The 55,139-nt window shown below is 59.7% G+C and carries 56 protein-coding genes; 24 read left to right on the forward strand and 32 right to left on the reverse strand.

Translation table 11 applies throughout. The features are described from left to right. Window positions 1-195: 195 nt before the first annotated feature. Window positions 196-408: a cold-shock protein gene (locus FBZ97_RS05605; protein ID WP_069613123.1), complete on the reverse strand. Its 213-nt coding sequence runs from the start codon at window positions 406-408 to the stop codon at window positions 196-198. 592 nt (window positions 409-1,000) lie between these two features. On the opposite strand from FBZ97_RS05605, the gene FBZ97_RS05610 reads away from it, so the two are divergent. Next, window positions 1,001-1,393, forward strand: coding sequence for a deaminase (locus tag FBZ97_RS05610; RefSeq protein WP_246661697.1), 393 nt, complete (start codon window positions 1,001-1,003; stop codon window positions 1,391-1,393). A gap of 36 nt (window positions 1,394-1,429) precedes the next feature. Here FBZ97_RS05610 and FBZ97_RS05615 read toward each other — a convergent pair whose 3' ends face one another. The 3 genes from FBZ97_RS05615 to uvrB all read right to left on the reverse strand — a co-directional run bounded on the left by FBZ97_RS05615 (window position 1,430) and on the right by uvrB (window position 6,079). Next, entirely contained in the window at window positions 1,430-2,482 is a 1,053-nt protein-coding gene (locus FBZ97_RS05615) for an adenylate/guanylate cyclase domain-containing protein (RefSeq protein WP_145317633.1), read from the reverse strand. A gap of 158 nt (window positions 2,483-2,640) precedes the next feature. Further along, complete coding sequence (locus FBZ97_RS05620) at window positions 2,641-3,096, reverse strand: SRPBCC family protein (RefSeq protein ID WP_113354575.1); 456 nt, start codon at window positions 3,094-3,096, stop codon at window positions 2,641-2,643. A gap of 196 nt (window positions 3,097-3,292) precedes the next feature. Next, window positions 3,293-6,079, reverse strand: coding sequence for an excinuclease ABC subunit UvrB (gene uvrB, locus FBZ97_RS05625; protein WP_145317088.1), 2,787 nt, complete (start codon window positions 6,077-6,079; stop codon window positions 3,293-3,295). 283 nt (window positions 6,080-6,362) lie between these two features. Here uvrB and FBZ97_RS05630 point away from each other — a divergent pair, with 283 nt between their 5' ends. Further along, a complete protein-coding gene (locus FBZ97_RS05630; RefSeq protein WP_113333057.1) occupies window positions 6,363-7,613 on the forward strand; it encodes an MFS transporter in 1,251 nt (416 codons plus the stop codon). A 53-nt stretch (window positions 7,614-7,666) separates the two neighbouring features. Here FBZ97_RS05630 and FBZ97_RS05635 read toward each other — a convergent pair whose 3' ends face one another. From FBZ97_RS05635 to FBZ97_RS05660, 6 genes are all read right to left on the reverse strand, one after another. Further along, on the reverse strand, window positions 7,667-8,182 hold the full coding sequence (locus tag FBZ97_RS05635; RefSeq protein WP_113333058.1) for a hypothetical protein: 516 nt from the start codon (window positions 8,180-8,182) through the stop codon (window positions 7,667-7,669). Window positions 8,183-8,283: 101 nt separating this feature from the next. Further along, window positions 8,284-9,120, reverse strand: coding sequence for an RDD family protein (locus FBZ97_RS05640; RefSeq protein WP_145317090.1), 837 nt, complete (start codon window positions 9,118-9,120; stop codon window positions 8,284-8,286). Between the two features lie 151 nt (window positions 9,121-9,271). Further along, on the reverse strand, window positions 9,272-10,342 hold the full coding sequence (locus FBZ97_RS05645) for an SEL1-like repeat protein (RefSeq protein WP_145317091.1): 1,071 nt from the start codon (window positions 10,340-10,342) through the stop codon (window positions 9,272-9,274). A gap of 43 nt (window positions 10,343-10,385) precedes the next feature. After that, on the reverse strand, window positions 10,386-11,978 hold the full coding sequence (locus FBZ97_RS05650; protein WP_145317093.1) for an SEL1-like repeat protein: 1,593 nt from the start codon (window positions 11,976-11,978) through the stop codon (window positions 10,386-10,388). 122 nt (window positions 11,979-12,100) lie between these two features. Further along, on the reverse strand, window positions 12,101-12,691 hold the full coding sequence (locus FBZ97_RS05655; RefSeq protein ID WP_113249267.1) for a hypothetical protein: 591 nt from the start codon (window positions 12,689-12,691) through the stop codon (window positions 12,101-12,103). A 4-nt stretch (window positions 12,692-12,695) separates the two neighbouring features. Then, window positions 12,696-13,085, reverse strand: a complete 390-nt coding sequence (locus FBZ97_RS05660) for an acyl-CoA thioesterase (protein ID WP_145317095.1) — start codon at window positions 13,083-13,085, stop codon at window positions 12,696-12,698. Between the two features lie 241 nt (window positions 13,086-13,326). Here FBZ97_RS05660 and FBZ97_RS05665 point away from each other — a divergent pair, with 241 nt between their 5' ends. From FBZ97_RS05665 to FBZ97_RS05690, 6 genes are all read left to right on the forward strand, one after another. Then, complete coding sequence (locus FBZ97_RS05665) at window positions 13,327-14,520, forward strand: extensin family protein (protein WP_145317097.1); 1,194 nt, start codon at window positions 13,327-13,329, stop codon at window positions 14,518-14,520. 106 nt (window positions 14,521-14,626) lie between these two features. After that, complete coding sequence (locus FBZ97_RS05670) at window positions 14,627-14,881, forward strand: hypothetical protein (protein WP_069613112.1); 255 nt, start codon at window positions 14,627-14,629, stop codon at window positions 14,879-14,881. Between the two features lie 386 nt (window positions 14,882-15,267). Continuing rightward, complete coding sequence (locus FBZ97_RS05675; protein ID WP_113354582.1) at window positions 15,268-16,194, forward strand: ABC transporter ATP-binding protein; 927 nt, start codon at window positions 15,268-15,270, stop codon at window positions 16,192-16,194. Continuing rightward, a complete protein-coding gene (locus FBZ97_RS05680; protein WP_113390981.1) occupies window positions 16,191-16,952 on the forward strand; it encodes an ABC transporter permease in 762 nt (253 codons plus the stop codon). Before FBZ97_RS05675 ends, FBZ97_RS05680 begins: the two co-directional genes overlap by 4 nt. A 77-nt stretch (window positions 16,953-17,029) precedes the next feature. Then, entirely contained in the window at window positions 17,030-18,361 is a 1,332-nt protein-coding gene (locus FBZ97_RS05685; protein ID WP_145317099.1) for a Mur ligase family protein, read from the forward strand. A gap of 2 nt (window positions 18,362-18,363) precedes the next feature. Next, complete coding sequence (locus FBZ97_RS05690) at window positions 18,364-18,888, forward strand: GNAT family N-acetyltransferase (protein ID WP_145317636.1); 525 nt, start codon at window positions 18,364-18,366, stop codon at window positions 18,886-18,888. Between the two features lie 30 nt (window positions 18,889-18,918). Here FBZ97_RS05690 and FBZ97_RS05695 read toward each other — a convergent pair whose 3' ends face one another. The 4 genes from FBZ97_RS05695 to FBZ97_RS05710 form a co-directional block, all read right to left on the reverse strand. Next, a complete protein-coding gene (locus FBZ97_RS05695; protein ID WP_145317101.1) occupies window positions 18,919-19,824 on the reverse strand; it encodes an EamA family transporter in 906 nt (301 codons plus the stop codon). 94 nt (window positions 19,825-19,918) lie between these two features. Further along, window positions 19,919-20,620: a TIGR02281 family clan AA aspartic protease gene (locus FBZ97_RS05700; RefSeq protein WP_113354586.1), complete on the reverse strand. Its 702-nt coding sequence runs from the start codon at window positions 20,618-20,620 to the stop codon at window positions 19,919-19,921. Then, window positions 20,617-20,838, reverse strand: coding sequence for a DUF1289 domain-containing protein (locus FBZ97_RS05705; protein WP_113354587.1), 222 nt, complete (start codon window positions 20,836-20,838; stop codon window positions 20,617-20,619). Before FBZ97_RS05705 ends, FBZ97_RS05700 begins: the two co-directional genes overlap by 4 nt. 19 nt (window positions 20,839-20,857) lie before the next feature. After that, entirely contained in the window at window positions 20,858-21,634 is a 777-nt protein-coding gene (locus FBZ97_RS05710; RefSeq protein WP_145317103.1) for an adenosylcobinamide-GDP ribazoletransferase, read from the reverse strand. A gap of 127 nt (window positions 21,635-21,761) precedes the next feature. Between FBZ97_RS05710 and cobT the strand changes: the two genes are divergently transcribed. Next, complete coding sequence (cobT, locus tag FBZ97_RS05715; RefSeq protein WP_145317105.1) at window positions 21,762-22,778, forward strand: nicotinate-nucleotide--dimethylbenzimidazole phosphoribosyltransferase; 1,017 nt, start codon at window positions 21,762-21,764, stop codon at window positions 22,776-22,778. 188 nt (window positions 22,779-22,966) lie between these two features. Then, complete coding sequence (locus tag FBZ97_RS05720; RefSeq protein WP_092716218.1) at window positions 22,967-23,359, forward strand: diacylglycerol kinase; 393 nt, start codon at window positions 22,967-22,969, stop codon at window positions 23,357-23,359. A 117-nt stretch (window positions 23,360-23,476) separates the two neighbouring features. Here FBZ97_RS05720 and FBZ97_RS05725 read toward each other — a convergent pair whose 3' ends face one another. After that, window positions 23,477-25,006 carry a HAMP domain-containing sensor histidine kinase gene (locus FBZ97_RS05725; RefSeq protein WP_113354589.1) on the reverse strand — a complete coding sequence of 510 codons (1,530 nt, stop codon included), beginning with the start codon at window positions 25,004-25,006 and terminating at the stop codon, window positions 23,477-23,479. A gap of 123 nt (window positions 25,007-25,129) precedes the next feature. Between FBZ97_RS05725 and FBZ97_RS05730 the strand changes: the two genes are divergently transcribed. The 3 genes from FBZ97_RS05730 (at window position 25,130) to FBZ97_RS05740 (ending at window position 26,884) form a co-directional block, all read left to right on the forward strand. Next, the gene (locus FBZ97_RS05730) at window positions 25,130-25,699 is read left to right on the forward strand and encodes a thermonuclease family protein (RefSeq protein WP_145317107.1); all 570 of its coding nucleotides are present in this window, start codon (window positions 25,130-25,132) and stop codon (window positions 25,697-25,699) included. Continuing rightward, complete coding sequence (locus tag FBZ97_RS05735; RefSeq protein ID WP_113390974.1) at window positions 25,696-26,328, forward strand: uracil-DNA glycosylase family protein; 633 nt, start codon at window positions 25,696-25,698, stop codon at window positions 26,326-26,328. Before FBZ97_RS05730 ends, FBZ97_RS05735 begins: the two co-directional genes overlap by 4 nt. 67 nt (window positions 26,329-26,395) lie before the next feature. Continuing rightward, window positions 26,396-26,884 carry an Lrp/AsnC family transcriptional regulator gene (locus FBZ97_RS05740; protein ID WP_069613098.1) on the forward strand — a complete coding sequence of 163 codons (489 nt, stop codon included), beginning with the start codon at window positions 26,396-26,398 and terminating at the stop codon, window positions 26,882-26,884. 62 nt (window positions 26,885-26,946) lie between these two features. Here the strand turns inward: FBZ97_RS05740 and FBZ97_RS05745 are convergent, their stop codons facing one another. Further along, window positions 26,947-27,945, reverse strand: coding sequence for an NAD(P)-dependent oxidoreductase (locus FBZ97_RS05745; RefSeq protein ID WP_348642352.1), 999 nt, complete (start codon window positions 27,943-27,945; stop codon window positions 26,947-26,949). Window positions 27,946-28,085: 140 nt separating this feature from the next. On the opposite strand from FBZ97_RS05745, the gene FBZ97_RS05750 reads away from it, so the two are divergent. The 4 genes from FBZ97_RS05750 to FBZ97_RS05765 all read left to right on the forward strand — a co-directional run bounded on the left by FBZ97_RS05750 (window position 28,086) and on the right by FBZ97_RS05765 (window position 32,096). After that, complete coding sequence (locus tag FBZ97_RS05750) at window positions 28,086-29,054, forward strand: aliphatic sulfonate ABC transporter substrate-binding protein (RefSeq protein ID WP_145317111.1); 969 nt, start codon at window positions 28,086-28,088, stop codon at window positions 29,052-29,054. Between the two features lie 194 nt (window positions 29,055-29,248). Next, window positions 29,249-30,424: an FMNH2-dependent alkanesulfonate monooxygenase gene (ssuD, locus tag FBZ97_RS05755; RefSeq protein ID WP_113333078.1), complete on the forward strand. Its 1,176-nt coding sequence runs from the start codon at window positions 29,249-29,251 to the stop codon at window positions 30,422-30,424. Window positions 30,425-30,448: 24 nt separating this feature from the next. Further along, window positions 30,449-31,285, forward strand: coding sequence for an aliphatic sulfonate ABC transporter permease SsuC (gene ssuC, locus FBZ97_RS05760; RefSeq protein WP_145317114.1), 837 nt, complete (start codon window positions 30,449-30,451; stop codon window positions 31,283-31,285). Window positions 31,286-31,295: 10 nt separating this feature from the next. Continuing rightward, entirely contained in the window at window positions 31,296-32,096 is an 801-nt protein-coding gene (locus FBZ97_RS05765; RefSeq protein WP_145317116.1) for an ATP-binding cassette domain-containing protein, read from the forward strand. On the opposite strand, the gene FBZ97_RS05770 is transcribed toward FBZ97_RS05765, so the two are convergent. The 4 genes from FBZ97_RS05770 to FBZ97_RS05785 form a co-directional block, all read right to left on the reverse strand. Further along, window positions 32,093-32,569 (reverse strand): SRPBCC family protein, encoded by a 477-nt coding sequence (locus FBZ97_RS05770; RefSeq protein ID WP_145317118.1) that lies wholly within the window; start codon window positions 32,567-32,569, stop codon window positions 32,093-32,095. The genes FBZ97_RS05765 and FBZ97_RS05770 overlap by 4 nt on opposite strands. Further along, window positions 32,566-32,910, reverse strand: coding sequence for a metalloregulator ArsR/SmtB family transcription factor (locus tag FBZ97_RS05775; protein WP_069613092.1), 345 nt, complete (start codon window positions 32,908-32,910; stop codon window positions 32,566-32,568). The genes FBZ97_RS05770 and FBZ97_RS05775 overlap by 4 nt, the downstream gene beginning before the upstream one ends. Further along, window positions 32,903-33,595: a glutathione S-transferase family protein gene (locus FBZ97_RS05780; protein ID WP_145317120.1), complete on the reverse strand. Its 693-nt coding sequence runs from the start codon at window positions 33,593-33,595 to the stop codon at window positions 32,903-32,905. The genes FBZ97_RS05775 and FBZ97_RS05780 overlap by 8 nt, the downstream gene beginning before the upstream one ends. A 115-nt stretch (window positions 33,596-33,710) precedes the next feature. After that, window positions 33,711-34,535, reverse strand: coding sequence for a methyltransferase domain-containing protein (locus tag FBZ97_RS05785; RefSeq protein ID WP_145317122.1), 825 nt, complete (start codon window positions 34,533-34,535; stop codon window positions 33,711-33,713). A 146-nt stretch (window positions 34,536-34,681) separates the two neighbouring features. Here FBZ97_RS05785 and FBZ97_RS05790 point away from each other — a divergent pair, with 146 nt between their 5' ends. Further along, a complete protein-coding gene (locus FBZ97_RS05790) occupies window positions 34,682-35,407 on the forward strand; it encodes a DUF2270 domain-containing protein (protein WP_145317124.1) in 726 nt (241 codons plus the stop codon). A 44-nt stretch (window positions 35,408-35,451) separates the two neighbouring features. On the opposite strand, the gene FBZ97_RS05795 is transcribed toward FBZ97_RS05790, so the two are convergent. The 4 genes from FBZ97_RS05795 to FBZ97_RS05810 all read right to left on the reverse strand — a co-directional run bounded on the left by FBZ97_RS05795 (window position 35,452) and on the right by FBZ97_RS05810 (window position 38,442). Then, window positions 35,452-35,718: a Usg family protein gene (locus FBZ97_RS05795; RefSeq protein ID WP_015340141.1), complete on the reverse strand. Its 267-nt coding sequence runs from the start codon at window positions 35,716-35,718 to the stop codon at window positions 35,452-35,454. Window positions 35,719-35,901: 183 nt separating this feature from the next. Beyond that, window positions 35,902-36,732, reverse strand: a complete 831-nt coding sequence (locus tag FBZ97_RS05800) for an ABC transporter permease (RefSeq protein WP_113354598.1) — start codon at window positions 36,730-36,732, stop codon at window positions 35,902-35,904. Continuing rightward, the gene (locus tag FBZ97_RS05805) at window positions 36,729-37,541 is read right to left on the reverse strand and encodes an ABC transporter permease (RefSeq protein ID WP_145317126.1); all 813 of its coding nucleotides are present in this window, start codon (window positions 37,539-37,541) and stop codon (window positions 36,729-36,731) included. The genes FBZ97_RS05800 and FBZ97_RS05805 overlap by 4 nt, the downstream gene beginning before the upstream one ends. A gap of 118 nt (window positions 37,542-37,659) precedes the next feature. Continuing rightward, window positions 37,660-38,442 (reverse strand): ABC transporter substrate-binding protein, encoded by a 783-nt coding sequence (locus FBZ97_RS05810; RefSeq protein WP_113354600.1) that lies wholly within the window; start codon window positions 38,440-38,442, stop codon window positions 37,660-37,662. A gap of 368 nt (window positions 38,443-38,810) precedes the next feature. On the opposite strand from FBZ97_RS05810, the gene FBZ97_RS05815 reads away from it, so the two are divergent. After that, complete coding sequence (locus FBZ97_RS05815) at window positions 38,811-41,342, forward strand: OmpA family protein (RefSeq protein WP_145317128.1); 2,532 nt, start codon at window positions 38,811-38,813, stop codon at window positions 41,340-41,342. A gap of 56 nt (window positions 41,343-41,398) precedes the next feature. Here the strand turns inward: FBZ97_RS05815 and mobB are convergent, their stop codons facing one another. Genes mobB through FBZ97_RS05830 form a run of 3 tightly spaced genes read right to left on the reverse strand, consistent with a single transcriptional unit; the run spans window position 41,399 to window position 43,498 of the window. After that, a complete protein-coding gene (gene mobB / locus FBZ97_RS05820; RefSeq protein WP_145317130.1) occupies window positions 41,399-41,929 on the reverse strand; it encodes a molybdopterin-guanine dinucleotide biosynthesis protein B in 531 nt (176 codons plus the stop codon). Further along, window positions 41,926-42,576: a molybdenum cofactor guanylyltransferase MobA gene (gene mobA, locus FBZ97_RS05825; protein WP_113333090.1), complete on the reverse strand. Its 651-nt coding sequence runs from the start codon at window positions 42,574-42,576 to the stop codon at window positions 41,926-41,928. The genes mobB and mobA overlap by 4 nt, the downstream gene beginning before the upstream one ends. 10 nt (window positions 42,577-42,586) lie before the next feature. After that, on the reverse strand, window positions 42,587-43,498 hold the full coding sequence (locus FBZ97_RS05830; protein WP_145317132.1) for a DMT family transporter: 912 nt from the start codon (window positions 43,496-43,498) through the stop codon (window positions 42,587-42,589). A 334-nt stretch (window positions 43,499-43,832) separates the two neighbouring features. On the opposite strand from FBZ97_RS05830, the gene FBZ97_RS05835 reads away from it, so the two are divergent. Further along, window positions 43,833-46,382, forward strand: coding sequence for a methyl-accepting chemotaxis protein (locus FBZ97_RS05835; RefSeq protein ID WP_145317133.1), 2,550 nt, complete (start codon window positions 43,833-43,835; stop codon window positions 46,380-46,382). 103 nt (window positions 46,383-46,485) lie between these two features. On the opposite strand, the gene FBZ97_RS05840 is transcribed toward FBZ97_RS05835, so the two are convergent. Both FBZ97_RS05840 and moaA read right to left on the reverse strand, forming a co-directional pair. Then, window positions 46,486-47,238: an MBL fold metallo-hydrolase gene (locus FBZ97_RS05840; RefSeq protein ID WP_145317135.1), complete on the reverse strand. Its 753-nt coding sequence runs from the start codon at window positions 47,236-47,238 to the stop codon at window positions 46,486-46,488. 20 nt (window positions 47,239-47,258) lie between these two features. Further along, window positions 47,259-48,308, reverse strand: coding sequence for a GTP 3',8-cyclase MoaA (gene moaA / locus FBZ97_RS05845; protein ID WP_145317137.1), 1,050 nt, complete (start codon window positions 48,306-48,308; stop codon window positions 47,259-47,261). A gap of 133 nt (window positions 48,309-48,441) precedes the next feature. On the opposite strand from moaA, the gene FBZ97_RS05850 reads away from it, so the two are divergent. Both FBZ97_RS05850 and FBZ97_RS05855 read left to right on the forward strand, forming a co-directional pair. Further along, the gene (locus FBZ97_RS05850; RefSeq protein ID WP_145317140.1) at window positions 48,442-48,816 is read left to right on the forward strand and encodes a DUF971 domain-containing protein; all 375 of its coding nucleotides are present in this window, start codon (window positions 48,442-48,444) and stop codon (window positions 48,814-48,816) included. 32 nt (window positions 48,817-48,848) lie between these two features. After that, window positions 48,849-50,048 (forward strand): low temperature requirement protein A, encoded by a 1,200-nt coding sequence (locus FBZ97_RS05855; protein ID WP_145317142.1) that lies wholly within the window; start codon window positions 48,849-48,851, stop codon window positions 50,046-50,048. Here the strand turns inward: FBZ97_RS05855 and FBZ97_RS05860 are convergent. Next, complete coding sequence (locus tag FBZ97_RS05860) at window positions 50,042-50,527, reverse strand: MarR family transcriptional regulator (protein WP_113354609.1); 486 nt, start codon at window positions 50,525-50,527, stop codon at window positions 50,042-50,044. The two genes, FBZ97_RS05855 and FBZ97_RS05860, sit on opposite strands and share 7 nt — an antisense overlap. Before the next feature lie 45 nt (window positions 50,528-50,572). Between FBZ97_RS05860 and FBZ97_RS05865 the strand changes: the two genes are divergently transcribed. Both FBZ97_RS05865 and FBZ97_RS05870 read left to right on the forward strand, forming a co-directional pair. Further along, window positions 50,573-51,538: an alpha/beta hydrolase gene (locus FBZ97_RS05865; protein WP_145317144.1), complete on the forward strand. Its 966-nt coding sequence runs from the start codon at window positions 50,573-50,575 to the stop codon at window positions 51,536-51,538. A gap of 56 nt (window positions 51,539-51,594) precedes the next feature. Beyond that, window positions 51,595-52,203 carry a pyridoxamine 5'-phosphate oxidase family protein gene (locus FBZ97_RS05870; protein ID WP_112721185.1) on the forward strand — a complete coding sequence of 203 codons (609 nt, stop codon included), beginning with the start codon at window positions 51,595-51,597 and terminating at the stop codon, window positions 52,201-52,203. Between the two features lie 54 nt (window positions 52,204-52,257). Here the strand turns inward: FBZ97_RS05870 and FBZ97_RS05875 are convergent, their stop codons facing one another. Both FBZ97_RS05875 and FBZ97_RS05880 read right to left on the reverse strand, forming a co-directional pair. Beyond that, window positions 52,258-53,325, reverse strand: a complete 1,068-nt coding sequence (locus tag FBZ97_RS05875; protein WP_145317146.1) for a GGDEF domain-containing protein — start codon at window positions 53,323-53,325, stop codon at window positions 52,258-52,260. A 197-nt stretch (window positions 53,326-53,522) separates the two neighbouring features. Beyond that, complete coding sequence (locus FBZ97_RS05880) at window positions 53,523-55,130, reverse strand: fumarate hydratase (protein ID WP_145317148.1); 1,608 nt, start codon at window positions 55,128-55,130, stop codon at window positions 53,523-53,525. Between the last annotated feature and the right edge of the window lie 9 nt (window positions 55,131-55,139).

Here is a 55,139-nt window from a genome sequence, read left to right on the forward strand (position 1 = left end):
AATGGCTTAGAAATTGCACTGGATTTTCGAGCATGTGGGGCCTGCGATATCGCAATTCCTAAAACAGTGAAATTGCTTTCTCGCCCGCCAAGGGCGAGATGGGGCCTGAGTTCGCCGCAAACCTCATCGAGCAAATGAAAACGGCGCGGTTTTCACCGCGCCGTTCGAAACCTTGTTCAGGCAGTCACCAGAGGCTTAGGCAGCCTGGATGTTGACAGCCTTCGGGCCCTTGCCCATGCGATCCGGCTCCGTGTCGAAGGTGACCTGCTGGCCTTCGCGCAGCGACTGGATGCCGGAAGCCTGAAGAGCGGAGATATGGACGAAAACGTCCTTTGCGCCGCCGTCAGGAGTGATGAAACCAAAACCCTTGTCCTGGTTGAAGAATTTTACAGTGCCCTTGGTGGCCATGGGGGATAGTCCTTTACCCATCAGTCTTAATTAATCCGGGGAAACCCGGACGGCTTTGCCTCCGCGCCATGCGAAAGCCAGTCGAGAAGTCACGTACGGGGAAAGAACGTCTGCGCGGGTCAGAAGACCCAACCGCTGCCTGCCGCAAGCGGATCACCAAATCAGTCCAGTCACCGGCATGCAAATGCCCGAGCATGCATATGGGTGACAGGGTTTGTGGAAAAAGGCAAGAGGTGTTTTAGTTGGCAGCCGTAATGAAAGACAAATCAATAGGTTGAAAGGCGATCACCTCGATTGCCCAACGAATCCACTATTTTCAGCCCATATAATAAGGATGCTGCCTATTCCTGAAACTCAGGTCAAAATTGATTTTGTAAAAGAGGCAGTCGTTGCAGGTCTTGTAAAAGTCGGTACTTTCCGAGGTTACAACCCTTGATAACGGACGCTTAGGTGGGCGCGTGGCAGAATTGAGCGATGTTGATGTGATGGGGCTGGCTTTGGAAGAGGCAGAAGCCGCTCTAGAGAAAGGCGTCTTTCCCGTTGGCGCAGTCCTAGTGGCGGGAAGCCGGATTTTGGGGCGGGCGCATAAAACATGATATCGAATCACCTGAATCATGCGGAAATGAACCTGTTTCATCAGGTATTTACTGGTGATTACACCTTGTCGCGAAGCGATAAGCTGACACTTTATACAACGCTGGAACCTTGCATCATGTGCTTCGGCACCATGCTCCATTTACCTATAAGCCGCCTCGTCTTTGCCATGTCCGATGCATATGGTGGCTGCGCGCATACGAAACTGGAGAATTCTCCCCCGAGGCATATTTCAAGAGCGGTAGAAGTCGTCGGAGGCGTTCGCCGCCAGGAAGCGTGCGAACTGTTTGCGAAGTTTCTTGAGACGACGACCGAGGAATTCTGGCTGACGGGCGGTGCTTCGTATTTTCAGGCAGCCGTGAGAGCCGATCCTCCCGCATTACAAGGCTGAGCGCATGCTCCTGGACCGGCGTGCGGGATACCAACTCTAGCTCGGCGTAAACACAGCACAAGCCTCCGCAATCCCCCGCAGCTCATGACTCCCTAAGGGCAGAAGCGGCATCGTTGTCTCGGCTGCGACCGACCCCGAAACGAGGATATTGTGTCCGAGCGGCTTGCAGAGGCCCTCCAGTCGGCTGACGAGGTTTACGGCGGGACCGATGGCGGTGAAGTCCAGCCGGTCGGCGGCGCCGATGTTGCCCCAGAGCATGTCGCCGAAATGCAGCGCTACCCCAAACGGAAGTGGCGGCAGGCCCTGGCTCGCCCGCGTCGCGTCGAGATGTGCCATGCCGGCGCGTATGGCGGTGGCGGCGCGCAAGGCCGCTTCGCAGGCTTCCTTCGGGGTCCCGCTTACCGGAAAAATTGCCAGTACGCCGTCGCCCATGAATTTCAGCACTTCGCCGCCGAAGGCATGCACGGCGCCGGCGACGCGGTCGAACCAGGCATCGAGTGCCGCGATCATGACGCTCGGTTCCGTCGCTTCGGAAAGGGCGGTGAAATCCCGCAGATCGGCGCAGAGCAGGGCGGCGCGGATGGTCTCGCCGCTATTGCGGCTGAGTGCACCGGCCTGCACCCGCGCCGCACTTCGGCGGCCAAGATAGGCTTCGAGCAGGGTCGATAAAGTGGCGCGGGCGGCCAACCCCGCCAAGGGGGCAGTGGCAAAGCGGGCGATCTCGCGCAGGTTTTCCGCCTCGAAGGCGGTGAAGGGCCGGGTGCCGGCCCAGGCAAGCACAGAGTTGCCGGGCGCAATCCCGATCGTTTCTTCGCATATCGGGCCGAGATCGCCCAGCCAATCGCGGCCGGCCTGTCCGAGTGTCGTGCCAGCGAAGCCGAGAGCTTCAGTCACCGCGCCGGTTTCGGCGCGCCAGAGCCATGTATGCTGCGTGATGATCGGATGTGGTGCGGCAAGCGTCAGGGCACTGCCGGCAAGCGGGAGACCGGCAGTCAGCAAGTGTCCGCCCAGATCGGCCAGAAAGCGTTCGGGGCTGGGCGAGGTGCCGGCTTCGTCGACCAGCCAGGCAAGGGAGGCGGGCAAATCCATGCGGCGATCATGCCATGGCGCTTGCCGGCTGTCATCCGTGCCGGTGAGGCCATGCCGGCCGCGTTGAAAAGCAAAACGACACAGGCAATCGCTGTCGCCGGTCGGCGATATCGCTGCCATCGAGCATCTAGCCCGATGACGCCGCGTCCAAAGTCGCGTCAGCTCCTGCCATCATGACCGCGCATGACATCGGGGCCGGGATCGCGCCCTGCGGCTACCGTGGCCATGCGGTCAAGATAATGCGCCCAACCCTTTGCGTGCGCTTCGCATTGTTCAACGGTTGGCAGGCCGGTATGGGTGAGACGCACCAGCGTTCCATCCGGCTGCTCTATCAGGTCGATCTCCACGAGGGTCGATTCGGGAGGCACTTCCTCGCTGCCTTCCCAGCCGAAGCTATAGGCGAGGCGGTGCACCGGCACGACCTCGCGGAAGGAGCCGCGCGCGACGCGGGCGCCGGTGACATTGACGAGATAGATGCCGCCGGGCTGCGGCTCCGTCCGCGCTTCCGTGCCCATCCAGCGCAGGATCTTTTCGGGATCGGTCAGCAATGCGAATATGGCTGCAGGCGGCGCCGAGACATGGGTCTCGCGACGGACGATCAAAGGCTCGGACATCAGTCTTTCTCCCCAGGTTTGCTATCGCTTCCCACCGGCCCGATATGCGCTCAAGCGCCTTCCGTCTCCCCCGTGGGCCTATTCAGATGATGGCATGTAGCGGCTGCGGCCTCGTCAGCAATTGCCATGTTCGCAGGCCTCTCAGCCTTCGTAAATCGGCAGCGTCGGGCGCAGATATCCGATAATCTAGGTCGCTTTATCGCCCCGGTCGCCCCGTCTTGCCTTTTGTCCGTCCTTTGCGCTGCTTCTCGTCCACCGGGTCCTCATAGGAGCCGACCCCCGGCTTTGCCCGGGTGATCGGCTTGTCCGGTACCTTGCCCGTGACAGGCTTTTCGGTGCGGCCGACGGTCATTTCGTCCAGCGTATTCTTGCGGAAGAGCGGCGTGCCGGCATCGCTGCCCGGACCCATTTCGTCGAGGTTAGGCTTGGCGAAGTAGGATCGGGAATCCGGCGCTGGCGGCGCACGCTTGCCCGTTGCGGAACCGCGGCTTTCGAGGCTCTTCGCCTCCTCGCGGGCCAGCGGATCGTCCATGGCGGCGAGCTCGACGGCCTTGAGGCGCTTGATCTCGTCGCGCAGCCGTGCCGCCTTTTCGAAGTCCAGGTCGGCGGCGGCATCGCGCATGGATTTTTCCAATGCGTTGAGATGGGCCTGCAGATTGTTGCCGACGAGATGGCCGCCATCGGCAAAGCCCTTGCCGGAGGCACCGCCGATATCGGCGCGGACATGGTCCTTCTCGTAGACGCTGTCGAGAATGTCGGAAATCTTCGCCTTGACCGATTCCGGCGTGATGCCGTGTTCCTTGTTGTAGGCCATCTGCTTTTCGCGCCGGCGATTGGTTTCGTCCATGGCGCGCTGCATCGAGCCGGTAATGGTATCGGCATAGAGGATGACCTTGCCGTCGACGTTACGCGCGGCGCGGCCGATCGTCTGGATCAGCGAGGTTTCCGAGCGCAGGAAGCCTTCCTTGTCGGCATCGAGGATGGCGACGAAGCCGCATTCCGGAATATCGAGACCTTCGCGCAGCAGGTTGATGCCGACGAGCACGTCGAAGGCGCCGAGGCGAAGATCGCGGATGATCTCGATACGCTCCAGCGTGTCGATGTCGGAGTGCATGTAGCGCACGCGCACGCCTTGTTCGTGCAGATATTCCGTCAGGTCCTCCGCCATGCGCTTGGTTAGCACGGTGCAGAGCGTGCGATAGCCCTTGGCAGCCGTTTCGCGGATTTCGCCGAGTACGTCGTCGACCTGCGTGCGGGCCGAGCGAACCTCGACTGGCGGATCGATCAGGCCGGTCGGGCGAATGACCTGCTCGGCGAAGACCCCGCCGGATTGTTCCATTTCCCAGCCGCCCGGCGTTGCGGACACCGCGATCGTGTCGGGGCGCATGGCGTCCCACTCCTCGAAGCGCAGCGGACGGTTGTCCATGCAGGAGGGGAGACGGAAGCCGTATTCGGCCAGCGTCGCCTTGCGGCGGAAGTCGCCTCGGTACATGCCGCCGATCTGCGGCACAGTGACGTGGCTTTCATCGATGAAGATGATGGCGTTGTCGGGAATGTATTCGAACAGCGTCGGCGGCGGCTCGCCGGGATTGCGACCGGTCAGATAGCGCGAATAGTTTTCGATGCCCTGGCAGGAGCCGGTGGCCTCCAGCATCTCGACGTCATAGCGGGTACGCTGCTCCAGGCGCTGCGCTTCCAGCAGGCGGCCTGCCTTTTCCAGCTCGGCAAGGCGCAGTTTCAGCTCTTCCTTGATCGCCTTGATGGCGCCGTTCAGCGTCGGGCGCGGTGTTACATAGTGCGAATTGGCGTAGATCTTCACCGATTTCAGGTCACCGGTCTTCTGGCCGGTGAGGGGGTCAAATTCGGTGATGGCGTCGATCTCGTCGCCGAACATGGAAATGCGCCAGGCGGCATCCTCCAGGTGGGCCGGAAAGATTTCGATCGTGTCGCCGCGTACACGGAAGGAGCCGCGCGTGAAGTCGATGTCGCGGCGCTTGTATTGCTGCGCCACGAGGTCGGCCAGCAGCTGCCGCTGATCAAGCCGGTCGCCGACATTCATCTGGAAGGTCATGGCCGTATAGGTCTCGACCGAGCCGATACCATAGATGCACGAGACCGAGGCGACGATGATACAGTCGTCACGTTCCAGCAGCGAACGCGTCGCCGAGTGGCGCATGCGGTCGATCTGCTCGTTGATCGAGCTCTCCTTCTCGATATAGGTGTCCGAGCGCGGCACATAGGCTTCCGGCTGGTAGTAATCGTAGTAGGAGACGAAATACTCGACCGCGTTATCCGGGAAGAAGTTCTTGAATTCGGAATAGAGCTGGGCCGCCAGCGTCTTGTTCGGCGCGAGGATGACGGCCGGGCGCTGCGTCGCCTCGATCACTTTGGCCATGGTGAAGGTCTTGCCGGAACCGGTGACGCCGAGCAGCACCTGGTTGCGGTCACCGTTTTGCAGCCCTTCGACGAGATCGCGGATCGCCGTCGGCTGGTCGCCAGCCGGCTGGTATTCCGAGGCCATGCGGATCTCGATGCCGCCTTCGGATTTTTCCGGGCGGGCAGGGCGGTGCGGAGTCCAGATCTTGCCGTTCTTATGCAGCGGGTTGCCGCTCTCGATCAGCTTCGACAGGGCTTCTACCGTCGCCGTTACGCCGCTCGTCGAAATCTTGTCGGCATCTTCAAGCGCGATATCGAGGCCGGAGACGGGATTGAGGCCTGCGGCGGCGCGCGTTTTGGGGTCGGTCGACCCACCCATGGAGACGCCACGCGCGGTCTTGCCGGCGGTGATCTCCACCTTCTTGCGGTGCTTGCCGGCCTTCGAGGCAATCTCGCGCTGGGTTTCGACGCTCGATGCTTCCGCATCGGCTTCGAGCTGCTTCACCCAGTCGGCAACGCTGCCGCTGAGCGGCGCGCCTTCAAACGGTGCCTGCGGCGCCTCTTCGAAACCGTTCGGGGCGGAGGATTTTTTCGATGATTTGGCCATGGGGCGAATATGGCGACAGATCGCGCAGATGTGAAGGGGTAAAGAGTACAAAAGGGAAACAAAATGGCGGATTTTTCCATTCGCCGGCGATGTCAAATATGTTACAACCCAAGGGCGGCCGATGCGTTATCGCTGATCCAAAGTCCGCATAGCGCGATCCTCGCAGGCGCCAAGGGAGGAGCCAGCCGCAACGTCGACATGCCCGGCCAGTGCCGGGTTCCCCCAGCTTCGACGGCATCCGGTATTGCCCGCCTCGCCGCCGCCATCCGGTCGGAGGATCATGATGACCGCATTGGATAGCTTACGTTCCCTGTCCCCCCAGCAACGAAACACCGTGATCGCAGCCTATCTGGGCTGGACATTGGACGCTTTCGATTTCTTCATTTTGGTTTTCGTTCTTAAGCATATAGCCGAGGAATTTCACACGGATGTCCCCGCGGTTGCCGTGGCGATCTTCCTCACCCTTGCCATGCGGCCGGTGGGCGCCCTGATCTTCGGGCTCGCAGCGGACCGCTTCGGGCGGCGCACGACCCTGATGGTCGACGTGCTGCTTTATTCCGTCTTCGAATTTCTGACCGGCTTTTCGACCGGCTTGACGATGTTCCTCGTGCTGCGCGCGCTCTTCGGCGTCGCCATGGGCGGGGAGTGGGGTGTGGGTGCGTCGCTCGTGATGGAAACCATACCCGAGGACTCGCGCGGCCTTGTGTCCGGTATCCTGCAGGCTGGTTATCCCTCGGGCTATCTGCTCGCCTCGATCGTCTTCTTTCTGCTGTTCCCGATCATCGGCTGGCGCGGCATGTTCTTCGTCGGCGCGGTGCCGGCGCTGCTGGTGCTCTATATCAGGCGCAATGTGGAGGAATCTCCGGCTTTCCTTCAGCGGCAGGCCAAGCCGCAACGGCCGTTCCTCACTGTGTTGCGTGAGAATATTCCGCTCTTTCTCTGGGCCGTGCTTCTCATGACCGCGTTCAATTTCTTCAGTCACGGCACCCAGGACCTCTATCCGACCTTCCTGGAAACCCAGCGGCAATATGATTCCTATACGGTCGGCGCCATTGCCATCGTCTACAATATCGGCGCGATTGTCGGCGGCCTGACCTTCGGTTCCCTGTCGCAGCGTTGGGGCAGGCGGCGGACAATTGTTATCGCGGCATTGCTGGCCATACCCGTCGCTCCGCTCTGGGTCTGGGGTCAGGGGCCGGTCATGCTCGCAATCGGCGCCTTCCTGATGCAGCTGTTCGTCCAGGGCGCCTGGGGCATCATTCCCGTGCATCTCAACGAATTGTCGCCGGATGAGGTGCGCGGCACCTTCCCCGGATTTGCCTATCAGCTCGGCAATCTGCTGGCTTCGGGCAATGCCTCGATCCAGGCGGGGCTTGCCAAGCAATGGAACGGCGACTATGCGCTGGCGCTGTTGATCGTGGCCTGCATCGTGGCTGTGGTCGTTGCTGTTTTCGCCGGCTTTGGCTTCGAGAAGAAGGGTATTCGGTTCGGCGGGAAGGATGAAGGCCAAGCGGATAGCGCCATAAGGGCCTGAACAGACTCGCCATCAAGGTCGCGAGGGCCGGCTGATATTGTCGGCCCTTTCGTCTATTTTCCGCAAATTTCCGAGATCTTGGCCTGGGCGAAGCCGCGGGCGAGCTCCTGCAGCCCGCCGACCGAGGATATCAGTTCGCCGATCGGGCCATTGATGCCGAGGTGCAGGTCGGTGATGTGGCATGCGCCGACGTCGACGGTCATGGAGGCGTCGAGCTCACCCTTGATCGTCGTCTTCAATACGCCATGCGATTTGCAGGCCATCTCGGCATGGGCATTGATCTGGACGCCACCGTTCGGGCCGTCGCAGACATCGAGCGACTTCACCTCGAACTTGTCCTTGTGATCGACGCCGGGCAGTTTCTTGCAGGGATCGGCCTCGTTCACCGACTTCTCGATCTGCGGCCCAAATTTGCTCTGCAGCAGCGACCAGCACGAGCCTGGCGCGGCCTCTGCCGGTGTCGCCGCTATCGGAAGCGGAGAGAGCGGCAACACGACCGCCGAGGCCAGTAAAACCATGCGAAGCGGCGGCAGAAGCGAGAAGGGGGGCATGAGATATTTCAGGTTCACGGCAATCTATCCTCTGAAAAGAAGAAGCAGCAAATCAGGCCTGGCGCGGCGACAGTCTTCCATCTCTTCGTCCGTCAAGGCAATCCCCCAGATTTTGATGGTTACGCCTTGACGACCATGGTGTCGCAGAAGCGGTCGTAGAAAGTTTGGCCGCGCCACACGATGAATGGGAAGGCCCACCAGATGAGCGCGAATACGAACAGAAGCGGCGCCAACGCTCCCGTCAAGGCGAAGAAGCCGATGGCACTGAGAAGGTTGGTATCGCGCGCCTGCTGAATCAGCTGATCGATCGGAGGCTGATATGAGGGCAGCAGAAACAGGCCGACCAGATTGACTGTGGCGACCAGGATCAATGGCAGAAACTTGAATATTTCCCGTTTGGCGGCAAGCCCGAAGGGCAGGGTGTCGCCTTCCACCGTTGTCACGCGCAGCGAGGTCAATCGCTTGCCTGGCGTCCGCTTGCCGCCGATGGAGCAAAGGGCGAAGGCGAAGGGAAGGAACAGCAGAACGACGCTCGAGGTCGGCCTTGCGGCGATATTCGGATCGACCGGATTGCCGTTGCCGTCGACGGGTATGGAAAAGGCGCGCTTCAATGTGGCCGATCCCTGCTGCGATGCGACGATTGAAAGGAAGACCGTGTATCCATTGCTGCCCAGCCAGGATATGCGACAAAGCTGGTTGCTCCTCACTTCGCCTGGCTGCAGCGGCCATTCGGCCTCCACTTTTGCAACGAGAGGCGCCGAAGTTGCTTCTTCGCATTGTTGCTTCTGAAGAAGCGGCAAGGTCAAGTCCCACGGCGTGGCCGCCGACAGCACGAGAAACAGCAGGGTAAAAGCGACCTGGAAAATGACGATATCGACCGTGTAGGCGCCGAGCCGCCGCCAAAAATGGCGACGCGGCAGAGAGCTCATTTGATGATCGGAAGCAGCAAAACTCATGGTTCCCCCCGGCTTAGCGCGTGTCACGACGCCCACCACGTCGCATCACTCACTTCAAGTTGAGCGCATTAGCATGTTTTGCTGCGATTCGCTGGGAGCGAAGGCAGGCGACGGATAGGCCCCCGCGATACCGATCGTCCCTTGCATTCATTCATATCGGAATGGTCTGTCCGCCGGATGGCTCATCTTGTTCGCCGTCCGCGTTGCCGTCATAGCCCAGGCGCTTTGCCTTGCGGAACCATTCGGCCGCCTTGCCCGCATCCGCAGCGACGCCATCGCCGTCACGGTACATCATGGCTAGATTGTAGGCGGCATCGGCATAGCGATGTTCGGCTGCCCGCTCGAACCAGTAGATCGCCTTCGGACCGTTCTTGGTGACGCCTTCACCATCGCGGAACATGACGCCGAGATTGTATTCGGCTTTGACATCATTCTGCGCCGCCGCTTTCAGGAACCACACGATTGCCTGGGCATCATCCTGCCTGATCCCGTCGCCATCCGCATACATGGCACCGATATTGAACTGCGCGCTCGCATCGCCCTGTTCGGCGGCCTTCTTGAACCAGGAGAAGGCCGCAGCGCCATCCTTGGCGACGCCTTCGCCGTCGCGATACATGATGCCCAGATTGTATTGCGCCTCGACTTTTCCCTGCTCGGCCGCCTTGCGATACCAGGTGACGGCCTTGCTCTTGTCCTTGTCCGTACCTTCGCCCTGGTCGTACATGGTGCCGACATTGAACTGCGCATCGGCATCGCCCTGTTCGGCGGCCTTGCTGTACCAGGCAAAGGCCTGCGGCTTATCCTGCGCTACGCCTTGGCCCGTGTCGTAGACGACACCGAGATTATATTGTGCATTAAGGTATCCCTGTGCCGCAGCCTTCTTGTACCAGACAACGGCTTGGCTCTTGTCGGCGGTGACGCCTTCGCCCTGGTCGTACATGGTGCCGATATTGAACTGCGCTTCGGCATTGCCCTGATCGGCCGCCTTCTTGTACCAGCTGAGGGCGAGCGTAAGATTCTTTTCGACGCCGTTGCCGTCCTCGTACATTTGTCCGAGCTTCAGCTGTGCGGCAACGTTGCCCTTGTTTGCCAGGGGGCGCCAGTAATCCAAGCCCGATTTGATATCGCCGCGATCGTAGCTGTTTCGTCCGACATCGGCTTGTGCCGTTCCCATGGACGCCAGCGCGAAGAGCAAACCTGCTGCCCCCTTCTTCCAATTCACGATTTACCCCTCAATCGAAATTCGTTGAATAAGATGCCGAGCTCTAAGGCACGAGCACCATCAGCAAATGAAACAAGAGCCAGCCCGTGCTGACGTCCGAGTCCTTTTTGCCGGCGCCCCCTTGTCCAAGCGGTCCAAGATCCTTGATCGGACCGTCGCCATTGGCTTCCATGTAGCTGAGTCCATGCTGCGCTTCCGGCAATCCCTTAGCCGCCGCCTTGTTGAACCAGTCCGCACCAATCTTGGAGTCCTTAGGCACGCCATAGCCGTTATAATACAGATATCCAAGACCGTATTCCGCCCGGGCGTCGCCGTGATCGGCTGCTTTGCGAAAGAGAGCGACCGTTTGGCCATAGTCCTTGGGAACGCCGGCGCCCTGATAATAGAGGTAGGCGAGGGCATATTCGCCCTGTGAATTGTTCTGGTCGGCCGCCTTGCGGTACCAGCTTGCGGCGGCCGATTTGTCAGCTGTCGTCCCCTGACCGTTTTCGTACATGTAGCCGAGTGCGTATTGGGCGTCAGCGTGACCCTGGCTCGCAGCCTTCTGGTACCAGTCAAAGGCTTTGCCATAGTCCCTGCCAACGCCGCGGCCGCCAGCATACATGTAGGCGAGGGCATATTGACCCTGTGCGTCGCCTTGTTCGGCGGCCTTGCGATACCATCTCGCCGCGCTGTCATCGTCGGTCTTCACGCCCTGGCCGTTGGCATAGAGGTAGCCGATGGCATATTGGGCGTCGGGGCGGCCCTGATCGGCAGCTTTGCGATACCATTGCAGTGCCTGCCTGTAGTCCCTGGCGACGCCTATCCCGTTTGCAAGACTGTAGCCGACGGCGTATTGCGCGTCAGCGCGTCCTTTTATCGCTGCCTTCATATACCAGGAATAGGCTTCGGCATCATTCCGTTCGACACCCTTGCCATTGGCATAGGCATAGCCGACCGCATACAGGCCTTGCGCGCTTCCTTGGTCGCCGGCCTTTTTATACCAGGCGACGGCCTGCTCCTGGTTTTCTTCCGTGCCTTGGCCGTTATCGTACATATAGCCGATGGCGTACTGGGCATCGGGCCGGCCTTGGTCGGCCGCTTTGCGATACCAGCCGAGTGCGATCGCCTCGTCCTGACGCACGCCAAGGCCATTGGCATACATGTAGCCGAGCGCATATTGCGCCTGCGCCTGTCCCTGAATGGCGGATTTCTGGTACCAGGTGACGGCGTTTTCATTACTGACGGCCATACCGCGGCCATTGGCATAGGAATAGCCGATGGCATATTGAGCATCGGCATTGCCGTTTTGCGCCGCCTTCAAATACCAGTCATTTGCCTGTTTCAGATCGGTGTCGACGCCCCGGCCGCTGGCATACATGTAGGCCAATGCATATTGGGCCTGCGCATTGCCTTGGTCCGCCGATTTTCGATACCAATCGACGGCCTCAGCATCATCCTGATCTACGCCCTCACCATTGGCGTAGCGATAGCCGAGACCATATTGGGCCGCCGCGTTGCCCTGTTTTGCGAATTCCACCCAGTATTTCAGGTCGATCTTCGTATTGGCGGGGCCAGGGGCGGGATCCTCGGCGTGAGCAAGCCAGGGCAGCGAAAGAGCGAGCGCCAACCCCAATGCGTAGCTCTTTGTCTTCAAGGCTTCAGTCTCCCACCTGCGTCCCAGACCGTAATCGATCTGAACAATATGGCGATGTCTTGGCCAAGGGATCGCAGGAACCCAAATAGCAGTGGATTTAATGCCCCCGGACGATGGGATCGCTATACCGGAAGCACGTCGTAGAGGCGGAAGATCCATGTGATCTGATAGATCAGCCCGACGATCACGAATGCCGCCTGGAAGCGCCGGTTGGCGGTGATCGAGGCAATGATGCACAGGATGACATAAACGACATTGCGTATTGGATATTCCCAGCCGAGAGAACGAAAATAGGCCTCTCCCTTCAGCAATGTGTCGATGAGATCGACGGCGTAGGTGACGGCGAGCAGGCCGAAGAACCAATGGCGGCGGGAGATGAAATATTCCTCGAAGCCGCCATAGTCCTCGACCGAGGGCGGATTGAGCAATACGCAGAGGAAATAGAAGAGGCAGCAGAAGCAGATGAGAAAGAGGTAGACGCCGAAATTGATCTGCGCGACGGATTGCAGCCGATACTCCCACCACCAGAAATGGATGATGAAGAGGAACATGGACAATACCCAGCCGATATGGACGAGATAGATCTTGTTCTTGCCCGGCGCCTGCACGAATCCGGCAAGCCGGGTCAGAAGCTGGGCGAGCGAAAGGCCGATCACCATGCTCATGACCGTCCTGATATAGACATAGACTTCCGGTGTGTGCGCGGAATCCATCGCGTCAGCTCTCCTCTGGTACAGCCTTCGGCAAGCCGCTTTCATCGAGCGCGACCATGATAAAGATCGCAGCCGTGACTTTCTCCAGGCTGTTATAACGGGCGCGGTGTGCCCATGCTTCGACGCTCAGCGTGATCGAGGTACGGCCGACGCGTTCGATATCGGTGAAGACGCTCAACGTATCGCCGATCTTGACCGGCAGTTCGAAGGCCATCTCCTTGACCGCTGCCGTGACCACGCGTCCACGCGCCCGCTCGGCTGCGCGGATGCCGCTTGCCAAGTCCATCTGCGCCATGACCCAGCCGCCGAAAATATCGCCGGCAGGATTGGCGTCGGCGGGCATGGCGAGCGTGCGCAATGTCAGCTCGCCTCTCGGTTTGACGCTGTCATTCATTCTTCTGCTCCTGTCCACGGTCGATTCCGACAATCAGCCTATGCAATCCTGCCGCGATGGAAAAGCCATGCTGACATTTCCATGGAGGACTCATGTGGGTCACGCGCTTTGCTTCAGGCGATTCCATGCTCACGCGGTACCGTTGTAAAACAGCGGGACCCCTGCGGTAAGCTTTCGTTCACCCTTCCCATTTAGGATTTGTAATCGTTACCGACCGTGGCTGGGGCAGCGGATCAGGACTATGGCCATTTTACCCATTCTACGGCGGGTCGCGCTGCCATTGCTGTTGTCGTCGGCGCTGGTCGCCTGTACGGCAGATAGCCTCGTGCCGCCTTCTGGCATCGACAGCTCCTCGCGCGTCGGCTCGATCAAGCCGCATCGCAGCGTGCCGCAAAGGCAATTCGCCTACCAAGGGGTACAGGATCCCGTCGTTTCCGCGTCGAGCAATTACAAAAGCGGCGGTCCCCTTCGTTCCAGCGGAACGGGTGAGGCGGTGACCACGACGGATGTCGAAGCCGGCTTAGCGCAGCAGTCGGATATTCCCTCCCAGGGCGTCAACATGGACGCCGAGCTTGGCGTCGGTCCGAGTGAGGAGGCGCAATCCGCCTCGGTGGTCGGATTGGCGCAGGAGGAGCAACAGAACATTGCCGAAGGTCAGTCCGACCAGCCCGTGGTCGACGGCATCGGCACCGATGCGCCAGTACAGACCAACCGCTCGGTCGTGCAGCGCTCGGCCGCGCAGGCCGAGCTCAATCAGTCGCGGATACCGAGGCAGTTGCCGGGAACGCAGGTTGCGATGCTGCCCCGTGTCGAAAATCCGATACCGCGCCTCGATCAGCAGTTCGAAGCGCCGCAATCAACGCCGGGGATGATGCCGCCTTCGGAAATCGCCTGCCGTCAGGAATTGCAGCGCATGGGCGTCGTCTATACCGACAAGCCGGCGATCTCGAACGGTCCTGCATGTCAGGTTCCCTATCCGGTTTCGCTGAGCGGCCTTTCCGGCAATATCGCGGTCCGACCGGCGGTGACCTTGAATTGCCAGGTGACGCTCGCCTTCGCCAAATGGGTGAAGAACGAACTCGCCCCAGCCGCACGCACGCGCTACTGGACCGGCATCGGCACGATCGTACCGCTCGGGGGCTATTCCTGCCGGCGGATGAATAATAGCCGGCAACGCTATAATCCGATGTCGGAACATGCGCATGGCAACGCGATTGATGTCGGCACCTTCATCCTGAAGAATGGCCATGTGATCGACGTGCGGAAGAAGGGCTTGTTTTCCTTCCGGGAAGGGCGGTTGCTCAAGGCGGTACGCAGCGACAGCTGCCGCTATTTCGATACCGTGCTTGGTCCGGGCAGCAATCCGGAGCACTGGAACCACTTTCATTTCGACCTCAGGGACCGAAAGGGCGGCCGGCGCTATTGCAGCCTTTGATTGGCCCTTTGCCGGAACAGCATCTACACTTGTCAAACGGGAAAGCTGATTTACCTTTCGACGGAATCGCGCTCAATTGCGCGCATTGAGTGCCAGAGAGGGGTCCATGGAAGACGTACCAAGACGAAAGAAAAGCCTGGGAAGGGCGCTCCTTGCTGCACTGATTGCCATCATTATCGTCATCGGCGGCCGCTGGTACGCTTATGTCGCCTATGCTGACGATCCGTTCGATGAAGTCGGCATCGGTCTCAACTCCATGATGCCCGGACCCATTCGCGACAAGGGTTGTGCGATGCTGAAAGCACGCTTCGAGCACAAGACGCTGCCGCCGGCGGGCTGCGGCGTCAATGGCAACTGGTAGCGGTCGTTTTCCAGATCGTAAGCTGGCAAAAAGAAAAAAGCCGGCTGAGCCGGCTTGAGCGGAGCATGGCAACGACGGGGAATCCTCGCCGGCTCCAGAAAAGAACTTCATGTTGCAATGATGATGCACGCAATATGAATGCGAAGGCAATAAATCGGCCAATACAACAGGCGCTGACGGTGTCGCCAAGAGGCGTTGGGCGGAGTTGCGACAAACGTTGCTCACCTAAGGAGCTATATGCCCGACGAAGGTCACGATTTGATGACAGCTTATTCCGCTTAGACGAACGCTGTGTTTCACTACCGTGGGGTGGTAAAAGCCCAAGACCGGCTATATAGCGGGCAAACGCCGCGAAATTCATCACAAAAGCCGGACTTTGCCTGACTATGGCTGCGATCATTTCCATACGCAATCTTACGAAAACCTATGCCAACGGATTCCAGGCGCTGAAGGGCATTGATCTCGATATCGAGCGGGGCGAAATCCTGGCGCTGCTGGGGCCGAATGGCGCGGGCAAGACGACGCTGATTTCCATCGTCTGCGGGATTGCCAATCCAAGCGGTGGGTCTGTGACCGTGGGCGGTTATGACGTCGTGCGCGATTTCCGCGCCACGCGCAGCCTCATCGGTCTCGTGCCGCAGGAGTTGACCACCGATCAGTTCGAAACCGTCTGGAATACGGTAAGTTTCTCGCGCGGGCTTCACGGCAAGAAGCCGAACCCCGAATATATCGAGAGGATCTTGCGCGATCTCTCGCTCTGGGAGAAGAAAGACAACATGCTTCGCCAGCTTTCCGGCGGCATGAAGCGGCGCGTGCTCATCGCCAAGGCGCTGTCGCATGAGCCGGAGATCCTCTTCCTCGACGAGCCGACGGCCGGTGTTGACGTGACGTTGCGCAAGGACATGTGGCATGTGGTCGAGCGCCTGCGCGCATCCGGCGTGACCATCATTTTGACGACGCATTACATCGAAGAGGCCGAGGAGGCTGCCGATCGCGTCGGCGTCATCAATGGCGGCGAGCTGCTGCTTGTGGAGGAGAAGAAGGCACTGATGGCCAAGCTGGGCCGCAAGCAGCTCATTCTCGATCTGAACGAGCCGCTCCACGCCGTACCGCAGTCCCTCGACGGCAACGGGCTTTCGCTAGGGCCGAACGGCCTGACGCTCATTTATGATTTCGATGCACAGCACGAGCAGTCGAGCATCGCGGCTCTGCTGTCGAAACTCGCTGCCGAGGGAATTCACTTCAAGGATCTTTCGACGCGCCAGAGTTCGCTCGAGGATATTTTCGTATCGCTGGTGGAGACAGGCAAATGAACTTCGAAGCGATCAAGTCTATCTATTCGTTCGAAATGGCCCGCACGCGCCGCACTCTGCTGCAGAGCGTCGTCTCACCAGTCATTTCCACATCGCTCTATTTCATCGTCTTCGGTGCCGCGATCGGTTCGCGCATCAATCTGGTCGAGGGCGTTTCCTATGGGGCGTTCATCACGCCCGGCCTGATCATGCTGACCTTGCTTGGGCAGTGCATTAGCAACGGCTCCTTCGGCATCTACTTCCCCAAGTTCACCGGTACCATTTACGAGGTACTGTCGGCGCCTGTCGCCATGACCGAGATCGTGCTCGGTTATGTGGGCGCGGCGGCGACCAAGGGGATGCTGATTGGCCTGATCATTCTCGCCACGGCAAGTTTCTTCGTCGAAATCAGGATTGAGCATCCGTTCATGATGATCCTGTTCTTCGTGCTGACGGCAGTCACCTTCAGCCTATTCGGCTTCATGATCGGCATCTGGGCCGGAAACTTCGAGCAGCTGAACCTCATCCCGATGCTGGTCGTGCCGCCGCTGACCTTCCTCGGCGGCAGCTTCTATTCGATCAACATGCTGCCGCCCTTCTGGCAGGCGGTCAGCCATCTCAATCCGGTCCTATATCTGGTCAGTGGTTTCCGCTGGAGCTTCTACGGCATCGCAGATGTCAATCCTGGCTTGAGCCTTGCCATGATCACGCTTTTCCTCGTCGTCTGTCTGATCATCCTGGGATGGATTTTCCGGACAGGATATCGTTTGAGAAATTGATGGCGATGCTAGCCTGGCGGGCTTAAGAAGGCCTGTGGCTTTTGCAGCCGCAACAAAATGGTCCAGGAAAGCATCCAATGTCGCAGGCTCATCTCAATCCCTCGCTGCCCCAAGCACTCTCCCGGCTCGACCAGCTGACCAACTGGGAGCGCAAGCCGCGCGGGGAGATGCGGGTCGGTCTTGAGCCGATGCTCGACCTCATGCAGCGCCTGGGCAATCCGCATCGCAGCTTTCGCGCCATCCACGTTGCCGGCACCAAGGGCAAGGGATCGGTTTCAGCGCTCCTCGAAGCGGGATTACTGCGGGCCGGCTGGCGCGTCGGTCGCTACGCATCGCCGCATGTCGACCGGGTGAACGAGCGTGTCAGTATTCTTGGCCAGGAAGTCGAGGATGATGCGCTGGCGGCGGCGATCATGCAGGTTCTGGACAGCTATGAGAGCGCGAAGCAGGCCACGACGGCCGGTGAAGACGCGACCTGGTTCGATGTGATTACGGCCGCTGCATTCCTTGTGTTCAAAGAGGTCGGCTTGGACTGGGCCGTCATCGAGGTCGGGCTAGGCGGCAGACTGGATTCAACGAATGTGGTCTTCGGCGAAGTCGCGATCGTGACTAATATCGGCCTTGAGCATACCGAAATTCTTGGGGTCACGCGCGAGGCGATCGCGGGTGAGAAGGTCGGCATATTGAAGTCCGGCGCCACGCTTGCCACCACGCTTGCTATCGACGATGCCGCGGGAAAGGTCTTGCAGCAGCGTGCCGATGAGCTTGGCTGCCAGGTCCTGCGAACCGATCTTCCCGAAGATGCGACGATTGCTGAGACGAATATCTCGCTGGCCGGCCTTGTGTTCGATCATCTGGGACGACAAGGCGAGAGCGTGCAGACAGCGAGCAAAAAAGGGCAGCCGGTCGGCGCGTGGCTGCTCGAACCGGCCGTTATCGACAAGGCGCGGCTGCCGGGACGGATGGAGCGCTTCGACCTTGCCCTACCACCCACGCTTCGAAGCGGGCGACAGAGCTTGCCCGTCATCATGGATGGCGCGCATGTGCCATTCAATATCGAAGCAGTCCTGCGCGATATCACGCGCTCGTCCAGCGTCAGCGGCGATTGCATCGCGGTTGTCGCACTTGCATCCGACAAGGATGCTCCCGCCTTCTTGAACGTGCTCTCGCGATATGTGGCCCATGCGGTCTTTACAGAAGCGTCCGGATCGGGCCGCGCCCATGCGGCGAGCGAGCTGGAGGCATTGGCGATCTCGATGGGTATGGCCTGCGAAGCCGAGCCCAACCCGCAGAAAGCGCTTCATCATGCCGTCGCGAAAGCTGCGGAGGTGGGCGGCTGGATCCTGGTGACGGGCTCGCTCTATCTTGTCGGCGCTCTGCGCGGCACTGTCCAGGGGAGTGTAGGGTGACGATGGAAATTACGATCAGGCCTGCTCTTGCCAGCGATGTCGCCGAGATGGCGAGGCTGCATCGCGCGATCTGGTGCGACACCTATCGCGACCTGGTGTCTGCTGAGATTTATCAGGCTCTCGACGAGGATTTCCGCCGTGTGCGGTGGGCGGATATACTCGCAAATCCCCGTCGGGATCAGCGCGTGCTTTTGGCCGAGCAGGGCGGGCGACTTGTCGGTATCGGTGCGATCAACGCGCCGTCCGATGCCATATTCGAGGGGCGAGGCGAGATTAAGTCGCTCTATATCGATGCTTCCATCAAACGCCAGGGACTTGGCCGTCGTCTGATGCGAGAATTGGTGCGGGAACTTTTATCCATGGGCTATTCGGGTGCGGCGCTAGGTGTGGTCGTCGGCAATGAATCGGCGATTGCCTTTTATCGTGCGCTCGGAGGGCAATTGATCGGTCGGTACACGGATCCGGGTCCGGTCTGGCGTTCCGACAATTTCATTTTTGCATGGGACGACTTGTCCGTTCTGATCTAATTGTCCCATGCAAGCCGATGAACGGGGATTTCATCCGGCTGCGATCCGCTTGCGTGGGGCGATGGTCATGGCCATGACGCCAGCCACGACACAGACAAGACCTATGGCTGCGGTCGGAGACAGAGGTTCGCCAAGGAAGACGACGCCGATGGTGACGCCGATCGGGACGCGGAGATAGGCTTGTGCCGTCGTGCCGACCGAGCCGAGGGTCTGGATAAGCCGGAAATAGATGCTGAAGGCAAGCGCGGTGGAGACGACCGACAGGCCGAGCAGTGCCAGGATTGAGGCTGTCGACGGCGCAATCTGCCAGGGATGTTCGACAATCAGGCTTGCCGGGATCAGGAGAGCGGCACCGCAAAGCAACGAGCCGGCTGCCGGCATCATCGGGTCCAGCCCCTTGAAGTTTCGGCCGAAAAGCGCGGCGCAGGCATAGCAGATCGATGCCGCGACGACGGCGAGCTGCGGCAGCAGCTGGCGGCCCATTCCATGCAGCGCATCGAGGCCGATGATCAGGCAGATACCGGCCATGCCAGCAATCACGCCGAAAAGCTTGCGGCCGGTCAACGGTTCGCTGCGCAACACGAAGGCGGCAATCAGAAAGGCGAAAATCGGCGTCGTGGAATTCAATATGGTCGCAAGGCCGGCATCGACAGTCTGTTCCGCCCAGGCGATCAGCGTGAAAGGGATGGCGCTGTTGAGGCAGGATTGAATGAGGAAGCGCTTCCAGGTGGCGGCGTCGCGCGGCAGATTCAGACCACGCCAGCGAATGATCGCAAGCAGAACAAGGCCGGCGATCAAGGTGCGGGCGGCGATCAGCGTGATCGGCGGGATGGTTGCTACGCCGATGCGGATGAAGGTGTAGGAGGCACCCCAGCAGGTGGCGAGGGCGAGGAGGAGAAGCAGTTCGGTCGTCAGGTTAGGTCTTGCCGGCGTCATCGTATTCACTCTTATAGGGTTTGGACATGCCGTCTTTTAGAGCGAAGAGACCGGCGAATGCTTCGCTCCCAACCGAACTATCGCGTTCGGTTCATCAATCACGCAGCCGAAGCTCGTCGGTTTGCATCTGCATCGACCCCAGGGTTTCGAGAAAGCTCATCCCGAGCAGGCTCTGATCGAGCTTGCCCGCTTCGGCCACGCTCGCCTCGACATCCCTGCGCTTGATCGGGCCGATTGCCACAGAGCCGAGTTCCACGGGAGCCGCCCTGGCGCGGCCGTTGGCGGTCAACACTGTCTGCGAATAGGTGAGGTTTTCCGGGATGATGCCGACGCGCTCGGCGTCCTCCTGCGATAAGGCGATGGTGCTGGCGCCGGTGTCGATCAGCATGTCGATCGGCTGGCCATTGATCATGACCCGTGCTTCGAAATGCCCGTTCGAGCGCTTGTGAAGGATGACTTCCTGACCGCCTTCGCTCGTCGTGACGACAACGGCGTGGCCGGGCATAAGGCCGGCGAAGACGCGATTGCCGACCTGTTGGGCATCGTAGCGATAGATATAGGCGGTCGCGAGCGCCATGATGATGACGAACCAGATCAGCAGATTGCGGATCGACTGGCTGACCGTATGCCGGCTCGCCCACACCGCGGCGCTCATCATCAGAGCGATCGGCAGGAGATAGACGACACGGGCGAAGTCGTCGTTGCGCATGCCGAAGGTGGAGCCGGTGTTATTGTTGAAGATGAGCAGTGCGAGGCCGATGCCGAGAATGGCGAGAACGATGTTCAGGCGGTTCATACGGCGCTGCGCTCCCGTGCCATCCTTTGGCGGCGAGTCTCCCGGCGCGGCTTGCGCTCGACCTTGGTCAGACGCTCCGGAAGCACTTCCATGATCTGACGGCGCTCGTCGTCGCTATAGCTCATCCACGCGCCGATTTCGGCCGATGTGCGGCCGCAGCCGAAGCAATAGCCGGTATTCTGGTCGATGGAACAGACGAGGATGCAAGGTGTCAGCATGGGATCATATATCGATGCTTCAAATGCACATGGCAAGGGTACAGAGGGAAGCGATCTCGCAAATCTGCTGCGTCGCGCCGATCGTATCGCCCGTATGGCCGGTCACTTTCTGACGGACATATCTTGTGGCAAGAAATGTCGCGACGCTCGTCGTGAGAAGGCAGCCAACCAACGCCGGAACGCCCATGGCGGGACCGACGAGCAGTATCGCGAGGCCCAATGTCGCAATCAGCGCCAGCTGCATGGCATCGCCATCCGGCTTGCCTGCCGATGCCGCGATCCCATCCGGTTTCGCGGATGGCAGGGCGTACCAATGCCAGACCATGGCACCGCGGCTCAAGGTGGCCGCGGCGAGAATTGCGACAGCGGCGTCCTCAGGCGGCAGATGCCGGGCGATAGCGGCAAGTGCCGCCGCCCGCAATCCGAACGACAATATCAACGCTGCCGCCCCAAACGTGCCGATGCGGCTATCCTTCATGATTTCGAGCGCGCGCTCGCGGTCCTTGCCGCCGCCCAATCCGTCCGCCGTGTCGCTGAGCCCGTCTTCATGGAGGGCGCCGGTCAGGATCGTCTGCACGGCAAGCGCCAGCAATGCGGCCATCAACGGATCGGCGCTGAGGGCGAGTAGCACGCTGAACGTCAGCGCCGAGGGCAGGGCAATCAGCAAGCCAGCAACGGGAAAAGCGCGTGAAACGCGCGAGAGCTTGCCGTCATGGCCTTCGAAGAAGGACGACGGCACGGGAAGGCGGCTCAAGAAAGCGACGGCGCGCGCGATGTCACGCATATATTCCCGCATTTCTTCCTCTCCCCGCCATACGCGCGACAGCATCGGGCGCTTTTGGAGTTGTTCGCACCGATTCCCAGGACTAATAGAGTCGCACGCAAAGAACCCGATTTGAGACCAAAAGACAAGGAACGCATTCATGAGCGTCAGCGGCCTCCCATTCGACGATTTCCGCGCATTGCTGCGCGACCTTCCAGGCCCGGATGCCCGGGCGCTCGTGGCCGCGCGCGAACGTGATGCGCAGCTCACCAAGCCGCCGGGCGCGCTTGGAAGACTGGAGGAAATCGCTTTCTGGCTGGCCGCCTGGACCGGTCGTGCGCCGGCCGTGACCCGGCCGCTGGTGGCGATCTTTGCCGGCAATCACGGCGTCACCAAGCAGGGAATTACGCCGTTTCCGCCTTCCGTAACCCAGCAGATGGTGGAAAACTTCGCAGCCGGCGGAGCCGCGATCAACCAGATTTGCGTTGCCTACGATCTCGGCCTCAAGGTCTTCGACCTCGCCCTCGATTTTCCGACAGGCGATATCACCGAAGAACCGGCATTGAGCGAGCGCGACTGTGCCGCGACCATGGCCTTTGGCATGGAGGCGATTGCCGGCGGTACCGACCTGCTCTGCATCGGCGAAATGGGCATCGGCAACACCACGATCGCCGCGGCCATTCATTACGCGCTCTATGGCGGCAAGGCCGAAGACTGGGTTGGCCCAGGCACCGGCTCGGAAGGTGAGATGCTGAAGCGCAAGATCGCTGCCGTCGAGAAGGCGATGGCGCTGCATCGCGATCATCTCAACGATCCGCTGGAAATCCTGCGCCGCCTCGGCGGCCGCGAGATCGCGGCGATGGCCGGCGCCATTCTCGCCGCACGCATGGAGCGGATCCCTGTTATCATTGACGGTTATGTCGCGACGGCTGCCGCTTCCATTCTCAAGGCCGCCAATCCCTCTGCGCTCGACCATTGCCTGATCGGGCACGTCTCGGCCGAGCCAGGTCATCTTCGCTCCATCGAGAAGCTCGGAAAGACACCGCTTCTGGCGCTCGGCATGCGGCTTGGCGAAGGTACGGGGGCTGCACTGGCGGCCGGCATCGTCAAGGCTGCAGCCGCCTGCCATTCGGGCATGGCGACCTTCGAAAGCGCCGGGGTTGCGAACAAGCACTGAAAACTTGGCGGCGGCGAGACGTTGAAATAAGCGTTTCGCCGCTCAATTTCCTGTAGATGATCGGTTTCTCGTCATAAATCTGCAATGAATTTTGAAGGCGGCGAGCGGCGTCGCCTTGCTTCGCCCACGGTGAGGCGGTATTCGCAAGGCATCCAGATTGCAACCGGGACACTACGGGCGGAGCGCGAATGGCTGAGTTTTCAAAATCTGCGGTCAACAAGGAGACCGGAATTCGGCATTTTTTCGCCGCTGCAGGCTACTCCTGGGGCGGATTTCAGCGGCTGTTGCAGGAATCGGCCTTTCGCCAGGAGCTGCTTTTTGCCGGGGTGGGACTGATCCTGTTGATTGCGGTCGGCGCGACCATCGGCGAGATTGTCATCGCCATGGTGTTGTTCCTCGCCGTCTTCGCAGTTGAGGCCATGAATACGGCGGTGGAAGAGGTGATCGACCGGATCTCGCCGGAGATTTCCAATGTCGGCAAACATGCCAAGGACCTCGGCTCGTTTGCCGTTCTCTGCATGCTGGTCGCGTCCGGCATCTACCTTCTTTATGTCATCGGCAGCCATCTGCTGTTTCGCTAAAGCAATTCCAGGAAAAGTGCGTAGCGGTCTTCCGTCCGGAATCGCAAGACAACAAAGAGATAGCACGGTTCAGAGATGCCGTGAAAAGCTGGCGCGTCTAGCGGACCCGAGCCGCGTTTAAGCGAAGCTCTTCTTGCGTCGTTCGGCGAGCGGCGCATCCTCGACCGCCGGCAGGCTTTGCAGCACGCGCTTGGGCGGCAATATGGCAATGACCTCCGTGCCTTCCCGCAGCTTTGATTTCAGCATGAACTGACCGTCATGCTTGGCGAGAATGGCCTGTACGATCGGCAGGCCGAGGCCCGTACCCTGTTCGGCGCTCTTGATGGCGATGGAGCCCTGGCCGAAGGCGGACAGGACGATCGGGATCTCCTCTTCGGGAATGCCCGGGCCGTTGTCCTTGATCGCGACATATTCGCCGCCGCCGGCCGTCCAGCCAACCTTGACGCTGATCTCGCCGCCTTGCGGCGTGAATTTCACCGCATTCGACAGGAGATTAAGGATCACCTGGCGCATCGATTTCTCATCGGCCCAGACCGAGGGCAGCTGCGCTTCGAATTGCGATGAGATCGAAATGTTTTTGGCGCGGGCGCGCAACTGCACCATGCCGATGCAATCCTCAGCAATATCGAGGAGGGAAATCGCTTCCTCGTTCAGCTCGTATTTGCCGGCCTCGATGCGCGAGAGATCGAGGATTTCGTTGATCAGGTTGAGCAGGTGCTGGCCGGATCGATGAATATCACTGGTGTATTCGCGATAGGTCGGATTGTTGAGCGGCCCCATGACCTCCGCCGACATGACCTCGGAAAAGCCGAGGATCGCATTCAGCGGCGTTCTAAGCTCATGCGACATGGAAGCAAGAAAGCGCGATTTGGCAAGGTTTGCTTCCTCGGCACGCCGGCGCGCTTCATCCGACATCGACTTCGCGACTTCCAGCTCGGCAATCAGATCGTCCTTCTCCGATTGGAAGGAGAGGATCTTCAGGTTCGATTGATACATGCGGTTGGTGATGAAGCTGAAGAATATCACGGCAACCGAAATGGCCGCAGTGAGGGCGATATCGGAGGGTCTTCGCGTGAGGATCGCGGCCACGGCCAGTGCGACGGTCGCCGGTGCGAAGGAAAATGGAACAGCCCGCGGCAACATGAAGCTGGACATGGCCGTGATGCAGATCGCCGCAAGCAGCGTCGTCCCTTTGTAGAAGGCAAAACTGTCGCCACCGCAGGTCGCACAATTTTGCATCGTGAAGAGCGCCCAGCAGAAGCCGACGAGCAATTGCCCCAGCAAGAGCAGCTGTCGCCACTTTCTGGCGCTTTCGGCCGACATTTCCTGCTTCTTGGCGCGCCGTCCGATCAGCATGTTGATAGCATGGGCCGTCAGGATCGGAATGGTCCAGAAGAGAATGCCGGCATCATGTGTGAGGTAGACGCCGAGGACGGCGACCACGATAACGAAGATCGGCACGACGGCAGCACTCTGCCGTAAGGTGTCGATGTGCATCATCATCAGTTCGCGGTCGAAATTGCGGCTATGGCCGCTTTGCAGGCGTTCGCGCGTTTGCCGCACGGCCTTCGACACAGCCCGGTTACGGTGACTGCGCGATCGGTCGACAATGTTTTTATCTGTCGATGTGCTGACGCCGGTGCTCATGGTTACATTGAAACTTGGCCTGCCTGAGGCTACACACTAGCCTTCAAATCTTAAGAAGATGCTGCGCCGAAATGATTTGTTTGCCATCTTCGCCAAGGATTTGTTCTTAAAGGAGGCAACAACGTGATGCGGTCGCGCCGCCTGTTTCGTGACGGCGTGGTCACTTTCGCGCTGCTTGTCATTCTTGCATTGTTCGCGTTGAAGATGAACAATCGACCGGAAATCGTTCAAAACGGCAAGTTTTATGTCGTCGATGGCGACACGCTTTCCGCCAACGGCGAACGCTTGAGGCTGAAAGGCATCGATGCTCCCGAATATCGGCAGCACTGCCAGCGCAGTGGCGCGGATTGGGCCTGCGGCGAAGAAGCACGCAAGGCGCTTGCCACAATGATTAAGACCGGAGCGCCCGAATGCCGGGGATGGGAGAGGGATCGCTATGGTCGCCTGCTGGTGACATGCGTCACCGGCGATCTCGATATCAACGCCGCGATGGTTCGCAACGGCATGGCGGTTTCCTATGGTGCCTATGCGAGCGAGGAACGGAGCGCACGGCAGGCGAAAGCCGGGCTTTGGGCCAGTGATTTCGAGAGGCCGAGCGACTATCGGCGCGAGGAGCGTATGGCTGGTGACAACGATCCGATTGCCGGATTGTTCGGCTATTTACGCCAGCTTGTCGGATGGAGCAGCCCATGAAGCAGGAGAGCAAATTGCAGATCCTGCGTTCCGCGATTGCGGCCTGTCGTCTCTGTCGGGATACACCGGCGAAAGGCGAGGCGGATCGCCTGCCACATGAGCCACGTCCGGTTGCGACACTATCGTCGACTGCGCGGATACTCATCGCAGGGCAGGCGCCGGGATTGCGCGTTCACGAGAGCGGCCTGCCATTCAACGATGCCTCGGGTGACCGTTTGCGTCAGTGGCTCGCCGTGGATCGCGAGAGTTTCTACAATCCGGACCATTTCGCCATAATGGGCATGGGCTTCTGCTTTCCGGGCTATGACAAGGCGGGAAGCGATCTGCCGCCGCGCAAGGAGTGTGCGCCGTTGTGGCGGCAGCGGGCAATGGATGCGATGCCGCAGATCGAATTGATCCTGACGATCGGTCAATATGCTCAGGCCTGGCATCTTGGGGCAGAGCGCATGGGGTCGATGACCGAGACGGTCGCGCAGTGGCGGCGTTACCTTCTAACCAACCGGTCGCCGTCCGTCCTGCCATTGCCGCATCCAAGTTGGCGCAACAGCGGCTGGCTGAAACGAAACCCCTGGTTCGAGGCCGAGTTGCTTCCCGTTTTGCAACAACGTGTGAAAAGTCTGCTTCCTTGAGAAAAAGTTTCTTTTCTATCGCTAAAAATAAGCTATAGAGAGAATATAATTCGAAGGGATGCTTTAAATGGACCGTCTTGACCGCAAAATCCTGCGCCTGCTGCAGGAGGATTCCACTCTGGCCGTAGCCGATCTTGCCAAGAAGGTCGGTCTCTCGACGACGCCCTGCTGGCGCCGCATCCAGAAGATGGAAGAGGATGGCGTCATTCGCCGTCGCGTGGCCTTGCTCGATCCGGAAAAGGTCAACACGAAGGTCACGGTTTTCGTGTCCATCCGCACCAACAGCCACTCCATCGAATGGCTGAAGCGCTTTTCGGAAGTGATCGCTGATTTCCCGGAAGTGGTGGAATTCTATCGCATGAGCGGCGATGTCGACTATCTTCTGCGCGTCGTCGTTCCGGATATCGCTGCCTATGACGCTTTCTACAAGCGCATGATCGCCAAGATCGAAATCCGAGACGTCTCCTCGGCTTTCGCGATGGAGCAGATCAAGTACTCGACGGAACTGCCGCTCGATTACATGCTGCTGGAAAATGCCAAGTCCAACGAGGACTGACATGAACTGAGCGCCGTTTTGAAGAGGCGCTCAGAAGAAGCCGCTGATTTCGCTGCGGCCCTTTACTTCTTGTCCAGGCGCGCGAGCAGCGAGGAGGTATCCCAGCGATTGCCTCCCATCGCCTGGACGTCGCCGTAGAACTGATCGACGAGGGCCGTGAGCGGCAGCTTGGCTTTGTTGCGGCGGGCTTCCTCGAGCACGATGCTGAGATCCTTGCGCATCCAGTCCACTGCGAAGCCGAAATCATATTTGCCTGAAATCATGGTCTTGTGTCGGTTCTCCATCTGCCAGGAGCCGGCTGCACCCTTGGAAATGACCTCAACGACCTTCTCGATATCGAGGCCGGCCTGCTTGCCGAAGTGAATGCCTTCTGCCAGACCCTGAACGATGCCTGCGATGCAGATCTGGTTAATCATCTTGGTCAGTTGTCCCGCGCCGACAGGTCCCATCAGGCCGACCATGCGCGCATAGGCGTCGATGACGGGGCGGGCCTTTTCGAACACGGCTTCATCACCGCCGCACATGACGGTTAGCACGCCGTTTTCCGCGCCTGCCTGTCCGCCGGAAACCGGGGCGTCGATGAAGTCGACGCCTTTTTCCTTTGCGGCGGCGTAGAGTTCGCGGGCGACTTCAGCGCTCGCCGTCGTGTTGTCAATGAGCACCGAGCCCGCCTTCATGGTTGAAAGGACGCCGTTCTCGCCTGTCGTCACCGAGCGCAGGTCGTCGTCATTGCCGACGCAGGTGAAGACGAAATCGGCACCTTCAGCGGCCTGAGCTGGGGTAGGGGCGAACTTGCCGTCATATTGTTTGGCCCATTCCTCGGCCTTGGCGGTGGTGCGGTTATAGACGGTGACGTCATGCCCACCCTTGACCTTCAAATGTCCGGCCATGGGATAGCCCATGACGCCCATGCCGATGAACGAGACCTTTGCCATTTCATAACTCCGTGACCGAATTTGTTTCGAAGGCTTAGCCGAAAGGCCAGAGAGACGAAAGACCGATTTGTCGGGCAACTTGTCGCCATGGCATATGATTTGAAATCTCATTTCCAATTTGTTCATTTATTAGAATGAAATTTCGCTTTCATTGCGAATTTTCATAATTTCCTTTGTCGATATAATCTATGGATTTGCGATCTTAAGCCATCGACAACGAGCCGATGGCCGCGGAAGCGCCGAGGCCTTATGAAAAGGGATCTTCGATGATTTCGCGCAGACAGACACTCGGCCTTCTCGGTGCGACGGCGGCAGCTTTCGCTTTACCTTCCGTTCGACAGTCACGTGCGGCCGCAGCCACGACGCTTCGGATCGGCTGGCAGAAGAACAGCGTATTGGCATTGGCGAAGCGCGAAGGGGCGCTGGAAAAGCGACTTTCCGATCGCGGCATATCCGTGGAATGGTCGGAATTCACATCCGGTCCGCCGCTACTTGAAGCTCTCGGCGCCGGTGCTCTCGATTTCGGCGCGACGGGCGACGTGCCGCCGCTGTTTGCGCAGGCCGCCAACGGCAATCTGCTGTATGTCGGCATTTACACCGGCAGCCCCGAAAGCTCCGCCATTCTCGTGCGCAAGGATTCGCCGATCCAGACGCTTGCCGATCTCAAGGGAAAGAAGCTTGCCTTCAAGCGCGGCTCCAGCGCCCACAACGTCGCCGTTAAGGCGCTTCGCAAAGGCGGGCTTGGTATCAGCGATGTCCAGCCGCTCGATCTCGCGCCGCCGGATGCGTCCGCTGCGTTCAAGACGGGCGCGATCGACGCCTGGTCGATCTGGGATCCCTATCTCGCCATTGCAGAGGCTGATCCGGATACACGCATCCTCGCGACTGCGCGGGGCATCGTCGATTCCTTCAGCTATTTCCTGGCGAACGGCGATTTCACCAAGAATAATCCGCAGGTGATTATCGACGTCATCGACGAACTGGCCAAGGTGGGGGCGGCGGCGCAATCGGATTTGGACAACACCGTTAAGGCCATGTCCGAAATCACCGGCGTGCCGGCCGAGGTGACGCGGGTGGTGCTGACGCGTCCGGGTGCGAATCTTGGCGGCGTCTCAACCATTACAGATGCGGCGATCGCCTATCAGCAGGGGCTGGCTGACGAGTTCTACAATCTTGGCATCGTTCCCAAGAAGCTCAACGTCACGGACATCGTCTGGCGGCCGAAGGCGAGCTGAGGCTGACAAGATACGCGGATATCGCCTGCGCCCCAAACACTACGGGCGTAGGCTTTATCAGCAAAAATATTTCGCCAGATACAGGCGATTAGAAAATCCATATTGTCGATATAATCCCTGGTCTATGCCACTATCCGGATCGAACATCGGGAGGTGGCTCCCGACCACGCGCATCCAGAAAGCAGGAAAGCTTCATGACCGCGACCGCAAAACCCATCGATTTCCTTTGGTTCATTCCGACCTCCGGTGACGGCACCTATCTGGGAACGGCCGACCTCAACCGCGGCCCGGAGATCGGCTATCTCCAGCAGATCGCGCAGGCGGTCGACCGGCTGGGCTATACGGGCGTGCTTTTGCCGACTGGCGTTTCCTGCGAAGAATCTTTCGTCACCGCTGCAGCTCTTTCGGCACATACGCAAAAGCTGAAGTTCCTGGTGGCGATCCGCCCGGGTACGGCGTCGCCCGCCTATTATGCCCGTCTCGCCTCGACGCTCGATCGTGTCTCGAATGGCCGCGTGTTGCTCAACATCGTCGTAGGCGGCAGCCCGGCAGAGCTGGCCGGTGACGGCATTCATCTGGAGCATGACGAGCGCTACGCCCATGCCGATGAATTCTTCCATGTCTGGGAAGAGCTCCTGGAGACGGGATCGTCCACTTTCGAGGGCAAGTATATCAAGGCCACCAATGCAAGGCTCGGGTTGCCGCCGGTGCAGGCGCCGCGCCCGCCGCTCTATTTCGGCGGTTCTTCCGATGCCGGCATCGAATTCTCAGTCGGTCGCGTCGACAAGTATCTGACCTGGGGCGAACCGCCGGCACAGGTCGCCGAGAAAATTGCAAAGGTGCGGGCGGCCGCTGCCAAACGGGGACGCGAAGTCAGCTTCGGCATTCGCCTTCACTTCATCGTTCGCGAGACGGACGAAGAAGCATGGGCTGCGGCCGACAAGCTGATTTCCAAACTCGACGACGAGACGATCCGCGAAGCGCAGGAGCAATTCGTCAACCAGTCCGATTCCGTTGGCCAGAAGCGCATGGCCGCGCTGCACGGCGGTCGCCGCGACAAGCTCGAAGTGTCGCCCAACCTCTGGGCCGGCGTCGGGCTGGTTCGCGCCGGTGCGGGTACGGCGCTTGTGGGTTCGCCGAAGACGGTTGCCGCGAGGCTGCGGGAATATCAGGAGCTCGGTATCGAAACCGTGATCGGCTCGGGCTATCCGCATCTGGAGGAAGCCTATCGTGTTGCAGAGCTTCTCTTCCCTGAACTGGGATTGAAGCGTGACGAGCAGCGTGCCGGGTTCCGCAACGAATTCGGCGCCAAGCAGATTTTCGCCGGCGGCAGCCATGGCGGCAATCTCAAGGTCGTTTCCGGCTCGTAACGCCAGCTCAAAAGGGAGATTCCCATGTCGGCATTCGACACGTCCTTCGTCCGCGTGGCCTCGGAACGGCGCGCGCGCCAGGCCAGGGTCGCGCGGCAAGGCATCTCGTTCCAGAGATTTCTGCCGTTCCTGCTGCCGATCGTCGTCATCGCGGGATGGCAGCTGGGCTCGTCGCTTGGATGGATCTCCACCCGTATCATGCCGTCGCCGGCGGCGGTTGTGATCGCCTTCTGGCAAACCACGATCTCCGGGCAGCTGCCGAACAATATCCTCGTCAGCGCCGGCCGCGCTTTCGCCGGCCTGCTGGTCGGCGGCTCGATAGGCTTTCTGCTCGGTATCGCCAATGGTGTCTCGCGGCTGTCTGAACAGCTGACGGATACGACGCTGCAGATGCTGCGCACCATTCCGCACCTTGCCATGGTGCCGCTCGTCATCCTCTGGTTCGGGATCGGCGAAGAATCCAAGCTCTTCCTGACGGCGCTCGGCGTGCTGTTCCCGATCTACCTCAACACCTATCACGGCGTGCGCAATGTCGATCGCGGGCTGATCGAGATGGGCCGGGTCTATGGCATGAGCAGCTGGACGTTGTTCCGGAAGGTCATCTTTCCCGGCGCGCTTCCGTCCATTCTCGTCGGCTTGCGTTTCGCCCTCGGCATCATGTGGCTGACGCTGATTGTGGCTGAATCGATCGCGGCATCATCGGGCATCGGCTACATGGCCAACAATGCCCGCGAGTTCGGCATGACAGATGTCGTGGTGCTGACGCTGGTCATCTACGCCATCCTCGGCAAGCTCGCCGATGTCGTCGCCCGGACGATCGAGCGCAGGGCCTTGCGCTGGAACCCGGCCTACCAGAATTGAGGAGCTTCCCATGAGCGTCAACACACTCGATCGCCCGCGGGCGGAAGCCAAAAATGTCGCCTCCCAAGTTACGGGCGCCGCAGCCATCCATATCAAGGGTCTGGAGAAGAGTTTCGGCAACAACCGCGTCCTGCGTGGCATCGATCTCGATATTCCCGCCGGCCAGTTCGTCGCCGTCATCGGCAAGAGCGGCTGCGGCAAGAGCACGCTGCTGCGCATCCTTATGGGGCTGGAAGAGCCGAGTGCGGGCCATTTGCGCTTTGAGGCAGCCGACCGCAGTGACGCGCAACCGAATACGCGCATCGTGTTTCAGGAGCCGCGTTTGCTGCCTTGGCTTTCTGTCGCCGACAATGTTGCGGTAGGTCTGGGCGAGGGCGTCCCGCAGGATATTTCACGCAAGGAAACGGCCGCCGTTCTTTCCGAGGTGCAGCTGGCCGAGAAGGCCGGCGAATGGCCGTCCAGCCTTTCCGGCGGACAGAAGCAGCGCGTGGCGCTGGCCCGTGCGCTTGTCAGCAAGCCCGGTATCCTCGCGCTCGATGAACCGCTCGGTGCGCTGGATGCTTTGACCCGCATCAGCATGCAGGAATTGCTGAACCGCGTCTGGCGTGAATTGGGCTTTACCGCCGTGCTTGTTACCCACGACGTCAGCGAAGCCGTGCATCTGGCCGATCGCGTCGTGGTGCTGGACGAGGGCAGGATCGTGCTCGATCTTGCCATTCCCTATCCGCATCCGCGCCGCCATGGCAATCCGGCGCTGGCAGAGCTCGAAGGGCAGCTGCTGGCGGCGATCCTTGGTGACGCACGGGGTTAATTCGGCCTGCTATCGTTCCCCTCGACGTAGAGCCTGAGGTTGTCAAAGCCGATTTCCGTGCCCATGAAGCGCGAGCCATTGTCGCTATAGCCGTCGAGGAAAACGACCTGCTCGACGAAGGTCATTTTCGTGCCGCCGGGTTCTGAGGCAAAATTGACAGTTGCGAGCGACACGGAAATCCTGACGTCGTCGAGCATCATGTCAAAGGCATAGATGAAGCGCTCGTTCTGGACGACGTCGATATAGCGCGCCTGATAGGCATGCACGACGCCATCCGTGGAGGCAGTACGGTTGCTTTCGCTGCCGCCAGTGCGGAAATCGAGCTGGAAATCCAGCTGCTTCCATTCGCCGTGACAGGCAAACCATCGCTGCTTCTGTTCGGGGATTGCCCAGGCATTGAAAACCTTCGGCAGGGGCGCCTTGAAATAACGCTCTATGGTGATGGTCGTATGGTCTGTCGATCTGATGCTCATTCGTCTGTCGTCTCCGTCGATGTATCAGCGAGAAAGAGGTCGAGCCGGTCGAAGGTCCTGTTCCAGGACGCCTTGCGCTCGGCAATCCAGCGCTCGACAGCTGCCAGCGCTTCCTTGCGCAGGTGATAGGTGCGCACCCGGCCGGTCTTTTCAGATAGTACCAGTCCGCTCGTCTCCAGCACCTGCAGATGTTTCATCACGGTCGGCAGCGCCATGTCGAGCGGCTGTGCCAGTTCCGTGACCGAGGCCGGTCCACGTCCGAGCCTGTCGATCATGCCGCGCCGGCTCTGGTCGGACAGGGCTTGGAACATCCGGTCGAGTGCCTGTGTTTCCTCAAGCATGCGGCTTTTCCGGCCGGAACTGCGCCGGCAGCTTGTCACTATAGGGGTACATATGGAAATAAGGCATTGCTTCCTGCAGCACGCGGGCGAAAGACGGGCGCTCGATAAGGCGTTGATAATAAGCTCTCAGCCGACCATGCTCTTTGGCGAAGGGGACAAGGGTTTCAGCGTAGAACAGAGCTGGCGCGGCGGCGCAATCCGCCATGGTCAGGCTGTCGCCGGTGATCCAAATCTTTCCGTCCAGCTGCTTTTCGATCATGCCGTAGGCGGTGCGCAGTAATGTCTCGGCGTCGCCGACGCTTTGCGGGCTGCGATTCTCGTCTGTGCGGCGGACGTCCGCGACGATCGCTTGCATCGGCTCCTGCACATAGAGATCGAAGAAGCGATCCCAGAGCCTGACGCACAGGGCATCCGAAAGTTCGGTCGGCAACAGCTGCGTTGCGCCGGGATAATGCCGGTCGAGATATTCGATGATGATACTGGTCTCCGGAACGGTGCTGTCGAGTGCTTCATCGCGCAGGACTGGAAACTTGGCGAGAGGCCAGAGGCGCACCAGCGAGGCACGCGATTCCGCATTGCCGAGATCGATGATGCGGCTTTCGAAGGGTGTTCCGTTCTCATAAAGCGCCATCAAGACCTTGTGGCAGAACGAGGCGAGCGGATGCTGATAGAGAATAAGGGACATGCGACAACCTTCCGAGCTGATACTTACCCGAATGGCTAAGTATCCGGTTGCTGGTCGCCGCGCAAGGAAATAGTTATCCAAATGGATAACTATTTTCGGCGTGATGTATTTCGCTTCAATCGGCGAGACGACGGGCAATGACCAGATGGCCGGGCGTTGGCTGGCCATCTTCCATGCGGACGTTGATGTCGGTGATTTCGACGAGTTCGAAACCCGTCGCAGTCAGCCGCTCGCGTACATAGGCTTCCGAATGGGCGAAGCGCTGATGCGGGCCGACCATATAGGGACGTCCAGCCATGGTCGCCTCAGGCAGGGTCTCCGAAGAGAAGATGAAGAGGCCACCTGGCGTCATGTTTTCGGCTGCGCCAAAAAAGAGCGGTTCCAGGGCGCCGAGATAGGGTAGGACATCCGTCGCGGTGATGAGATCGAAGGCATCCTCATCGTTATCGTCAAGGAAATCCTCGACCTCAGCGACGAAGAGCGTCTCGTAGATGTCCTTCTCATGGGCGACTTCGACCATGTTCTCGGAAATGTCGATGCCGGTGATATCCTCGACGATATCGCGCAACGTGCCACCCGTCAGGCCCGTGCCGCAGCCGAGATCGAGCATGCGCTTGAAGGGGCCGAGACCAAGCGCCTGCAGGCGCTGGCGCACAAGAACCGGGACGTGGTAGCCGAGCTGCTCCACCAGCACATCCTCGAAAACCTCGGCATGCTGATCGAAGAGCGTCTCGACATAGGCATCAGGCGCCTTGACCGGCGTTTCGCCGCGTCCCATCGAGGCGATGCGCACGGCTGCGCCGCCATGATCCTCCGGGTCGAGAGCCAGAACATGCTCGTAGGCCTGCACCGCAGCGTCGATATCGCCGGCCTTCTCCAGCGCCAATGCCCGATTATAGGCTTCCGCCAGAGCGTCTTCGTCGATCTTCTTCTTTGCCATGGTTGCAGGCCCTTCCTTTTGTCACGCAGGCATTAAGATGCCTGATCGGCTTTTGCAATGCTTGCCGTGCAGGCGCAGAATATGACCTTCGGCATAGGCGGCTTGGGGAGGGCGCTATCCGGACAAAAAATAAGGGAGGAACCACCATGGGCAATGAACTCACCGCACCGAACCCGACAAGCGGCCCGGCGGAGCGCGGCCGCCCCTCCTTGCCGTCGACGTCGGCTGAAGTCACCAATACGCTGACCCATTATTATCGGGGTGAATTGGGGAGGATGACGAGTTGGCGGGATCGCATCGACCGGACATCGAACTGGGCGATCACGGTGGTTGCGGCTCTACTGTCCGTGTCGCTGTCGACACCGACATCGCATCACGGTGTTTTGCTATTCGGCATGATGCTGATCACCCTGCTGCTGATGATCGAGGCGCGGCGATATCGCTTCTTCGATGTCTACCGCTCGCGGGTGCGGCAATTGGAGCGGCACTATTTCGCCCAGATTCTGGCGCCGCAGGCCGAACTCAGTTCCGATTGGGCGCTGCCGATCGCGGCCAGCCTTCGGTCTCCGCGGCTTTTACTCAGCTATGCAGAGGCGGCGCAGCGGCGGTTAAGGCGCAATTACTGCTGGATGTATGCGATCCTGCTCCTTGCTTGGATATTGAAGATTTCGACACCGAGACTCCAGACGAATGGTGGCGTGCAAGAGATGGCGCATTCGTGGAGCTATATTATCGACAATGCGGCACTCGGACCGATGCCCGGCGAAGCGGTCATCATCCTCGTCGCGGTATTCTATGCCTTTGTCCTCTACGGCGCGCTCCGTCGCGGGCCGGACGACGGGGATTTCATCCATGGCGAGGCGCATGTCTGACGGCGGCACAGCCGATCGCAACGTCGTCCAGGCGATCCGGCTGCTTAGTGCAGAATGAATTCTCCTTTTAGCGCCCGCCATTCGGTTGCTGAAATCAGCTTGCGATGGACATAGCGCACGGAATGCAGCGGGCCATCCAGCGTTTCCTGCCAGAATTTCAGGAAGCCGCGCATTTCCGGGAAGTTCGGGGCGAGATCATAGTCCTGCCAGATATAGGTCTGCAGGAATTGCGGATGATCGGGCAGGCGGTAGAAGATCTGCGCCGTGGTCAACCCATAACCCTGCAACTGCTTTTGCATGTCGTTATGCATGAGCTTTCTCTTTCCGTTCCCATTTTTTCGTGACTCATGGTCACTCAAATATGGAAACAGCAGATGGTAAACTCAAGCTTTACAAAAATGTCATGAACCAAATTTATTCACAGAAATCAATGTGTTAGCAGCATCTATGTGGGAGTGCTGCCAAGGTTGCGCCTGGGCGCAGCCTTGGCGAGATCAGCGCTTGAGATGCCGCGTCAGCCGGCCTTCCATCCGTGCCCAGCCATTCCGCATGAGTTCGACGATCACGAGGTAGAAAATCGCTGCCCAGAGATAGATCTGGTAATCATAGGTGCGTGAGAAGGCATAGCGGGTCTCGCCCATCAGGTCGTAGACGGTGATGATGGAGACGGTGGCCGAGCTCTTGATCAGGAGGATGATCTCATTGCCGTAAGGGCGGAGCGCCACGATGAGCGCCTGGGGAATGATAATCTTGCGGAAGGCGATCCAGGTATGGATACCAAGCGCGCTGGCGGCTTCCCGCTGGCCCCTCGGCACGCTCTGAATGGCGCCTCGGACGATTTCCGTCTGATAGGCGGCCGTGTTCAGTGTCATGGCGAAGACGCCGCAATAGAAGGGATCCTTGAAGAACCACCAGAGACCTATGTCTTCCAGCAACCAGCGGAAGCTCGGGAAACCGTAATAGACCATGAAAATCTGGGCCAGCAGCGGCGTGCCGCGAAACAGATAGACATAGCAATAGGTCAGCGTGCTTAGAAATTTATTGCTCGACATACGGGCGAAAGCGAGCGGTATCGAGAGGATGGCGCCGAGGATGAAGGATGTGGCGACCAGTTTGATCGTAATGCCCAGGCCATGCAGAAGCCTCGGGCCGTAGGTTTCGAGCTTGTCGACGTCCCAGCCGAAGACGATCATCGCCAGCAGCGAAATACCGAGAATGGCCCAGAGGGTCAAAAAGAAATAACCGGCAATGCGCGCTTTGGACAGTTTCCTGACCGTCTCCGGCGGTGCCGGTCGCGCGGCGATCAGAACTTCGGCATGGCTCATCGATGGACCTCCGCGCGTTTAGCCCATCGATCGAGATAGAAGAGGCCGACGGAAGAGATGACGGCCAGTGTCAGATAAAACAGGCAAGCGATGGAATAGAAGGTGAAAGGTGCCTTGGTGGCACGAACGGCAATCCCCGTCTGCCTGATGATGTCGGCAAGGCCGATGATGGACACGTAAGACGTATCCTTCAGCAGGTTCATCCAGAGGTTCCCGAGATTTGGCAAGGAAATACGTACGAGTTGCGGCACGATGATAAGCCGCATGGTTCGCGCCCGATGAAATCCAAGGGCATCACCTGCCTCATACTGACCTTTGGGAATGGCTTTGAAGGCAGAGAGGAGGACTTCCGAGCAATAGGCGGAAAAGACGATCGCCAGTGCTACCATGCCGGCCGCGAATGCATTGATCTCGACGGGGCCATTGTAGCCGAACTTGGCGAGTAGCGATTGCAGAAGGATCTGCATGCCGTAGTAGATGATGAAGAGCGTCAACAGTTCCGGCAGGCCACGGAAAATCGTCGTGAAGACACCTGCCGCAAGCCGCAACGGCCTTTCCCCGGATTGCTGCGCGAGCGCGACGAAGAAGCCGATGATGACGCCAAGCGGCAGCGTCAGGACCGAGACGGCTATGGTTATCTTCAATCCGCCGGCCAGTTCGTCGCCCCAGCCCGTATCGCCGCAAGCGAGCATGGTATCCGGTCGGAACATGCTGAACACGGTGAACAGTCCCGCAGGACCGCACAATGGATCAAAAATCGTACTCAACCAGGTCCACAAGGAACCAAGGGCGGAAAACAATCCGCTCATGCTATATTTCCCCTAGCGGCTTTTGCCGCGTTTCTGCTTATATTCTTCTCGTTGTCAAACAAAAACGGCGGAAGGGCAAGCTTCCGCCGTCGTCTTTTCCCAGGGAATCGACGGGCGATCAGTCGCCGTAGACGTCGAAATCGAAATACTTGTCCTGGATTTTCTTATAGGTGCCGTCAGCGCGGATCGCAGCGATCGCGGCGTTCAGCTTGTCCTTGAGAGCCGTATCGCCCTTGCGGACGGCGATGCCTGCACCCGCACCGTTGATGACCGGATCGATCTTCAGCGTGCCGAGCATCTTGCAGCAATTGCCTGCATCGGACTTTACCCATTCCGACAGCACGACCACGTCGTCGATGGCGGCGTCGATGCGGCCATTGCTGAGGTCGAGCTTGTATTCGTCGGCCGACGGATAAAGCTTCAGCTCGGCATCCTTCAGGTGCGCCGAGGCGTAGTTCGCATGCGTCGTGGACGACTGCGCACCAATCGTCTTGCCCTTCAGGGCTTCGTCGGTGGCTTCCTTGAGGGTGGAGTCCTTCGGAACGGCGATCGCCGGCGGCGTGTTGTAGTACTTGTTGGTGAAGTCGACGATCTTCTCACGCTCGGGCGTGATCGACATCGAGGAAACGATCGCGTCGAACTTCTTGGCCTGCAGAGCCGGAATGATGCCGTCGAAATCCTGGTTCACGAAGGTGCACTTGACCTTCATCTGATCGCAAAGCGCATTGGCTATATCGATGTCAAAGCCGACGAACTTGCCACCTGCATCGAGTGATTCGAACGGCGGGTAGGTTGCGTCGGTGCCGATGACGAGCGTGTCGCCGTCGGCAAGCGCCGCGCCGGCGACAAGCGACATCGCGGCAAAGGACGCGGCGGCAAGAAGACGAGTGGAGATGCGCATATTGACCCTCTCTGTTGGTGGCCGGCAGCCCATTATTGTTTTTGGCAGACGGCTCGAGTGGAGCGGACCGGTGGCCCGCCTTGCGGCGATATTCGTACTTTTTTTCTGGAAAATGCAACTGGAATTACGAAGGCAACCTGCCTTTGCGCAATGCCGCCGCAATGCAAGCCCGCCACAGGGAAATCTGAACGAAACCCATCCGCTGCGTTCAGCCAGGGTTAATTGCGGCAACCTAATAGTGCGGGAACTTATAGCGGCTTGCCGCGATTCAGCCTCACGAGAACCGAAAATTGGCCGGGATCTTGAGGCAATCGCCTTGCCGCTGAGATTCGCAATTCGGCGGACAAAGATCATAAGAGGAGACCCCTATGGGAAAGCGATCCAGACTATTTGCCAGCGCCGCGTTTCCGCTGCTTTCGCTATCGCTCGCCTTCGAGCCGGCAGCAGCGGCGGCACTTCGTGAACAGCCCATCGCACCGCTGAACAATGGGATCGGCGATGTGGCCGCGATGGCCCCCAACGCCAGTTTCGAGGTGGCGCAGCAGGAAGCGCCGGCAGCTCAGCCCGATGAGGAGCAGCTCAAGCACAAGAAGCCTGCCGAAGGCGGAGAGGGTCAGAAGCATCAGGGTGGCGGCGAGCAGCAGCACCAGATGAAGCAGGCCGAGCCCGAGGGGGAGCCGCAGCAGAAGGCGCCGAAGCAGCAGCAGCCGGAAGCCCAGCCACCGAAGGCCGAACATCAGCAGCCTGCTGAACAGGAGCAGCTCAAGCCGCAGAAGCAGCAGCCGGCCGCAGAGGCTCCGCCCGAGCCCAAGAAACAGCGCCAGCAACCGGCTGAAGAGCAGCCTCAGGCACAGCCCGAAGCCAAACCGCAGCCCAAGGCCGTCGCTCCCGAGGCAGAGCCACAAGCCCCGCAGCCGAAGCAGAAAGCCAAGCAGCCGGAAGCAAAACAGCCTGCGGAGCAAGAGCAACCGAAGCCGCAAAAGCAGCAGCCGGCCGAAGCGCCGCAGCCGAAGGTAGAGCAGCAGCCTGCTACGGAAGCGCAGCCGGAAGCCCAGCCGCCGAAGGCCAAGCCTGGTGCGAAGGCACAGCAGCCGGCTCCGACCGAGAAGCAGGCTCCCGCCGCCAGCGAACAGCCGAATCAGGAGGCTCAGCCTGGAAAGCAGGCGCAGCCCGAACAGAACGCCCATCCCAAGCCGCAAGGTCAGACCGAGGCTCCGGCAAAGCAGCCTGCCGAGCAGCAGCCGGCACCGGCCGGCGAGCCTACCCAGGGACATAAGGCACAGCCGGGAACGCAAGCTCAGCCCCAGACGCAGGCGCAACCTGAGGCCCAGCCCGGGACACCAGCGACACCTGGCGCCCAGCAGGGCCAGAAGCAGGGTAGCGATAAAACTCACGGCAAGCAGCCGCAGAACCAGCAGCAGGGCGAGCAGCCCGCAGCCAATCCGCAGCAGCCGGCCCAGCAGGGCACGCCGCAAGGACAACCCGCTCAGGCTGGCAACCCGGCGACGCCGCAGCCCGGCAAGCAGCAGCCCGCCAATGGCGCCGCGACGCCGGCCCAAGGTGGTGCAACGGCTCCCGCCGCAAACGGCAATGGCCAGCAAGCTGGCGAAATCCAGGTGCCTCCGGCCGAGCAGGTCTCGCCGCAGGAACTGGAGCGCCGCAAGAAGATCGCGGAAAACCCAGCCTCTGCCAATGGTCCCGTCATCCTGCCGGTCGAAAACGGAAGCGCGGTTCTGGACAGCCAGAAGGATGCGGTTCGTCGAGGCGAGCATCGGAACAACGGACAGAACCCCGCTGCTCCGGGCGCCCAGGGTGGTGGTGGACAGGCGGGTCAGGCTCAGCAGAGCGGACAGGCTCAGAATGCTCCGGCCCAGCAGCCGCCACCGGCCTACACCAAGCCGCCGACCTCCGATGCCGAGGCGCAGCGCGCGGCAGCCGGCGCCCAGCCGCAACCGCCGGTCAAGATGGAAGCCGTGACCAGCGAGCAGGGCCGCCGCATCGATCGCCGGCCGGACTTTGCCCCACCGCAGGGAACGACGGTCCAGACTATCATCAATCAGGACAACCGGACCATCGTGAATGTCGACAACACCTATGTCGTTCGTCACGACGACAGCGAGCGCTTCATCCGGGGCGGCGAGCGGCCGGTCTACGAACAATTGCCGCGCGACCGCTATCGCGAAACGATCGATCAGCCCGATGGCGATCGCGTCGTGACGATCCGCAATCGCTACGGCGACATCATCCAGCGCTCGCGCATCGACGCCAGCGGCCGTGAATATGTGCTGTTCTATTCGCCGGAACTGGAAGATCGTCCAGACAATGACGACTACTTCCGCGATCCGGGCGACAGCCTGCCGCCGATGCGACTGCTCATTCCGCTGAGCCAGTACATCATCGACACGGCATCGAACCGCAACGCCGACTATTACGACTTCCTGCGTGAGCCTCCGGTCGAGCCGGTCGAGCGCATCTATTCGGTCAATGAAGTCCGCTATTCGGCTCGTATCCGAGACAAAATCCGCCGCATCGACCTCGACACGATCACCTTCGCAACGGGCAGCGCCGAGATTCCGATGTCGCAGGCGAGCACCCTTCGCGGTGTCGCCGATGGCATGTTGAAGATCATCAAGCGCGACCCGACAGAAACCTTCCTGATCGAGGGCCATACGGATGCGGTGGGTTCGGCCCAGAGCAATCTGATCCTGTCGGACCAACGTGCGGAATCGGTTGCCAACGTACTGACGGATGTCTACGGCATTCCTGCCGAAAACCTGGTTACTCAGGGCTATGGCGAGCAGTATCTCAAGGTGAATACGCTCGGTCCGTCGCAGGAAAACCGCCGCGTCACGATCCGCCGTATCACGCCGCTGGTGCGCCCGGTTGCGTCGAACCGGTAAGGATCAGCTTACGGCCTGATAGATGGCAGGGGCCGCCGGGAAACCGGCGGCCTTTCTCATTTCGGCTGGTTGCCGAGGCCCACTTTTGCAGCGATGAAATCGGCGATTGCGATCGTGTCGTCGAGGTCGAAAACGACGAGCGAACCGGCGTCTTCAACCGGGTGGTCCGCGGCGATGGCCACGATGTGAGGGTCTTGCGGGGCGAGCGGTTCGCGCTTTGCCGCTTCCAGCCGGCGCGCCTCGATCTTCGGAATCGGTTCGCGCTTGTAACCTTCGATCAAAACGAGGTCGCAGGGGGCGAGACGCGCCAGTATTTCTTCGAAGCTCGGTTCGGGCGCGCCGCGCAATTCGTGCATGATGGCATAGCGCGTGCCTGAAACGATGGTGACTTCATGCGCGCCCGCCTCGCGATGACGAAAACTGTCGGCGCCGACCTTGTCGATATCGAAATCATGATGCGCATGCTTGATGGTCGAGATGTGATAGCCACGCCGGGTGAACTCGGTGACCAGCCGTACGGCAAGCCCCGTCTTGCCGGAATTCTTCCAGCCGGCGATGCCGAAGATTTTGGGCCGAGATTTCGTCATGACGTGCGTTCCAAAGCTGCCAGCCATGCCTCCGCTTCTGCGAGATCGGCTGGTGTATTGATGTTGAAGAAGGGGTCGAGAGGCCCGATTGCCGTTTGGATCGCGGGAAACTCCACCCGCCGCACTTTATGCCGGGCGAGGAAATCTCTCACGCGCCGCTTTGCGTCCGTGGCGATCCATCGCTCCAGATCGTCGGCTGCGGAGACGGGCCAGAGACCGAAAACAGGATGATCCTGACCAAGAGATGCGGCAATGGCAATCTCGTCAGGGCCGTGAATGACCTCGGCGAGGCGGGCGATAAGATCGGCTGGAAAAAAGGGGCTGTCTATGGGGAGAGTGGCGATATGCGAGACTTCAGAGTAACGCGACCGCGCGTCCTGCAACGCAGCGAGCACACCTGTGAGCGGCCCCAATTTACCGGGAATTGTGTCCGGTATGAGCAGCATCCCCATAGCGTCTGGCCAATCGGCATCCGCATTCAGTGCGATTGGCTTGCTTTGCCGTTGCTCAATCTTGGAGACGATGCGGGCGAGCAGGCTTTCGCCGGCGAGCGGTGCGAAGGCCTTGTTTGCGCCCATGCGACTGGAACGGCCGCCCGCAAGCAGAACGACGGGAATATCTTCGGGATTGGCGATGAAGTCGGACATGGTTGCGACCTCAGGCGGGAACGCCGGGTTCTGATTCCTGCGCGATGGGCTCGGCCGCCCGCCGTTTGCTTTCGCGATAGAAAGTATAGATGCCGGAGGCGATGACAACGGCAGCGCCGAAAACAGACCATCCGTCAGGCACTTCGCCAAAGGCGATCAGGCCGAGCAGGGCCGACCAGATGAGACTGAGATAACGGAACGGCGCGACGAAAGAGATTTCGCCCGTGCGCATGGCCAAGATGACGCTCTGGTAGCCGATCAGCACCAAGACGGAGGCCAGCAGGATTTGCAGGAGCGATGTCGTGCTCACTGGCTGCCAACCGCCAAAGGGGACGATGCACAATGCTCCGAATATGGAAATGGAAATTGCCGTACAGAACGTGACCATCAGCGACGGCACATTCTTATCGATGCAGCGTGTCGCCAGATCGCGGGCGGCGGTCGCAAACATGCAGGCGATGGCAAGGAGGGCCGCTGTCGTGAACCCGTCCCGGCCGGGCCTGATGATGATCAGCACACCGACGAAGCCGACGACAATGGCCGTCCATCGCCTCCATCCCACAGGCTCCTTCAGGAAAATCATCGCGCCAAGCGTCACGGCAAGCGGTACTGCCTGTTGGATGGCGGAGGCATTGGCGATGGGCATCATTCCAAGAGCGGTGATATAGGTTGCCGCCGCCAGTGCTTCGCAGGCGATGCGCAGCGCAATCATCGGCTGCAGGATGACGCGCCAATTGCGCAGAGCGCCCATTCGGCGAGCGAGCAGATAGACGAAAAAACTCGTGAACAGGCCGCGGATGAAGATGATTTCGCCTGCATTCATCGTGGCGATGACTGTCTTGGACAAAGCATCGCTGCAGGAGAAGCCGGCCATGGCAGTCGCCATGAAGAGCGCACCCTGCGTATTCTTGGTCAGTCGCATAAGAGATGAGTCCCCGATATACCCATCTGGATTAGCGCCGTTTTCGGCAAATTGGAATCGGCTGTGCTTTGGGTGCAGTTGAATTCGATTGTGCAGTGCGGCGAAATTGCTGCGAAAGAAAGGTTGGTTTTTCGCGTAATGGTCGCGAAATGATACGGCGGTTGTAATTTTTTTGCCAATGCGAAGAGTTTCGGGCAGGCGATTAATCCTTATTCAATCTTATTTCCCGAGGCTCACAGCGGTTTTGCATGAGGCAGAAGCACCTACCGCAGCGCAGCAGGAATGACGATCCCGCCTCCGCTGGAGATTTTTAATAATCCAGTTGAGGCGCCGCATGTTTTTCATTGATCGTCTTTTGCAAGGCCGCAGGATTGTCACCAAAGTCCTAATTTTCGTGGTACCGCTGGTGGTTCTCATCGCCGGTGTCGGCCTCGTCGGTTATCACACCGCCAATATTCTGAACGGTCACATGACCGTGACGCGCGCCACGATCGAAAATATCAGCGATTTCGAGAACCTGCAGGCCGCCCTGCAGGAATTCACCGGATCGCCTTCGGAAGAGACGCGCCAGGCACTGGCCGACAAGATCGATGCGCAGGAACAGGGTGTCCGTCGATTGAGCGGGCTGCTCAGCGACGATCAGCGCGCCAAAATCGTTCCGGTCACCGAGCTCGCCGCCAAGATGCGCACGCAGGAAGCCACGCTCTGGTCTATCAAACAGAAGCAGGACAGCGACGTCGAAGCCATCCGGAAGGCGGTGCAAAATGTCGAGGCGACCGCCAAGGCGGCCGGCAAGCAAATCGACATCATCCGCAAGGATTTCAGCGACAAGGAGACCTTTGCCAAGGAACTGCTTTACGATGCTGCGGCCTATAAGGGCCTTTCGGAGAAGATGAGCAATCTGCGCATTCAAGTCCAAATGGCAGCCGACTCCACGGAAGAAATTTCCGATGCACGCACCTACGCCGATGCCATCTTGAAGCAGGTGACGGTTTCAAAGGCGCTGGTTTCAAAGCGCGGTGCGGGCCTGGTCGCGAATGCCTCCGATGCTGCCGACAAGCTCGACGCGGTACTGAAGGGTTCCGGCACGCCCGATCAGAAGGTCGAGGCCATGGGGCCGATCCTGCAGAGCTTCGTGAAGATCGAAGGCGAGATGACGCTGCAATCGGCCAAGAACAGCGATACCGCCGCCGATCGTTTCGTCAGCCTCGACAAGATCATCGATGGCCAGAAAGAGCTTCTGGATCACGTGGATCAGGCACTCGGTCTCGTCGATCGCCTGACCCTGCATGCCTCGCGTATGGAAAATGTCCGCGATGCTGCATCGCGCGAGCCAGTGCTTGCGGACCTGAAGGATTTGCAAAGCGTTGCTGCCAGGATTTCGGAACTTGGCCAGACCAACGCCACCATGCGTGATTTTTCCACTCACATGAAGCCGCTGATCGACGGCCTGACCAGTGGATCGGCCGATCTGCTTCAGACGGCTGCCGACTGGAAGACGACGCGCGTTCAGTCCAATACCCTACTGGCCGATGCGATGACCTCGCTGCGTGGCTTTGTCGCCCAGGCGCAGGAACTCGGCAAGGAAGACAGCGAGCGCTCGGCCAATGTCTCGGTCATCGCCATGATCGTCGGCACGCTGCTTGCCATCATCGGCGGCCTCATGCTGGTGGAAACCCTGCGCGGTCCGCTGAAGCGTGTCACCGATGTCATGACGCGCCTTGCCAGCGGCGACTTGGAAGTCGCGATCGACGGCCGCAATCGCGGAGACGAGATCGGCGACATGGTGCGCTCCGTCAGCGTCTTCCGCGATGCCGCGCTCGAAAATGTCCGGCTGGAGCGGGAGGCTGAAAGCGCCCGTGCGCTCTCCGCCGAAGAGGCTGCCCGCCGCGCCGCCGAGCGCGCCCGCATCGAAGCCGAGCAGAAGCAGGCGCTCAATGCGCTGGCCGATGTTCTCGCCAAGCTTGCCGACGGCAATCTGGAGGAGAGCATGCGTGAGGATCTTTCCGCCGATTTCGTGGAAATGGCCTTCACCTATAATCATGCAGTCGAAGCTCTGCGCGAAACCCTGACGGACGTTCGCTATACGGCCGAGGAAATCAAGGGCGGCACTGGCAATCTTGCCATGTCGGCTGACGATCTCGCCCGGCGCACCGAGCAGCAGGCGGCTGCTCTTGAGGAAAGCTCGCGGGCGCTGCATCGCCTCAGCGACGTCGTGCGTTCGACTGCCGATCGTGCACGGCAGACCGCAAGCTCCGTCAATGAGACGCAGGCTTATGCGACGCAATCGGGCGAAGTGGTTGCCAAGGCTGTGGGCGCTATGAGCGAGATCAACCGTTCCTCCGAGAAGATCGCCACGATCATCGGCGTCATCGACGAGATCGCCTTCCAGACCAACCTCCTGGCGCTAAATGCAGGGGTCGAGGCAGCCCGTGCCGGCGAAGCGGGCCGCGGTTTTGCAGTCGTTGCCCAGGAAGTGCGTGAACTGGCGCAGCGCTGTGCCAACGCGGCGAAGGAGATCAAGGGCCTGATTTCGGCAAGTTCTGCCCAAGTGCAGAATGGCGTACATCTGGTCGAGCAGACCGGCGCGGCGCTGGCGGAGATCATCAACCATGTCACCGGCGTCCAGCGGCTCGTTGCCGATATTTCGTCTGCCACTACCGAGCAGTCGACCGGTATTGAGGAAGTGACCCGCGCCGTCTCTGAAGTCGAGCTGATCACGCAGCGCAACGCGGCCATGGTTGAGGAGAACAATGCGGAGATCCACGGCCTTCGCCAACGGGTCGACATGCTGTCGGAAAAGATTGATCGCTTCCGCACCGGCGATAGCGAGGTGGAATATGCGCGCTACAGCAGTACGGATGCGCGGTATCGCGCCGCATAAAGCGGTGCTTTAGATAAGGCTAATAACCGATTGATGCGCCGGGCTAATGGTTCGGCGCATTTTGATTGAAGCTTACTGTCGCGATCACGGCGCCGTGGACGAATTACCGGCCGAGATTCAGCGTTTCACCGTCGGCGGGGATTAACAGGCGCGACGGATCGAGGCCGCTGGCCTCTGCGGTTTGGCGAAGATCCTGGCGTGTGACGGTCGCGTGATCGAGTGCTTCCATATGGGTTGCGACAATAGTCGCTTGCGGGGCGAGGCGGCTGACTTCGAGCGTCTGTTTGTCGTCCATGACGATCAGGTCGCCGTCCCAACGGGCGCCGCAGGAATGGGTGACGATAATATCGGGCGAGAATTCACGGATCGTTTCGGCGACTGGAGGGTAAAGCACGGTATCGCCAGCCCAATAGACGGTGGGTTCGCCATCGGCCTCCAGCGTGAATCCGATGACCGGACCCATTTTTTCCACTACTGGCCCGACACCGTGGCTGCCCTGCCGGGGCGTGATTGTCAGCCCTTGCCAAGTGACCGATTGCGCGAGCGGAATGACATTTGTGAAGCCGGCGTCGCGGATACGTCCTTCGTCACCGGGTTGGCAAAGGATCGGCAATGTTTTCGGCACGTGCTCCTTGGCCACAGCATCGAAATGATCGGTATGCAGATGCGATACAATCACCAGCTCGACGCCCTGGAGAATATCGTCGATCGAACGTGGCAGTTCCGTCATCGGATTGGGAAAGCGGCCAGTGAAGGACGGAAGACTATGGCGCGGTGCAAAGTAAGGGTCGATCAGCAGCACATGGCCGCCATAGCTGATCTTCAGCGTCGCGTTGCGAATAAGCTCAAGCTGCATGTAGATTGTCTCGATTTAATTTAACCGCCGGTAACGCTCATGTGGCGCGCGACCGCCGGGCGGTTGTGCGTGCGGTCGATGATGAAGTCATGACCTTTGGGCTTGCGGGAAATGGCTTCATCGATTGCGGCGTGGAGCAGGGCGTCATCCTCGCTTGCGCGCAGCGCTGTGCGCAGGTCGGCCGCATCGTTCTGCCCCAGGCACATGTAAAGCGTGCCCGTGCAGGTGAGCCGCACGCGATTGCAGCTCTCGCAGAAATTATGGGTCATCGGCGTGATGAAGCCGAGGCGGCCGCCGGTCTCTGCGACTTCGACATAGCGGGCAGGGCCGCCCGTCTGGTAAGGGATGTCCGTCAGCGTGAACTGATCTTCGAGATCGGCGCGCAACTGGGAGAGCGGCAGATACTGGTCGGTGCGGTCTTCGTCGATCTCGCCCATGGGCATGGTCTCGATGACGGTCAGGTCCATGCCGCGACCATGCGCGAAGCGCAGCAGGTCGGGAATTTCGGTATCGTTGAAGCCTTTGAGCGCGACGGCATTCAGCTTGATCTTCAGGCCGGCCTTCTGCGCCGCGTCGATGCCTTCCATCACCTTGGAGAAATCTCCCCAGCGGGTGATCGTACGGAATTTATCAGGATCCAAAGTATCGAGCGACACGTTGATGCGCCGGACGCCGCTATCGTAAAGTTCTTCGGCATGGCGGGCGAGCTGAGAACCGTTGGTCGTCAGGGTTAATTCGTCGAGTGCCCCATTTTTCACGCTCTCGCCGAGTTTGCGGACCAGAAACATGATATTCTTGCGCACCAGAGGTTCGCCGCCGGTAAGCCTGATCTTGCGCACGCCCTTGGCGATGAAGGCGGAGCAGAGCCGGTCGAGTTCTTCGAGCGTCAGCAGATCCTTCTTGGGCAGGAAGGTCATGTGTTCGGCCATGCAGTAGGTGCAGCGGAAATCGCAGCGGTCGGTGACGGAAACGCGCAAATAGGTGACCGCGCGCCCGAAAGGGTCAATCATCGGGCTTTTATCCGCTGCCAGCGGCGAAGCGCCGCCTATGGTACCGACAATGCTATTCACTCAAATCTCCATCACACTGCTAATGTGTGCATAGGCGATTGTTGCGTCAAGGAAAATGCCTTTCAATTATACTTGCGTGTGGAGCTGTGGCGGCATAATTCTCGGAAAGACGCTGAAAGACATGGGAAAATCGATGAGTGACGTTTGGCCGACCGAATTGCGGGTTTCGAAGGATCGCCGTCACCTCATGGTGACGTTCGATAACGGCACGAGCTTCGACTTGCCGGCCGAGATGCTGCGGGTGCTGTCTCCCTCCGCGGAGGTCCAGGGACATGGGCCGGGACAGAAGGTTACCGTACCGGGCAAGCGCAATGTCGGCATCATGTCGATGACGCGGACCGGCAACTATGCTGTTCGCATCGGGTTCGACGACATGCACGACACGGGAATTTTCACATGGGCCTATCTGCGCGAGCTCGGAGAAAAGGGGCAGGAGCTTTTCGCGGCCTACGAGGCTGAGCTGAAGGAAAAGGGTCTCAGCCGCGACCCGGTCAGAAAGCCGCACTAGAAAATCTCCAGTAACGGACAGGGGGCGTAAGCATGATCCTTGGGGGTAGGGAAAACTGGCTTCGCGCCAAGGGCAGCAAGAACGAGAGCAAGGTTTCCTTCGTCGAGCTGTTTTTCGATCTGGTTTTCGTTTTCTCGATCTCGCAGCTTGCACATGCGCTGGCCGAGCATTTCACCCCATTGGGGGCGCTCGAAGCCATCATGCTGATCTTTGCGGTGTGGTGGGTCTGGGTTTTCACGGCGTGGGTGACGAACTGGCTCGATCCCGACCGCATGCCGGTGCGTATCATGCTGTTCACGCTGATGTTTGCGGGGCTTATCCTCTCCGCTGCAATCCCCGAGGCTTTTGGCGAGAAAGCGATTTTCTTTGCCGGCGCCTACGTCTTTATGCAGGTCGGGCGCTCGCTGTTCACAGTCTATGCCCTCAAGAATGTCAGCACCGCTAACCATCGCAACTTCCTGCGGATCACTTGCTGGCTTGTCTTGTCCGGCATTTTCTGGATTTCAGGGGCGCTGGTGGAAGGCGAGGCTCGTATCGTGCTTTGGCTGATCGCACTCGTTATCGAATATTCGGCTCCGGCACTCGGCTTCCGGGTTCCCGGCCTCGGCAAATCGACGACGGCGGACTGGGATGTATCGGGCGCCCATCTAGCCGAGCGTTGTGCGCTGTTCATCATCATTTGTCTCGGCGAGGCCGTTCTGCAGGCGGGCAAGACCTTTGCAGAACAGCCGGTGACGCCGTTGATCGTAGCAGTATTCATTACCGCTTTCGTCGGCACGGTTGCTCTGTGGTGGATTTATTTTCAATTCGGTCATGAAAGGGCGGCCCATCGCATCGAGCATGACGACACGCCCGGCAGCCTCGCGCGGCAGGCGTTTACCTATGCGCATATTCCCATCCTCGCCGGCATTATCCTGAGCGTCGTTGGAGATGAATTTCTCTTTGCTCATCCACATGATGCCGCCGACATGCACGCTGCAGCCGCGCTACTCGGCGGACCGGCGGTCTTTCTCCTTGGAAATCTCTGGTTCAAAGGGGTAACCACCGGCCGGCCGCCGCTATCGCATATGGCGGGGCTTGTTGGGCTGGCGCTGTTGCTGCTTACATTGCCGATGGTTGTGGTCTATCAGCTCGGCATCCTCGCCACGGCCGTACTCGTCGTCGTTGCGATCTGGGAATTCGCCTCGCTGAACCGGGTCGTTCCTTCGGCGCGCTCAGCCGGCGATCATTGATCGCCAGCAAGCTCCAGCGGTTCACGTTCTTCCTGTAGCAGGAGACTGACGACGCGTTCCATGTGCACGGTGATCGCTTCACATTCTTCGATCGGCGCATCCGAGAGCATCCGGTCGATGAGCGCGGTCTGGATGATCATGGCTTCCTCGGTTACACGGCGCCCTTCCTCCGTCAGGTAGAGGCGAAGCACGCGTTTGTCCTGCTTGTCGCCGCGCCGTTCGATCAGCCCGCGCTTTTCCATCTGCGGCAGCAACATGCTCATGTTGGAGCGGCCGACCAATAGCTTGCGGGCGAGTTCCTGCTGGGAAATGCCTTCAAAGCGAAACAGGTTGACGAGAATGTCGAGGTGCGGCGGCTTGATGTCGAGATGCGCCAATGCCCGTCCGAGTGATTGTTGCATCAGCTGACAGGCGCGCGCCACCGCGATCCAGCTTCGAAAACGCGGATGGTCCCAGGGAAGGGGTTGATTTTTGTTCATCGTTGTACTTTATTGTTCATAGTTGAACATTATCGGATTCCCACTATGCCATCCTTTGCGCTCAAGGTCACCCGGTCGAGTCTCGCCGGTCTCGAAAGGCTGTCTCCGCGGCTCGCCGGCAAGGCGGCTTTCCGGCTTTTCTGTCTGACGCCTTCGCGTCGCCCACGCGGCTCGAAGGCCAAGGCGGCGCATATGGAAGGCAGGCAGCGTCTTCTCGCAGCAGAGCAGGTGATGCTGCCGCTTCCGGGCGGCCGTGCCATGGCCTACCGCTTCAACGGCGGAGCCAAGGGAACGCGCAAGCGCTATCTCGTAGTCCATGGCTGGGGTTCCAGCAGTGAATACATGTCCGAACTGGCCGCATTCCTTGCCGACGATGGAGCGGAGGTGATCTCGCTCGATCTTCCCGGGCATGGTCGCTCAGGCGGGCGGTTCTTGAATGTGCGTTTGGCCGTCTCCGCCATTGCCGCGGCGTCGGCCCGTTTCGGAGCCTTCGATGCCGCGATCGGACATTCTTTCGGCGGCGCATCGCTGACGCTGGCATCTGCAGGCTTTCTGCCTGGTATCGAACCGATTCGGCCAGGCAAACTGGTGTTGATCGGCGCGCCGAGCGCCATGGGCTGGCTGTTTAAGGATTTCGGCCGTCTGATGCGACTTGGACCAGCGACGCAGGCGGCCCTGGAAGACGAGGTTCGCCTGGTAACGGGCAGGACGCTCGCTTCCTATGACCAGAAGCGCGACCGGCTCGATCCGAGCCGGCCAGTTCTTGTCATCCACGCCGAGGATGACAAGGAAGTGAGCGCCGATCACGCGCGCGGCTATGCTGCCGAGGGCGCGCATGTCCGTATCTTCTGGGCCAACGGTTTCGGGCACCGGCGCATTGTGAGTGCTGCACCCGTACTTGACGCCATCCAGAGCTTCCTTGCCGAAGATATCGAGGAGGAAAATCCGCTCGAAAATCATGACGGGACGGTGCTATCGTTCTACCGAACTCCGCTGCGTCGCTCGTCATAACGATGTCTGCGCCGCCTCGGATCTGAATGGATTGCCACAGAGAAGCGTGAGGCCGCATGCACATCGTCACATCCGTCGAGGAACTGAAGCAGCTCTATGGCGACGCCGGTGAAGCGTCGATCACGAAGGTAACGAGCGTCCTGACACCACTTTATCGCCGGATGATCGAAGCGTCGCCCTTCATGGCTCTGGCAACGGTCGGGCCTGAGGGGCTTGATTGTTCACCACGCGGCGACTTGGGTGGAGTCGTTCGCGTGGAGGATGAGAAGACCCTGCATCTGCCGGATTGGCGCGGCAACAATCGCGTCGACTCTCTTGCGAATATCGTGCGCGATCCGCGCATAGCGCTGATGTTTCTCATCCCGGGATCGAATACGACGATGCGGCTCAACGGTCGGGCTGTCGTCTCGATCGAGCCAGCATTGCTCGACAGTTTCGAGATGGATGGGAAGCATCCGCGCTGCGTTGTCGTCATCACGATTGAGGAAGTCTATTTCCAGTGCGCACGGGCGGTGATGCGGGCCGAGCTGTGGAATGCGGAACGGTTCGTCGATCCGGCAAGTCTGCCGAGTCCAGGTATGATGCTTAAGGCTGCAAAGGCCGATTTCGACCAGGAAACCTATGACCGCGAGGCACCGGCGCGGGCCGCCAAGACACTCTGGTAAACAAGCCGCCGGCATGCCTGGGAAAGCAGCGCCGGCGGTTGGTTGGCTTCGCTTCTAATTCTTGTAGATGAGCCAACTTTTGGTGAAATCCTTCTGCATGCCGTCCTGATAGACGCTGCTGCAATTGCGGCCGGCATTCTTGGCGCAGTAGAGCGCCAGATCGGCCTTGTTATACAGCTCTCCCGAATCGGCTGCTTCCGAAGCCATGCAGATGCCGAGGGAGAGGGTAATCGGACCATAATCGACCCTGGTGCGCGAATTCTTGAACGGCGTCGCTTCCAAGGTGCGACGTACCCGTTCGCAGACCGTCGTAACGTCGTCGATGCTGGTGGCTTCCAGAATGAGAGCGAATTCCTCGCCGCCGACGCGGGCGACGAAAACGTCGCGGCGCACATTGGCGCGGATGATCGAGGCGACGGTCGCCAAGATCTTGTCGCCGACCGGATGGCCGAAAGTGTCGTTGATCCGCTTGAAATGATCGATATCGGCAAGCACCAGAGCGGTCGTCGGTCTGGTCAGCTGATTGTCGAAGATCGAGACCAGCCGGTCCTCGAAGGCGCGACGATTGGAAAGCCGGGTCAGTGCGTCGGTATTGGCGATGCGCTTATATTCGTCCAGTTCCTTGCGAACCAGCTCCATTTCCTGGCTCCGCTGGACGACGTTCTCGACCGTCTTTTCACCATGAGCCATGGTGTCGCCTGTCGCTGCGGCGAGCATGTCGATGGCGCCGCGCAGCAGTTCGGCGCTGTTGTGGCTCCTCGAACTTATGCTCTCACAGGTCTCGCCAAGCAGGCGATTGTAGCTTTGGAGCGTCGTCTGTTCTTGGCGCAGGGCGCGCAGGACGGCATCGAGTTCGGTGGTCAGACGGGTATGCGCATCGTCGAAGACACGACCCGCGTGATGCGGAAAATATTTGGCTCCGATGTCGTCCAGCTCTTCCTGGGTGGCGCTCTTGCCGAGGGCTGCCAGTTCACGGGTGAGAGCGAGATTGGAGCCTATATAAGCTTCATAGAAAAGTTCGTAATTGCGCGGAATAGGTGCGATCCCCATGGATCGCATGGCGTATGTAATCTGCCCTGCCACGTCGGGAATTTGCGCCTTGGGCGCAATCGCCGTACTCATCGTGAGCTCCGTAACATGTATTGGTTAAATCCCTTCTTTATCTATGCAAAGATTCTTTGAGAAAATATTAAGGACGTGATTGTGAAAAATCCTCTGTGATTACGGTTTTATTCGGAAATAATTACAATTGAAGGATGGTTTTACAGAAGGGGCGCTGATGCGCCCCTTTCGATATGTTCGATCGCAAGTGGTTTTTTCTATCCGAGATTGAGTTCCTGGAAGAAATCGTTGCCCTTGTCGTCAATGACGATGAAGGCGGGAAAATCCTCTACTTCGATCTTCCAGACGGCTTCCATGCCGAGTTCCGGATATTCGAGAACCTCTACCTTCTTGATGCAATCCTGAGCAAGGCGCGCTGCCGGACCGCCGATGGAGCCCAAGTAGAAGCCGCCGTATGTCTTGCAGGCTTCGCGCACGGCGCGCGAACGGTTGCCCTTGGCAAGCATGACCATGGAGCCGCCGAAGGACTGGAACTGGTCGACGTAGCTGTCCATGCGGCCCGCGGTCGTCGGACCGAAGGAACCGGAAGCATAGCCAGCCGGTGTCTTTGCCGGGCCGGCGTAATAAACCGGATGGTTTTTCAGGTATTCCGGCATGCCTTCGCCTTTTTCCAGGCGCTCGCGGATTTTGGCATGCGCCAGGTCGCGTGCCACGATGATCGTGCCGGTGAGCGACAGCCGTGTCTTGACGGGATGTGCGGATAGTTCTGCCAGGATATCCGCCATAGGCCGGTTGAGATCGATGCGGACCATGGACTCCGAGAGCTTGGCTTCATCGATCTCGGGCATGTACTTGGACGGATCGGTCTCGAGCTGCTCGATGAAGATGCCATCGCGCGTGATCTTGCCCTTGGCCTGGCGATCGGCAGAACAGGAGACGCCGAGGCCGATCGGCAGCGATGCGCCATGACGGGGCAGGCGGATGACGCGGACATCATGGCAGAAATACTTGCCGCCGAACTGGGCACCGACGCCGAGGCTCTGCGTGAGCTTGTGGATTTCCTTCTCCATTTCGATATCCCGGAAGGCGTGTCCGCTTTCGGAGCCTTCCGTGGGAAGACAGTCGAGATACCGTGTCGAGGCGAGTTTGACCGTCTTTAGGTTCATCTCCGCTGACGTGCCGCCGATAACGATGGCGAGATGATAGGGTGGGCAGGCTGCCGTACCAAGCGTCAGGATCTTCTCTTTCAGGAAGTCCAGCATGCGATCGTGGGTCAGCAGGGAGGGTGTGCCCTGATAGAGGAAGGTCTTATTGGCCGAGCCGCCGCCCTTGGCGACAAAGAGGAATTCATAGGCGTCGGTGCCTTCCTCATAGATATCGATCTGGGCGGGCAGATTGTTTTTGGTGTTCTTTTCCTCGAACATCTTGATCGGTGCGAGCTGCGAGTAGCGCAGGTTCTTCTTCTCATAGGCATCGAGTACGCCCTTTGCCAGCGCGCTGCTGTCGCCGCCCTCGGTCCAGACGCGGCGGCCTTTCTTGGCCATGATAATGGCGGTGCCGGTGTCCTGGCACATGGGAAGCACGCCGCCAGCGGCGATATTGGCATTCTTCAGCAGATCGTAGGCGACGAAGCGGTCGTTATCGGTGGCTTCCGGGTCTTCCAGGATCGAGGCGAGCTGCTTCAGGTGGCCGGGGCGCAGCAGGTGGTTGATATCGGCGAAAGCCGTCTCGGCGAGCAGGCGGATGCCCTCGGGTTCGACGGTCAGGATTTCCTGGCCCTTGAAGGTGTCGACGGAGACGTAATCGCCCGAAATCTTGCGGTAGGGGGTCGTGTCGTCGCCGAGAGGAAACAGATCGTCAGCCATTTGGGAAAC

Source organism: Rhizobium sp. ERR 942 (genome assembly GCF_007828395.1).
In the GTDB taxonomy this organism is placed as follows: domain Bacteria; phylum Pseudomonadota; class Alphaproteobacteria; order Rhizobiales; family Rhizobiaceae; genus Rhizobium; species Rhizobium dioscoreae.

Bases quoted from the DNA above. Each gene is read 5' to 3' on its own strand.
- FBZ97_RS05605 (WP_069613123.1), bottom strand. From the start codon at position 408: ATGGCCACCAAGGGCACTGTAAAATTCTTCAACCAGGACAAGGGTTTT.
- FBZ97_RS05610 (WP_246661697.1), top strand. From the start codon at position 1,001: ATGATATCGAATCACCTGAATCATGCGGAAATGAACCTGTTTCATCAG.
- FBZ97_RS05615 (WP_145317633.1), bottom strand. From the start codon at position 2,482: ATGGATTTGCCCGCCTCCCTTGCCTGGCTGGTCGACGAAGCCGGCACC.
- FBZ97_RS05620 (WP_113354575.1), bottom strand. From the start codon at position 3,096: ATGTCCGAGCCTTTGATCGTCCGTCGCGAGACCCATGTCTCGGCGCCG.
- uvrB (WP_145317088.1), bottom strand. From the start codon at position 6,079: ATGGCCAAATCATCGAAAAAATCCTCCGCCCCGAACGGTTTCGAAGAG.
- FBZ97_RS05630 (WP_113333057.1), top strand. From the start codon at position 6,363: ATGACCGCATTGGATAGCTTACGTTCCCTGTCCCCCCAGCAACGAAAC.
- FBZ97_RS05640 (WP_145317090.1), bottom strand. From the start codon at position 9,120: ATGAGTTTTGCTGCTTCCGATCATCAAATGAGCTCTCTGCCGCGTCGC.
- FBZ97_RS05655 (WP_113249267.1), bottom strand. From the start codon at position 12,691: ATGGATTCCGCGCACACACCGGAAGTCTATGTCTATATCAGGACGGTC.
- FBZ97_RS05660 (WP_145317095.1), bottom strand. From the start codon at position 13,085: ATGAATGACAGCGTCAAACCGAGAGGCGAGCTGACATTGCGCACGCTC.
- FBZ97_RS05665 (WP_145317097.1), top strand. From the start codon at position 13,327: ATGGCCATTTTACCCATTCTACGGCGGGTCGCGCTGCCATTGCTGTTG.
- FBZ97_RS05670 (WP_069613112.1), top strand. From the start codon at position 14,627: ATGGAAGACGTACCAAGACGAAAGAAAAGCCTGGGAAGGGCGCTCCTT.
- FBZ97_RS05675 (WP_113354582.1), top strand. From the start codon at position 15,268: ATGGCTGCGATCATTTCCATACGCAATCTTACGAAAACCTATGCCAAC.
- FBZ97_RS05680 (WP_113390981.1), top strand. From the start codon at position 16,191: ATGAACTTCGAAGCGATCAAGTCTATCTATTCGTTCGAAATGGCCCGC.
- FBZ97_RS05685 (WP_145317099.1), top strand. From the start codon at position 17,030: ATGTCGCAGGCTCATCTCAATCCCTCGCTGCCCCAAGCACTCTCCCGG.
- FBZ97_RS05690 (WP_145317636.1), top strand. From the start codon at position 18,364: ATGGAAATTACGATCAGGCCTGCTCTTGCCAGCGATGTCGCCGAGATG.
- FBZ97_RS05695 (WP_145317101.1), bottom strand. From the start codon at position 19,824: ATGACGCCGGCAAGACCTAACCTGACGACCGAACTGCTTCTCCTCCTC.
- FBZ97_RS05700 (WP_113354586.1), bottom strand. From the start codon at position 20,620: ATGAACCGCCTGAACATCGTTCTCGCCATTCTCGGCATCGGCCTCGCA.
- FBZ97_RS05705 (WP_113354587.1), bottom strand. From the start codon at position 20,838: ATGCTGACACCTTGCATCCTCGTCTGTTCCATCGACCAGAATACCGGC.
- FBZ97_RS05710 (WP_145317103.1), bottom strand. From the start codon at position 21,634: ATGCGGGAATATATGCGTGACATCGCGCGCGCCGTCGCTTTCTTGAGC.
- cobT (WP_145317105.1), top strand. From the start codon at position 21,762: ATGAGCGTCAGCGGCCTCCCATTCGACGATTTCCGCGCATTGCTGCGC.
- FBZ97_RS05720 (WP_092716218.1), top strand. From the start codon at position 22,967: ATGGCTGAGTTTTCAAAATCTGCGGTCAACAAGGAGACCGGAATTCGG.
- FBZ97_RS05725 (WP_113354589.1), bottom strand. From the start codon at position 25,006: ATGAGCACCGGCGTCAGCACATCGACAGATAAAAACATTGTCGACCGA.
- FBZ97_RS05735 (WP_113390974.1), top strand. From the start codon at position 25,696: ATGAAGCAGGAGAGCAAATTGCAGATCCTGCGTTCCGCGATTGCGGCC.
- FBZ97_RS05740 (WP_069613098.1), top strand. From the start codon at position 26,396: ATGGACCGTCTTGACCGCAAAATCCTGCGCCTGCTGCAGGAGGATTCC.
- FBZ97_RS05745 (WP_348642352.1), bottom strand. From the start codon at position 27,945: ATGAACAAATTGGAAATGAGATTTCAAATCATATGCCATGGCGACAAG.
- FBZ97_RS05750 (WP_145317111.1), top strand. From the start codon at position 28,086: ATGATTTCGCGCAGACAGACACTCGGCCTTCTCGGTGCGACGGCGGCA.
- ssuD (WP_113333078.1), top strand. From the start codon at position 29,249: ATGACCGCGACCGCAAAACCCATCGATTTCCTTTGGTTCATTCCGACC.
- ssuC (WP_145317114.1), top strand. From the start codon at position 30,449: ATGTCGGCATTCGACACGTCCTTCGTCCGCGTGGCCTCGGAACGGCGC.
- FBZ97_RS05765 (WP_145317116.1), top strand. From the start codon at position 31,296: ATGAGCGTCAACACACTCGATCGCCCGCGGGCGGAAGCCAAAAATGTC.
- FBZ97_RS05770 (WP_145317118.1), bottom strand. From the start codon at position 32,569: ATGAGCATCAGATCGACAGACCATACGACCATCACCATAGAGCGTTAT.
- FBZ97_RS05775 (WP_069613092.1), bottom strand. From the start codon at position 32,910: ATGCTTGAGGAAACACAGGCACTCGACCGGATGTTCCAAGCCCTGTCC.
- FBZ97_RS05780 (WP_145317120.1), bottom strand. From the start codon at position 33,595: ATGTCCCTTATTCTCTATCAGCATCCGCTCGCCTCGTTCTGCCACAAG.
- FBZ97_RS05785 (WP_145317122.1), bottom strand. From the start codon at position 34,535: ATGGCAAAGAAGAAGATCGACGAAGACGCTCTGGCGGAAGCCTATAAT.
- FBZ97_RS05790 (WP_145317124.1), top strand. From the start codon at position 34,682: ATGGGCAATGAACTCACCGCACCGAACCCGACAAGCGGCCCGGCGGAG.
- FBZ97_RS05795 (WP_015340141.1), bottom strand. From the start codon at position 35,718: ATGCATAACGACATGCAAAAGCAGTTGCAGGGTTATGGGTTGACCACG.
- FBZ97_RS05800 (WP_113354598.1), bottom strand. From the start codon at position 36,732: ATGAGCCATGCCGAAGTTCTGATCGCCGCGCGACCGGCACCGCCGGAG.
- FBZ97_RS05805 (WP_145317126.1), bottom strand. From the start codon at position 37,541: ATGAGCGGATTGTTTTCCGCCCTTGGTTCCTTGTGGACCTGGTTGAGT.
- FBZ97_RS05810 (WP_113354600.1), bottom strand. From the start codon at position 38,442: ATGCGCATCTCCACTCGTCTTCTTGCCGCCGCGTCCTTTGCCGCGATG.
- FBZ97_RS05815 (WP_145317128.1), top strand. From the start codon at position 38,811: ATGGGAAAGCGATCCAGACTATTTGCCAGCGCCGCGTTTCCGCTGCTT.
- mobB (WP_145317130.1), bottom strand. From the start codon at position 41,929: ATGACGAAATCTCGGCCCAAAATCTTCGGCATCGCCGGCTGGAAGAAT.
- mobA (WP_113333090.1), bottom strand. From the start codon at position 42,576: ATGTCCGACTTCATCGCCAATCCCGAAGATATTCCCGTCGTTCTGCTT.
- FBZ97_RS05830 (WP_145317132.1), bottom strand. From the start codon at position 43,498: ATGCGACTGACCAAGAATACGCAGGGTGCGCTCTTCATGGCGACTGCC.
- FBZ97_RS05835 (WP_145317133.1), top strand. From the start codon at position 43,833: ATGTTTTTCATTGATCGTCTTTTGCAAGGCCGCAGGATTGTCACCAAA.
- FBZ97_RS05840 (WP_145317135.1), bottom strand. From the start codon at position 47,238: ATGCAGCTTGAGCTTATTCGCAACGCGACGCTGAAGATCAGCTATGGC.
- FBZ97_RS05850 (WP_145317140.1), top strand. From the start codon at position 48,442: ATGAGTGACGTTTGGCCGACCGAATTGCGGGTTTCGAAGGATCGCCGT.
- FBZ97_RS05855 (WP_145317142.1), top strand. From the start codon at position 48,849: ATGATCCTTGGGGGTAGGGAAAACTGGCTTCGCGCCAAGGGCAGCAAG.
- FBZ97_RS05860 (WP_113354609.1), bottom strand. From the start codon at position 50,527: ATGAACAAAAATCAACCCCTTCCCTGGGACCATCCGCGTTTTCGAAGC.
- FBZ97_RS05865 (WP_145317144.1), top strand. From the start codon at position 50,573: ATGCCATCCTTTGCGCTCAAGGTCACCCGGTCGAGTCTCGCCGGTCTC.
- FBZ97_RS05870 (WP_112721185.1), top strand. From the start codon at position 51,595: ATGCACATCGTCACATCCGTCGAGGAACTGAAGCAGCTCTATGGCGAC.
- FBZ97_RS05875 (WP_145317146.1), bottom strand. From the start codon at position 53,325: ATGAGTACGGCGATTGCGCCCAAGGCGCAAATTCCCGACGTGGCAGGG.
- FBZ97_RS05880 (WP_145317148.1), bottom strand. From the start codon at position 55,130: ATGGCTGACGATCTGTTTCCTCTCGGCGACGACACGACCCCCTACCGC.